Origin of the sequence: Chryseobacterium tongliaonense (genome assembly GCF_041224435.1) — a bacterium.
Taxonomy (GTDB): Bacteria; Bacteroidota; Bacteroidia; order Flavobacteriales; family Weeksellaceae; genus Chryseobacterium; species Chryseobacterium tongliaoense.
Genome location: NZ_JBGFFD010000001.1, coordinates 230685 through 288355 on the forward strand (window position 1 = coordinate 230685; position 57671 = coordinate 288355).

The window sequence follows — 57671 nt, forward strand, 5'->3', positions numbered from 1 at the left end:
CAGCCCCAAATAAGCCACAGAAACCACCCTGTTCCGGGGATCGCGACCTACATTCCCGAATGTATAGAGTTGTTCCAGAAAATCAGGTTTTATGCCTGCTTCTTCATACAATTCCCTTTTCACTGCATCATCAAGATTTTCATCATCTAAAACCAAACCTCCCGGTAAAGCCCAGCCGCCTTTAAAAGGGTCTATTTTTCTTTTGATTAAAAGAATCTGAAGATCTTTTTTATCAAAGTATCCGAAAATAACGGCATCTACCGCAACTTTTATATTCTGCATAATTAATTTGCGTTATGAATACACAAAATTACGATTTTGAATTAAAACGAAAGCAACTAAAAATATAATTTATTCCAAATTTAAAATTCATATCTTTATATAAACATTATAACCCACTTAAAATTAAAACATTATGAAAAATTTAATCATCACATTATGCATGGCTTTATTATGTATGGCCTGCGAGAAAGGAAAAACAGATCCCGGTAAAGACTCAGGCAAGGCTGGCTCTTCAGCAGCCGATTCCGCCTGGAAGCCTATAGATTCTGCTACCGCAACAAAAGCATGGATGGATTATGCCACACCAGGAGATATGCAGAAAATGCTGGCAAAATATGACGGAACCTGGACAGGGCAAACTTCAATGTGGATGGAGGAAGGTGGTAAACCGGTAGTAAGCCAATCTGAATGTACCAATAAAATGATTTTCGACGGCCGTTATCAGGTAAGCAATCATAAAGGAAATTTCATGGGGATGCCTTTTGAAGGAATGAATATATTAGGCTATGACAATGCCAAGAAAAAATTTGTAAGCACTTGGATTGATAATATGGGAACCGGAATCATGTATACGACAGGAGACTGGAATCCTTCGAAAAAGACAATAGAATTTAAAGGTAAAATGACCGATCCGAGCAGACCGGGTAAAGACTGTGACGTAAGAGAAGTTTATACGTTTATTGACGATAATAATCATACCCTGGAAATGTATGGTCCTGACTGGAAAACCGGAAAAGAAATGAAAACGATGGAAATAAAATTCGTCCGTAAGAAATAAAAAATGAAAGCCGCTTAAAGAGCGGTTTTTTTATGGTGAAATCACTATAGAAAAATGGTGTTTTTACTTACTGATAGTCTGAATATTAGCTTCAATTTTGGTATTGCAAGGATAAGCTGAAAACCTTAAAGAGTAGGCAAAACTAATTTTATACCATCATGAAAGCATTATTAAGAGCCATTATCGTTATCATCATTATTATTGGTGGGGTAATTATCATTATTGTAGGCAAAAAACCATTTCCGGAACCGGAATGTATTGTATGTGGATTTAACCTGATAAGAATACTGGGAATCGCTGAAGTTGTCCTGGGTCTGGGCGCTCTGGTCATTCAGGGGAATCTTATCGAGAAGCAAAGAAATCTCTGAAATAAAAAAGACCGGCAGAAAATTGATCTGCCGGTCTTTTTTATTTTTAATCGTTTAATTTTAAAACTGCCATGAATGCTGACTGCGGTACTTCTACCCTTCCAATCTGCTTCATTTTTTTCTTTCCTTCTTTCTGCTTTTCCAAAAGTTTTCTTTTTCTGGAAATATCTCCACCATAACATTTTGCAGTAACGTCTTTTCTTAATGCTTTGATCGTTTCTCTTGCAATAACTTTAGTACCCAATGCTGCCTGAACAGCAATATCAAACTGCTGTCTCGGGATCAGCTCACGGAGCTTTTCACACATTTTTTTACCAATGTGATACGCATTACTATCGTGAATTAATGATGAAAGAGCATCCACCATATCCCCGTTGATGAGAATATCCATTTTTACAAGCTTTGAAGCCCTGAATCCTGTCGGATGATAGTCAAATGAAGCATATCCTTTGGAAATGGATTTTAACCGGTCATAGAAATCAAAAACAACTTCTGCCAAAGGCATGTTAAAAACCAGTTCAACTCTTTCGGATGTTAAATAACTTTGATTTACAATTTCACCACGTTTTTCAATACACAGAGTCATTACAGCGCCCACGAAGTCGGACTTTGTAATGATGGAAGCTTTAATGAATGGTTCTTCCACTCTGTCCATTGTTGACGGATCCATCATTTCAGACGGGTTGTTGATCAAAATCGGAACTTCGGGTTCTTTTTTGGTATATCCGAAATAAGAAACGTTCGGTACCGTGGTGATCACGTTCATATTAAACTCCCTGTCAAGACGTTCCTGAACGATCTCCATATGAAGCATTCCCAGGAATCCGCATCGGAAACCGAAACCTAAAGCTGCCGAGCTTTCAGGTTCAAAAACCAGGGAAGCATCATTCAGCCTTAATTTCTCCAGAGAGAATCTTAATTCTTCAAAATCTTCAGAATCAATAGGATAAATACCCGCGAAAACCATTGGCTTTACTTCTTCAAATCCTTCAATCGGACCCGATGCCGGCTTCTCAAATGAGGTAATGGTATCTCCTACTTTTACTTCACGTGCATCTTTAATCCCGGAAACCAGATATCCTACATCTCCGCATTCAACGGTTTTCTTCGGAACCTGTTTCAGCTTTAAAGTACCTACTTCATCTGCTCCGTATTCTTTTCCTGTGGCGAAGAACTTAATCTTTTCATTTTTGGAAATACTTCCGTTCACCACTTTAAAATAAGCTTCAATTCCTCTGAAAGGATTATAAACCGAGTCAAAGATCAAAGCCTGGAGCGGTGCATTCGGATCTCCTACCGGTGCAGGAATTCTTTCAACAATCTGCTCTAATAAATGGTGAACACCCTCACCCGTTTTCCCGGAAACCCTTAATACATCTTCATATTCACAACCAATCAGATTCATGATCTCATCGGTTACTTCCTCAGGGTTTGCAGACGGCAGGTCTATTTTATTAAGAATCGGAATGATCGTTAAATCATTTTCCAATGCCAGATATAAATTACTAATAGTTTGTGCCTGAATACTTTGTGCAGCATCAACAATAAGAAGAGCTCCTTCACAGGCTGCGATTGACCTGGAAACCTCGTAAGAGAAATCTACGTGTCCCGGTGTATCAATCAGGTTTAAAATATATTTTTCCCCTTTGTATTCATAATCCATCTGGATCGCGTGAGACTTGATGGTAATCCCGCGTTCTTTTTCCAGATCCATATCATCCAGCGTCTGAGACTGAAGTTCTCTTTGGGTAACCGTATTGGTATACTCCAGGAGACGATCCGCCAAAGTACTTTTACCGTGGTCGATATGAGCGATTATGCAAAAATTTCGTATGTTTTTCATTTAAGAACCTTGTAATTTGCAAAGATAAAAAAAAGCAAGACAATTCCTCTCTCTTAATTTTATCCCTGTGAAATTAATTTTAATTCAGCCTTTTCAATACACTTTTAAAATTAAACGACTCTCACAAAAAAGATTTGTAAGAGTCGTCCAACATTAAAAAAATAAACTATTATGGGTTGTCTTTAGGCCTTGCCATCCCGTTTTTGTCATGAGGTTTTCTTTCACTCATTTTATCTCTCATCATTCCTTCTGACTGAAAAAGTTTTAAAACCTTCTGGCAAGGAATCACCTGCTGCATTTTATCAGCATATCTTTTTCTATTATCCAGTAATTTTTGTCCTACTTCAAAGCTTTGTTGAAGTTTTGCTTTTGCTTCATCATCCGATAATGTCTCAGGATTGAAGTTTGAATTAAACTGGCTCTTTATCTGCTTCTGGCTTTCAATATATTCATTGTAAAGAGCTGTAAATTCAGCTTTATCACCCGGATCAATATTCAGGTTATCCATTATCATATTATTCCTGAACTTTGTAAGAAGGGCTTTTCTTTCTTCCGGAGAAAGATTATTTATTACCTCTTTTCTTTGTTTAGGATCCATTTTTTTCCAATCATAGTCCGTTTTTTGAGCATTCAACCCAAAACCATAAATAATAAGAAGTGTAAATAATATCTTTTTCATCTTTCTTTTAATTATATAAATCCAAATAAACATCCTGAGTAGAATTGTTTGCTAATTCTGCAATTTCAGAATTAGAAAAAGAGTCAAGATATTCTGTCATTTGAGCCTCAGTTTGTTTTGAAACAGTTTTAGCTGTTTGCGGTGCTTTTATATCTTCTGTTTCGTTTTGTTTAACCGCTGTATTATCTTTCTGATTAACAACCATTTGATTATTATTTTCAACAGAAGTTAAATCAGATTTCAAAGTTTCATAAGCTTTCTCGCTTTCAGTTTTCGGAGCCGGGTTATTCTGGGTATAAGTTCCCGTCGTAACCGGATTGTTTGCTGAATCATCAGAATTCAGCACAAAAGTAATTCCAAAAATCAAAGCTAATGAAGCAGCAACAGCATAAGCCCAATTGAGTTTAAAGATAGGGGCTTTTTTGTTTACTTTTACTTCATTCATTACTTTTTCCTGAATATTTTCAAACAAATTATCAGGTACTTTGTAAATGTTTTTACGTTCTAGTTTTTCAATATCGAACTCTTTCATCTGTTGTTTTTCAAAATTATCTCTCGTAATTTTCTTTTATATATTCTTCTATTTTCTGTTTGGCATAATGATAATTTGTTTTCAGAGTCCCTACTGACATATTAACAATTTTTGATATTTCTTCATAGGGCAGATCATCATAATACCGCATCATAAAAACCAGCTTCTGCTTTTCAGGCAGGCTTTGTATTGCGTTTTGTAATAATAATTGTATTTCATCTGCATCACCTTCCACATTGTCTGCTACAAGATTCTGCATATAGTATTCCGGATCTTCATCAGTTTTCTGCATTTTTTTTAGTTTATTGATCTGCTGTAATGCTTCGTTGGTAGCAATCCTGTACAGCCATGTGTACAATTGGCTATCATTTTTGAACTGGTGAAAATTCTGATATGCTTTAATAAATGTCTCCTGCAACGTATCCTGAGCAAGATCTCCATCTACAATGATTCTTCTTATATGCCAATACAATCTACTTTGATAAGCATCCATCAACGCACGAACTCCCTTTTCCTGAGTTCGTGGGTTTTGCATCAACGCAATAATCTCCGCGTCCTTAATCTTCATAAGATGCTTTCATTGTTTTGGATTACAAAAATAGTTGAAAGTTAAATTACTTATTCAATTTTTAGTCCAAATATTAAAAAATAAAGTAACTATAGACTATTTTACATTTATCATTTTTTTATTAACGCAAAGCTTTAAAATCCAATTGCTCTATTTTAAGAAAGGCAAAGAAAAGCAGCAAAGCTCCTATAAAGCATTCTTTTTTAAATCTATAAAATAGATTTAAAAACTTTGCTCATCTTAGATTAGGTCCGACTCATAATTTTCTTTGCGATGTAAAACTGATTATTGAAAGAAACCAGAAATAATAAGACATAACTACAGTGTAGGCATTAAGAACAAACTTCCGCTTTCAGTTTCCGGCTTCATCGTAAAATCTTATCTTTGTTATATGCAAGTTGTAATAATCGGTTCCGGAAATGTTGCCTTTCATATGGCAAAAGCTTTTGTTCTGAACGGCATTCCTTTAGTCCAGATCTTTGGAAGAAATTCTGAAGAATTAAAGAAAATAGCTGAAGAGCTGAATGTTCCTTACTCAACGGAACATCTGGCAGAAGCAGATGTATATTTTATCTGTGTGAGTGACAATTCTGTAGAAGATGTTTCTAAAATCATCACAAAAAAAGACGGTCTGGTTGCTCATACTTCAGGCTCGCTTCCCAAAGAAATTCTGGCAGGGGAGTACAGAAAATCAAGCTTTTATCCTTTACAGACTTTTTCAAAATCAAAAGCTTTGGATTATAAAAAGATTCCTTTTTTCATCGAAACTGAAAATGAAACCGATAAGGAATTGCTTTTTGAGCTGGCTAACAAGATTTCGGAAAACGTAATGGAAAGCAGTTATGAAAAGAGAAAATACATTCATCTTACGGCCGTTTTTGCCTGTAATTTTGTAAATCATCTTTTTTCTAAGGCTAAAGAAATCTCAGACTCCCAGGAGATCCCATTCGATTATTTTTTGCCGTTAATTGATGAAACTGTTCAGAAAATCCATGAGATTGAACCCAAACTGGCACAAACCGGGCCTGCCGTGAGAAATGATGTCAGGGTTCTGCAGCTTCATGAGCAGTTATTAAAAGATGAAAGTCTTGAAATTTATAAAACAATGAATCATTCTATTAAAAAAATGTATGAGCTATAAAGAGAAATTAAAAGATATAAAAGCATTTGTATTTGATGTAGACGGGGTTTTCACTGATGGAAGCGTATATCTGATGCCCGGCGGAAATATGTCCCGGGTAATGAATGTTCTGGATGGATATGCTGTTGTTAAAGCTTTAAAAAGCAAATATTTAATCGGAGTGATTACCGGCGGAAATGATGAAATGGTAAAACACAGGATCAATTATCTGGGAATTCAGGATTATTATCCGAAATCCCACAATAAAATGGCAGATTATGAAGATTTTAAAAAGAAATATAATCTTAAAAACAATGAGATTTTAACGATGGGTGATGATCTTCCGGATTTACACATCATGGAAAACTCAGCCATTGCAACCTGTCCTGAAAATGCAGTTCCGGAAATAAAGGGAATTGCCGACTACATTTCTCCAAAGCAGGGTGGAAGCGGAGCAGTGCGTGATGTGATTGAGCAGGTGATGAAAGTTCAGGGAAACTGGTACGATGATAATACCCAATCTGTATAATTCATTCGTATGAAATTATTATTGGCATCACAATCTCCAAGAAGAAAAGAATTGCTTTCCGGTTTGAGATTCGATTTTGAAGTTGTAAAAACAGACTGTGAAGAAATCCTTCCTGAAGAGGTCAAAACAGAAGAGGCAGCAGCTTATTTGTCTAAATTAAAAGCAGATACATTCAGAAAACTTGTTGATGACGAAGTTTTACTGACCGCTGATACCGTTGTTGTATTTGATCATAAAATTCTTGGAAAACCGAAAGACGAAGCTGATGCAAAAAGTATGCTGCAGCTGTTGTCAGGAGGAACTCATCAGGTTTACACCGGAATTACTATAAAAACAACAGATAAAAGCTTTACGGAAACCGATGTTGCAGAGGTAGAGTTTGATGAACTCTCAGATGAAGAAATAGCTTATTATATTCAGAATTTTAAACCTTTCGATAAAGCCGGGAGCTATGGTATCCAGGAATGGATCGGGATGGCCAAAATCAGAAAAATGACGGGCAGCTTTTATACGATTATGGGACTTCCTACTCATTTGGTTTACAAAATTTTGAGCGAAATATAAATATTTTCAATATAAAATTTTATTATTTTTACAAAATCATCAAACTACTTGATAATAAAAAGTAGATTAGCGAGTTATATTGAATAATGAAAAAGAATATTTTTTTCCTTTTAGCAGCATGTTTTGTTGTTTCCTGTGCCACCAAGACCAAGAGGCCGGAGCAGCGATCAAAGTTTATGAAAGGATTTAACACCTATTATAATACCCTCTTTAATGCAAAAGACGCATTAAACAGTGAGTTTACGAGTAGGGATAAAGCCCATAAAGACAATTTTTATGCGCCTTATATTCCTATTCTTACGTATGAAGATCAGCCTTTGGGAAGCGATCTCGGACAATCTACCGCATTTGCAGAAAATTCTATGAAAATGGCAGATGTAGGCAGATCTTCATCTCCTCTTTCTGATAAAGCCAACGGAGGTAAACCGAATATGCCGCCCGGAATCCCTGGAAATCCCGGTAATTCTTTCGGTAAGGCTGCTGATGATCAGACACCCGAAACAAAAGGAGCTACCACACTGGAAATTGCTGAAGCCAAAGCTTTGAAAGCAATCAATAAATATTCTGTCATCAGAAACGGTGAAGAAAAGAATAAGCAAATCTTTGATGCCTATATGATTCTTGTACAGGCAAGAATTTACCAGAATAAATCTTTGGGTGCCCTTGATGCCTTAAATTATGTTTTCACCCACATGAAGGATGATAAAAGGATTCCTTTGGCAAGGATTTACCAGGCCGTAGCTTACAGTCAGCGTAAGGATTATCATAAAGCTCAGGAAGTTTTCAGTAAGCTTAAAGGGGAAAAGATGAATAAGGATTATGAAAAACTTTTAAGCATCTATAATTCCGAAACCCTTCTGGATGCCGGAAAAAAAGAGGAGTCTGTAAAAGAGCTTGACCGTGCATTTGAATTAAATGGTAACAGAAAGCTTAAAAGCAGAATCGCATTTTTAAGAGGTCAGATTTTAGAAGAATTAGGACAAAATGAAAAGGCAAGAGAAAGCTTTTTAGCAGCCTATAAATATGCAAATGATTTTGAATTTGAAGTTAAATCCCAGATAGAAATCGCCAAAACCTTCAACGGAAAAGGGGATTATAACGGGGCTAAGGATTATCTTGAAAAAATCAGTAATAAAGGGACTTATACTTCGAGAAAGAATGAATTTTACTATGCTTTAGGTTTAATGGCCAATAAAGCCGGTAAAAAAGATGAGGCCCAACAGTTTTTCAGAAAATCCCTGACAGAAAAGGTTTCCGATCCACAGGTTCGCGGCCTTGCTTTTTATGAAATAGGGAAGAGCTATCTGGATAAGAATGATTATATCGGTGCGGGAACCTATTATGATTCTGCTCTTGCCGTGATGACTTATGAACCTTCTAAAATTCTTTTACAGGATCAGTCTGCCAATATCAAGAAGATTTCAAAAAACTATTATTTAATCAAGAAAAATGACAGTATTCTTGCTTTGGCAAAAATGGATAATGCACAAAGAACCGATTATTTTGCCAAGCATATTGCGAAATTAAAAGCAAAAGAAGAGAAGGAAGAACTGGAAAGAAAACGCGAAGAGAGAAACAAAGGTTTTGATACCGGTGATTACAGCTCCACATCACTTTTTGCCAACAGCTCCAATTCTTTTGAAGATTTCGGAACTACACCGAAAGGCTTTTATTTCAGCAATACAGGAACAGTGAGCAAAGGAACTTCATCGTTTAAGCAGACCTGGGGTGAAAGGGCTTTAAGTGATAACTGGCGTTATTCAAAGAAAATGACTTCTATCGAAGACATGAAGAATGAAGCGTTGGGAGTAACTTCAGCACCTAATCCAAGACGTTTTGAGCCGGCTTATTATATTGAACAGATTCCGACGGACGCCGGTAAATTAGGCCAGCTGAAAAAAGACAGGGATACTGCTTCTCTCGGCTTAGGAATCATGTATCAGAATTATTTCACCAATACTCCGTTGGCTACAAAAACATTGTATGATCTTGTTGATGTAAAGCCTGAAGAGAAAGTAATGCTACAGGCACTGTATGAGATTTTTGCAATGAATTATGAGAAAAATCCACAGTCTGCAGACAGGGCAAAACAGATCTTACTGACAGATTATCCTTATACTTCTTATGCAGAATTTGCAAGAAACCCTAAGAACAATTCTTTTGTAAAATCTTCCGCAGATGTTGAAAACGATTATAAAACCGCTTATGCCTTATTTGAATCGGAGAAATTTGAAGAGAGTAAAGGCGTTATAGATCAGGCCATCCAGAAATATCCCAAAGATGCCCTTGTTCCTAAATTATATCTGCTTAATGCTTTTAATGCAGGAAAATCGAGTGGAAAAGAGGTTATGATCTTACAGCTGGAACAGATTGCTTTAAATTATTCCAAAACTCCGGAAGGTTTAAAGGCTAAAGAAATGCTGAATTATCTGAAAAGTGACCTGGCTTTCCAGGCAACGGATAATAAAGGAAATGTCGTTCCTCAAAATCCCGGGAAGCCTGTACAGACCGTACAACAAACGGCGCAGCAAAATAATACCATGCCTGCAAACCCGAATAATCCTGTTCCGAATCAAAACAACGGACAGCAGATGATGAATAATAAACAGAAAAAAACGGCACCGCCAAATCCTAATTCGGTTCCGGTAAAGCCTCAATAAAATAAAAGCGAAGATTAATCTTCGCTTTTATTTTTCTTTACTCCGTGGAAATCTTTCAGGTAAAAAGGTTCGAAATAAGCAATATCCTCAAACTCTTTATTTTCTATTTTCTCTATCGTTCTTTTGATTAAATATCGAGCAGAAGGGTAGATGTCTTCATTAAAGTCAGCATCTGGAAGCTGCAGGACCTCTTTTGCTTTTTTAGCTCCGTCACCTACAAAAATGATTTTTTTATCTCTAAACTCTTCAAAAGAATTTTCATCTAAACTCTTCGCTTCAGTCGCAGAGACTTCTTCCCCAGTTTCACCGTCATAAACGGCTATATAAACCTCCATTCTCCTTGCATCGACTAAAGGGATCACAAAATCATAATTCTGCTTTAAAAAAGGCTCTATCATCGTTTCCAGAGAATTTACCGAGATCAAAGGAATTTTCAATCCGTAACAGAAACCTTTTGCGGAAGCTGCGCCTATTCTTAATCCTGTATATGAACCCGGGCCTTTTCCCAGCGAAACCGCTTCAATATCTTTCATGGAAATTCCGGCTCCTTCCAAAGCCCATTCTACAAAAGTATGCAGGCTTTCAGACTGTTTATAGTTATCGGAAACCTCTTCACTGAGGCACAGAAGCTTTTCATTATCGGAAATAGCTACCGAACAGTTTTTGGAAGATGTTTCGAGGTATAAAATTTTCATTTTTTTATTTTAAACTAATTGGCAAAAATCGCATGAATATTTTGCAAATTTAATTCATTATTTCCAGACTACTTTCTGTAGATCGTTCTGGGCTCGCTCTGAGCACTTGGATAGATCGTCATATCTGAAACGGTAACATGTTTCGGAGCATTCACACAATAAGCGATCGCATCTGCAATATCTTCTGCCTTTAATGCCTCATAACCTGCATAAACCGTAGCTGCTCTTTCGTTATCTCCTTTGAATCTGACCAGTGAAAAGTCTGTTTCCACAGCTCCTGGCTGAATATTAGTCACTCTTACCCCAAATTCTGTCAGCTCAAGACGCATTCCCTCAGAAATAACATCTACTGCTTTTTTTGTGGCACAATACACAACCCCATTTATATAAGTTTGTCTTGCCGCTACAGAACTGATATTGATGATATGTCCGGAATTTCTCTCTTTCATTTCCGGAATAATCGTTTTAGACACATATAAAATCCCTTTTACATTCCCATCGATCATTGAGTCCCAGTCTTCTGTATTCCCGTCTGAAAGCGGTTCCAAACCATGTGCATTTCCGGCATTATTAATTAAAACATCGATATTTTTCCATTCATCAGGAAGAGAATAGATGGCGTTTTCAACCTCTCCGAGATTTCTTACATCAAATTTCAGGGTAAATATCTCTGCAAAGGCAGACCATTCTGTTTTTAATGATTCTAAAACTTCGGTTCTCCTTCCGCAGATAATGATTCTGTTTCCCTGTTTCGCAAGAAGTTCTGCAGTAGCTTTTCCTATTCCGGATGTAGCTCCGGTTACTAATATTGTTTTCATACGTAAATGTGAAATTTCAATCAATACAACAATGTCTGGTAAACTGGTACACTGCTATATTGTTACATTAAATTAATTAGCATCAAATGCTTCAAAAGCATCGATAATATGTTCAATCGTTAAATTTCCTTTCGGGTCGGGAAGTACTGAGATAATATCAAATCTCACTTCGCTGTTTTTATTAAATTCTTCCAGATAATGATTGGCAGCAGAAACAATCAGTTTTATTTTACTTTTTGTAACGGCTTCCTGGGGAAGAATAAAAGCATCTGTAGAACGTGCTTTGACTTCGGTAATGATAATCAAATTGTCTTTTTCGGCAATAATATCAATTTCAGCTTTTTGAAAACGGAAATTCCTGATTAAAATTTTGTAGCCGTTTTTCTGTAAATATTCAGCCGCTGCATCTTCAGCTTTTTTCCCGAAATCGTTGTGAGTTGCCATTTATCAATTTCTGTTAAAACTTAATTTCAACTTTTTCTTTGACGTTCATCTTTACATTTCCGCCAATGATTAATGGCCTGTTGTCTTTAATATGTCCGTTTGGAAAACCAAAAACTACAGGGAATTTATATTTGGAAATTCTTTCAGAAATCAGTTGGTAGGCAAATTCATCAAAGCTTTCTTCATATTGCTTATTGTCTTTTTCATCACCCATATTGGTCATTCCGCCGACAATCAAACCTTTTATCTTAGTGAAAACCCCGGCTAATTCCAGGCTCATAATCATCCGGTCCAAAGCATAAAAGTTTTCGCCGATATCTTCAATGAATAAAATTTTATCTTTAAAATCAAATGAATATTTCGTTCCCAGAAGGGCATAGATAAGAGCTAAATTTCCCCCTATCAATTCTCCTTCAATATTCCCTTTTTGGTTTAGCTGATGAGATTGCAGACTGTATTTCGAGCTTTTTCCTCTAAGGATGTCAAAAATAAGTTCATAGCTTTCTTCCGTCACTCCAAAACTTGAAGTTTTAATGGTCTGCCCATGAATGGAAACAAAGCCTTTTTTCAATAAATAGCTTTGAATAACGGTATTATCCGAATATCCGATATACCATTTCGGTTTTTGTATAAAGTTTTTAAGTTTCAGGTGCTGAACCAGATGCTGACATCCGTATCCGCCTCTGGAAGCCCAGACTGCAGAGATATCCGGATCATTCAAAGCCCAGTTGATATCCTTTATTCTTTGCTCTTCAGTTCCCGCATAATTATATCCGTTTGAAAATTTAGTATAAAGATGTTCTCCCAAAGCAGGTTCAAAACCTTTACTTTTAATCATCGCTATTCCTTTTTCAAGCTGTGATGTTTCTACAGCGCCTGCGGGTGAAATAACGGCAATTTTATCCCCTTTTTTAAGAGGTTGCGGAAATATATTTTTTTTCATTTGTTTTTTTGAAATTTTACTTCGGTCTTTTCGGCTTCTTCTAAACGCTTGTCAAACTGATTGAATTTTTTAAAGCTCTGTAAAAAGATAAAGAAGCTGAAAATGATAAGAATTCCACCAACGATCCTCCTGATCTTATTGGCTAATTTTTGTGTTAATTTATCGTGAAATTGTTTCGCCAGAAATATTTTTGCAAGATCAATGCACAGGTAAGTTCCGATCACCAGACCAATGTACAGTATGAAATTACCGGTATCCGGATATTGATTTCTCACTGAAATCACGGTAACCAGCCAGAAAAGAATAACTCCGACATTCAGAAGATTAAAGAAAAACCCGTTGATGAAAGTTTTGAAGTAATTTTGATTAATAATTCTTTCTTCACCCGGCATATGCATTTTGGTTTTTGTCACCATCATCACAATTCCGTATACAAAAATAAGAATGGAAGTGATCCTGTAAAATCCCGGATGCTTATCTATGAGATTAACTAAATCTGCACTGGCATAATACGCTGCGATAATGCATAACAAATCTGCTGTAATCACTCCTACATCTAAGGCCAGAGCATGTCTGGGACCTCTTGAAAAGCTGGTTTCTATTAACAGGAAAAATATCGGGCCGATAAAAACTAGACTCAACATGAATCCTAATATAACAGCAGAAAGTACAAGTTCAAACATTTAAAATTTGTTTCTCTTCCAAATTTAAAAATTATATTTCTATTAGCATATAAAATCCTTCTCTTTTAGACTTTAAACAGCAAATTTGAAAACGCTGTAAAAATAAAAAGACCGCAATAATTGCAGTCTTATAATTTAATTTCCTGTTCTTTATTCAACAATCTTGAAATCCAATTGTTTCTGGATTAAATTGGCTTTCACCACTTTTATTCTCACCTGATCTCCCAATTGATATCTTTTTCCTGTTCTTGAGCCGTACACTGCGTGAGTGGCTTTGTCATAAACATAAGAATCATCTACCAGGTCTCTTAACTTGATTAAGCCTTCTGCACCGTTCTCAGGAATTTCTACCCAGAAACCGAATTCTGCAACTCCGGAAATTACCCCGTTGAAAGATTCTCCAAGGTGTTTCTCCATGAATTTCACCTGCATAAATTTGATAGAATCCCTTTCTGCATCGGCAGCCAGCCTTTCCATGGAACTGCAGTGTTTTGCCTTTTCTTCAATTTCCTCTCTGTTCGGAGATTTTCCGCCATCAAGATAATGCTGTAATAAACGGTGTGCGATCAAATCCGGGTAACGGCGGATAGGAGAGGTGAAGTGAGAATAATATTCAAACCCCAATCCGTAATGCCCGATCGGATCTGTAGAATAAACCGCTTTGCTCATACTTCTCATCGCAAGCGTTTCAATCATATTTTCTTCGCCTTTTCCTTTTACATCGTGAAGCAAACGGTTTAAAGATTCCGCGACTTTTTTGGTATTGGCAAGATCCATTTTATATCCGAATGTAGAAACAAAATCTCTCAATGCTTCCAGTTTTGCCGGATCCGGATCATCGTGAACCCTGTAAATGAAAGTATTATTACTGATTTCTCCTCTTCTTGACAATGAAACAAATTCAGAAACTTTTCTGTTGGCTAAAAGCATAAATTCTTCGATCAAATGGTTGGAATCTTTGCTTATTTTAAAGTAAACACCAACCGGTTCATTGTTTTCATCCAGGTTAAACCTTACTTCACTTCTGTCAAAAGTGATTGCCCCTTTTCTGATACGTTCTGCACGCATGATCTTTGCCAATCTGTCGAGAACTAAAATCTCTTCTGCATAGTCACCTTCTTTCGTTTCGATTCTTTCCTGTGCTTCTTCATAGGTAAATCTCCTGTCTGAGTGGATTACCGTTCTTCCGAACCATTGTTTCTGAACTTCGGCGTTATCATTCAGTTCAAAAACTGCAGAGAAAGTATATTTATCTTCATTAGGGCGAAGGGAGCACACATCATTACTCAAAACTTCCGGTAACATCGGTACCACCCGGTCTACAAGGTATACGGAAGTAGCTCTGTCATAGGCTTCATCATCCAAAAGAGTTCCCGGAATTACATAATGGGAAACATCTGCAATATGAACACCGATTTCCCAATTACCGTTTTCCAGTTTTCTGATAGACAATGCATCATCAAAGTCTTTTGCATCTTTCGGGTCAATGGTGAAAGTCGTGATCTCACGCATATCCCAACGTTTTGCCACTTCTTCGTCTGTGATTCTTCTGTCAATTTTATCGGCATCTTTCTCAACTTCTTCCGGAAACTGATAAGGCAGGCCATATTCGGCAAGGATAGAGTGGATCTCGGTTTCATGCTCTCCCGGAGCTCCTAAAACCTTGATGATTTCACCTTCAGGATTTTTATCTCCTGGTTTCCATTCCGTCATTTTGACGATCACTTTATTTCCATCTTCAGCTCCGTTGAATTTCCCTCTCGGAATAAAGATATCCGTATTGATCGTTTTTTTATCGCAAACCACGAATCCGAAATCTTTGTGAGCCACTACCTGGAAGGTTCCTACAAATTCTGTTCTTCCTCTTTCTAAAACTTCAAGGACCGAGCCTTCCAGCTTCTTACCTTTATAATGATAAGTAATAATTAAAACTTTATCACCCTGTAAGGCATCTTTCACATTTTTGGAATGGATGAAAACATCATCTTCCAGTCCTTCAACATTCACGTATGCATTGCCCGACTGATTGAAATCGATAATCCCGGTTAAAGTTCCGGCAATCTTAAGGTTTACTATATATTTTCCTTTTTCTGTTTCTTTAATTTTTTCAGCAGCCTGAAGTTTATGTAAAGCCTGAATTACAAGCTCTCTCTGTCTTGGGTTTTTATAATCTATTCCGTCTGCGATCTGTTTATAATTATAGATCTTCGACGAATTTTCATTCATAAACCTCAGGATCAATCTTCCGATCTCCATGAGTCTATGGTCATTTTTCTGACTTATATATTTTCTTTTTTTCATTTTTTAAGTTATTGTTTAATGCAACTACATCAATTTTCCTTCCGAACTTTTAATAACGGTAGTTTTAGTTCTGTATAAATTTAATACAAATATGGAGAAGAGGGGAGAAAAACCTTTTATTAAATATGGTTTAATATTTTTTACAGGTTTAAATGGGAATAATAGACTGGTAAATTCTATTGACACTGCAAAGATACGAAATAAAAATAAATAAGGCTTGCAAATTGACTTGCAAGCCTTTATATTTTAGCAGAATGCGATTTTATCAACTCTGTTCTGATGTCTTCCGCCTTCAAAATCAGTTGAAAGAAATTTGTCAACGATTTCAAGAGCCAGCTCTTTTGAAATGAATCTTGCCGGCATCGAAATCATATTGGCATCATTATGTTGTCTTGCCAATGATGCGATCTCAGGCATCCAGCAAAGTGCACAACGAATTTTCTGATGTTTGTTGGCCGTGATCTGAACACCGTTACCACTTCCGCATATAAGAATTCCCAATTCGTTTTCTCCATTCTCTACAGAAGTTGCCGCAGGATGTACAAAGTCAGGATAATCCACACTGTCTGTGGAAAACGTTCCAAAATCCTGAACTTCAAATTGTTCCGAAAGATGTTTTTTAACAATCTCTTTATATTCGAAACCTGCATGGTCAGCTGCAAGAGCAATTTTTCTTTTCATAATTGTAGTATTAAACTTTTTAGATTTTATTTCACTACAAATTTAAGTATTAAAATATGAATTGTTAGTTTTTCACTGGTTAATTGTTAAAAGCATTGTGAATAACTGTGGAAAACTTTCGTAAACTCTGTGTTTTTTAATTCAAAATAAAATACTAATGAAAGTCATCACCAAAAATTTTTCACAAAACTTTCAAAATCTTTTTTGGGAGTAATCTCTGGTTTTTCCATAAAGACGAAATTAATAAAAGGGTTGTTTAAAAGTTATCAATATTTGTTAATAAGTACTCGAAAAATCAGATTCTCAAGAAATTATATTGTTAATTAATTATGAATTTAAAACAAATTTAATGTTATCAAGTTTTTTAGAGAAAGTTATCCCCTAAACTCACATCACTCAACAACAACTATCATTCTTTTTTTATAAAAGAGAAAAATATTGTTGATAGGTGGGTAAGGGGTTTGTGGGAATTTTTTTGAAAACTTTTGCGGTATTTGATCTTTTGCAAAAGTTTAAAATCTTACATTTGTGAAACGAAAATTCAAAGATATTTATGAAAACAATCAATGATTTCAATTTTAAAGATAAGAAGGCCCTGGTAAGAGTAGATTTTAATGTTCCGCAGGATGATCAGCTTAAAGTTACAGATAATACGAGAATTATGGCAGTAAAACCAACTGTTGATAAAATTCTTAAAGACGGAGGGTCTGTAATTTTAATGACTCACTTGGGAAGGCCAAAAGGAGAAGTAAAAGATGAGTTTTCTCTTAAGCATATTTTAAATGAAGTTTCTGATGTTCTTGGACAGGAAGTTAAATTTGTTGAAGAATCGGTCGGAGAGAAGGCTGTAAATGCTGCTTCAGAACTTAAGCCCGGCGAAATCTTATTATTGGAGAATCTACGTTTTCATAATGAAGAGGAAAAAGGAGATGAAGGATTTGCAAAACAGTTGTCTGAATTGGCTGATGCTTATGTAAATGATGCATTTGGAACAGCTCACCGAGCACATGCTTCTACGGCTGTCATTGCTCAATATTTTCCATCAACTAAATTTTTCGGTTTACTATTGGCTAAGGAGCTTCAGGCTATTGATAAAGTTTTGAAAAGCGGAGAAAAGCCTGTTACAGCGATACTTGGAGGGTCTAAAGTTTCAACTAAAATTACCATTATAGAAAATATCTTACCAGCTGTTGACAATTTAATTATTGGTGGCGGCATGGCTTTTACTTTTATTAAAGCTTTGGGAGGAAAGATTGGAAATTCATTGGTCGAAGAAGATAAGCTGCCTTTAGCTCTTGAGATTTTAGGAAAAGCGAAACAGCATAATGTAAAAGTATATCTTCCTTCAGATGTCATTATTGCTGAAGAGTTTAATAATGATGCAGACCGGAAGGAAGTAGATATTTATGCTATTCCTGAAGGATGGATGGGATTGGATGCAGGACAGAAATCAAGAGACCAGTTTAATGATGTTCTTTTAAATTCAAGAACTATTCTATGGAACGGGCCAATCGGAGTTTTTGAAATGTCAAACTTTGCTGCAGGTACTGTTGCGTTGGGAGATAGTATTTCAGAAGCTACAAGACTAGGCGCTTTCTCTTTAGTCGGCGGAGGTGACAGTGTTGCTTTTGTTAAGCAATTCGGTTACAGTGATAAAGTAAGCTATGTTTCTACTGGTGGTGGTGCGATGCTTGAAAGTCTGGAAGGCTTGGAACTTCCGGGAGTTGCTGCTATTAACAATTGATATATAATAATTAGATATAATAAAAAACCAGTTCAAACAGAACTGGTTTTTGTTTTATTTAATGATACTTATTGAACATAAGCTACATACGCTTCTTTAACTACACCTCCCAAGTATTGATTTTTTGCAAAGAGAGTATAATCTATCCAGAAATATCCGTTATCAGCCCATGAAGTACCCCAAGAATTTTGGATTTTGAAAGCTTGCTTTGCATCATCATATCCTACAACACATATAGCGTGCCCACCAAGAACTTTTCCTGAACGTTTTTTTAATATCCAGCCAGTATTTTTAAGATTTTTAAATTCCTCATCCACTGTAATACCAATAACTATTGGAAGATTGGCACTTAAAAGATTCTTTATATTTGTGATATTGGAGTTGCTTACCGTTGCCCAGCTTACTAGTTTATGAGTACTTGCTGCAGTCTTTTGTGAAGTAGTAGGCTGTGTACTACACTCGGTATCATTGTAAGGCATTTCCACCATGCTGCATACTCCCTGATTTTTAATTAAATTTAATCCATTTGAAGTATAAGAACCACCATCACATGACCCTAGTTTGATCTGGTTGTATACATATTCAGGGCTTCTGGCTTGTGTAACTCCTCTAAAATTTGCTTCGAGAATACTGGTTGCAGCATATGCTGTTGCCCATGCTACACAGGATCCCTCATTTCCCTGATCACCGATAGAAGGTTGTCCTGTTACAAAGAAGCTTGATGGCAATACCTTCGAGTTATTTCCCTTATACTTTGCTACTAAAGCGTCAACATCTGCTTCTTGAAATGACTTGTAAGTTGCTTCATCCACAAATTTTGCACCCATAGCGTGAATTTGCTGTTCTTGTGGTACAGAAGTTAGTTCTTCATCGGATTTATCACAAGATGTGATGGCTAAAAATGTTATAGAAGCCAAAATAATTTTTAAATTTTTCATAAATGTTTTTTTAATTAACATTGTTAAAAATATAAATTATTCATAAATATTTAATATTTATTTCATATAAAATATCATAATGGTAATTATTTAACATATTTTATTGATTTTGTTTATTTATTATTTAATTTTTAAGTATTTTTTTAATTATTATTTCTAATACGCAAAATTTTTTTTTTTGAAAACTTCATTATACTTTTTTTATTAAGATAAAATTGAATAATTAAAAAATCCAGAGAAACTTCTCTGGATTTTTATTTATTACTCAAAATAGCTGAAAATTGACCTTCAGAAATAGCTTAAAAATCGATTTTCTATTTTTTTTCGATAATGTATATCAAACTCGAAAATTCATTAGAAAAAAGGGCTTTTGCGTTAGAAATCGTTCCATGAAGGACTGCTTTTAGCCAAAAAAGAGGTGATTTTTTATATTTTTCGCTTAACATGGAGATATAATAGGAGTCGAGGACCAGAGGTTTTATTTTTCTCATTTTCCAGTTTGGCTTCTTTGAAATTAAATTTTCCATACCGTTTTTGGAAAAATGATAAATGTGTCTGGGTACATCGTAAGCTGCCCAATATTCTTTATAATGTTTTGCATCATATGAAGTAGGGTTGGGAACTGCGATAATCAGTAACCCTTTTTCTTTTAATTTATCATGAAATATATTGAGCATTTCATCCTGGTTTTCGATGTGTTCAAAAACATGCCATAAGGTAATTGTATCTAAGCTTTCATTTTCAATGTTGCTGAGGTTATCAATAATGCTTGCTTTTGAAATCTTAGTTTGGGCTACTTTTCTGGCATCAGAATCCGGTTCAAATCCAAAAGTTTCGAAATCATTCTCAATATATTTTACAAATTCTCCAGCACCACAGCCATAATCCAGCACTTTTGATCCTTTTTTTATTCTGTCGATAAGGATAGTTTTTTTATACTGAAGATTGAAAGATTGTAGAAATTTATAAAGCTTTTCTTTAATACTTCCTGAATCCTGATGATGTGAAATGTAATCTTCACTTTCATAATATTTAGAAATATTGGATGGAATAGGGGAGGTTTTAAAAACTCCTTTTATTTCTGTTTCCTTGATTTCAAATATTTCCTGAGATAGAAAATGATCTTTAATTTTCATTTAACAATTTCTTTTAAATTAAAAATTAAGATATTCAGAATTCTAAAAAGAGCTCATAAATACCTTAATTTTTGCTTTTATTTTATAGATGTTTCACGTGAAACATGTTTTAATTAACGTCCTAAATAGACCAGTAAAACATTTATATCGGCTGGTGAAACACCACTTATTCTGCCGGCCTGAGCAATTGTTTTTGGTTTTACATTAGTCATTTTTTGCTTGGCTTCAGCAGAAAGACTTGATAATTTTGTATAATCAAAGTCTTCAGGGATTTTAATGTTCTCCAAACGATTCAGCTTGGCTACATTTTCCTTTTCTTTTTCAATATAACCTTTATATTTGATGTTTACTTCAGCCTGCTCTCTTATTTCTTCATCATAAGTGGAAGTTACTTCTTTTATGGCTTCAATATGATCCAGTTTTTCTAATGTAATATTAGGCCTGGTGAGGAATTGGGCCGCTTTATAGGCCTGATCTACAGGGTTACTTTCAGCAGATTCAAGGATAGGATTAATGATACCAGGCTTTAAAGAAGTTTCTCGTAGGAAGGTTTCAAGTTCCTGACTTTTAGCTACTTTATCATTTACTCTTCTTAATCTGTCTTCTTTTGCAAGGCCAAGCTGATAAGCCTTTTCAGTTAATCTAATGTCAGCGTTATCCTGTCTTAAAAGCAATCTGTATTCAGCACGGGATGTAAACATTCTGTAAGGTTCTTCTGTTCCTTTTGTGATTAAATCATCAATTAGAACCCCGATATAAGCCTCATCTCTGTTAAGAATGAACTCTTCCTTATCATGAACCTTATTATGGGCATTTATGCCTGCTATTAAGCCCTGTCCTGCTGCTTCTTCATATCCTGTGGTACCGTTGATCTGACCTGCAAAATACAGGTTATCGATCAGTTTTGTTTCTAAGGTATGCTTTAATTGGGTAGGGGGGAAGTAATCATATTCAATAGCATAGCCTGGACGGAATACTTTTACATTCTCAAATCCTGGAATATGCTTCATCGCTTTGATCTGAACATCTTCGGGAAGTGAAGAACTGAAACCGTTTACGTAGATCTCTACAGTTTTCCAACCTTCAGGTTCTACAAATAACTGATGTCTCGTTCTTTCTGCAAAACGATTGATTTTATCTTCAATACTTGGGCAGTATCTTGGTCCTAAACTTTGAATTGTCCCATTAAACATAGGGCTTCTGTCAAAACCTTCACGTAAAATATCATGTACGGTTTCATTGGTGTACACAATATGGCAGCTTAGTTGTTTGGTTAATTTAGGAGTATCTAAATAGCTGAATTTTTGAGGTTTTTCATCACCTTTCTGTTCTTCCATTTTAGAATAATCCAGACTTCTTCCGTCTACTCTCGGTGGAGTACCAGTTTTCATTCTTCCTGCTTCAAAACCTAAAGAAACCAATTGCTCAGTGATTCCAAACGCTCTTGGTTCACCCATCCTTCCGCCGCCTAATTGTTTATCTCCTACGTGAATCAATCCGTTAAGAAATGTCCCGTTGGTAAGCACAACTGATTTTGCTTTTATCTGTATTCCTAATGAAGTTACAACGCCTGTTACTTTATTGTTTTCTACAATAAGCTGTTTTACCATATCCTGAAAAAAATCAAGATTCGGAGTGTTTTCCAATGCTAAACGCCATTCTTCAGCAAAAAGCATTCTATCGTTCTGTGTTCTGGGAGACCACATAGCAGGACCTTTTGAGAGGTTCAGCATTTTAAACTGAATAGCAGATTTATCTGCTACAATTCCTGAATAGCCTCCCATTGCATCGATCTCTCTTACGATCTGTCCTTTTGCAATGCCTCCCATTGCCGGGTTGCAGCTCATTTGTCCGATGGTCTGCATATTCATTGTAACGAGCAGGGTTTTTGAACCCAGATTGGCTGCTGCTGCTGCTGCTTCACAACCTGCGTGGCCGGCACCTACTACGATTACATCATATATTTCTGAAATCATTTTATATTGCTTGTTTTAAGCCTTAAATTTTAATCTTTGCTATTAATGTTTCACGTGAAACATTAATTTAAAATAGGGTTTAAAAGTGCCTATATAAGGCAATATTCAGCTTTTAATTATTGTATTTTGCTAAATAAAAATCTTCTTTTCCCCGCATTCCTTTTTCTTCTTCTTCAGTTTTATCTTTATATCCGCAAAGATGAAGGATTCCGTGAGCTAAAACTCTTCTCAGTTCTTCTTCATAGTTTTTGGATAGGGTAGAAGCGTTATCCGAAATGCGCTGCAAAGATACGAAAATCTCTCCGCTTATTGTTTTGCCTTTTACATAATCGAAAGTAATGATGTCTGTATAGTAATCATGCTGCAAATAATCCTGATTGATTTTTAAAAGGTATTCATCATCACAAAATATATAGCTGATTTCACCCAGTTTTTTTTCTTCTGAAAGAATGATGTCTTCCAGCCATTTTTGATAATCTGTATTTACCGATTCCGGTAAATTTTCGTAAAAGAATTGTATCATTGTTTTAAAACCAGTGTCCTAAAATAACACTGAATATGCCTTTTTGATTGTTTTTAAGTGAGTGGCTGAAATTAAATCTGATCTGTCCGAAGGGAGATTTATAACCAGCTGTGATTCCTAAGGAACTGTAATTTAGTTTTACTGCATCTTCAAAAGTTACATCATCCGAAAGATTTGCGAAGGAGAAATTTCCACTCACAAAATAATTTTTATTGAATTTGAACTGAAGGTCATTTGAAACTAATACTACATTATTGGTATTGAGCTGTGCAAAATAGAACCCTGCAAAGTTTTTGAAATTAACAATATTCTGTTCAAAGATTCCTCCCAATCTGTATTGATAAAACGGAGGAAGGTTTTCACCAATGGTAACTCCGCCATACAGATTAAGACGGTAAGAGAACTGTTTTGTAAGAGGAATATTAATTCTGATATCAGCTTTTATCTGTACCAGTCTTTTTTCAACCTCGGATTTTAATAAATCGATTACCTTCCCTTCCGCGGAAATATATATTCCTTTTGTAGGAAAATCCCGGTCATTCTGTGTATCGCTTTTAATAAAAATATAAGGATTCAAAAAGCGGTTGGATCTGTAGTTTGTATTATTGATTTCGGCTTGAAAATAATCGTAGCTTATACCACCGCCTACTGCAAACTTATCTTTCCATACAGATTGGATGTAAGCTTCGTTTCTAAACCACTCCCATTTATCGGTAATGTAATTATTAACGTCCTTCACATCAAAGCTCATTCCTGAAGAATAAATTCCAAAACCGGGAATGTACCCGTTATCTATAAAATAGTTTAAATAGTACCGCGGTTTGTCTCCTACAATTACATCCAGAGAAAGACTGGAATTTTTAAAGAGAAGACGTTTTGCAGAATAATTTAATAATAAACCTGTTTTAAAAATTTCATCATAATGTAACCCGAATTTTAAAAAATGTCGGGTATTATCTTCGGTAACATACAGCTTGAGATAATTGGCGTCATTCTCAGTTACGATATCATAATTGATGAATTTGTAATTATTGGTGGCAACAAGCTTATCAATTTTTTTATTAATACTGCCGTAGGTTTGCAAAGAGGGGAGACGTAACCCCATTTTTCCTAATACATAGTTTTTACCGTAAATTTTGCTTCCAACCAGTTCAATGCTGTCTATCTTATATACATTGGAATAAATAGGGTTTATCTGCTGCCTGAGGCGGTCAAATGGCCGTTTGGGAAGCTGATCTAAAACGGCTGTATACTTTAAGCCTTCAGCATAGCCGCTATCCAGTATTTTTTTCTTTTCATCATAGCTCGTGGCAGTCATACCTTTCAGATCGGGTTTGATATTAATGTCGGTATATTTGTACTGTCGTCTTGTATCTTTCTTGATACCGAAATCAATGACCTGATTTAAAATCGTTATAATGTTGTTTAAATCTTCTCTTTTTGAAAGATCCTGATTAAGGTCCACACCGATGACGATATCGATTCCTTTGTCTTTTAACGGCTTCGAGGGATAGTTTACCGACATTGCCCCGTCAATATAAATACTGTCACCTATTTTCACAGGATCCATTAATGAAGGAAAGGCAGAACTCGCCATAATAGACTGTACAAGGTCTCCTTTTTCAAAAATCTGCATATTCCCGCTTTCCAGGTTGGTTGCTACACACATAAACGGAATAGGGAGCTTTGAGAAGTCATTAATATTGGAAACGTTTTTAAATAGCTCTTTAAGCAGATACACGTTCTTCTGTCCTGTGCTGATAGATGAAGGAAGGGTAATTTTTCCGTTTTTTAAGGGAATGGATAATAAATATTTATCGACCGATTTATTGAAAAAAGTACTTTCCTGTCTGGATTTGGGATCCATAATTAAAGAATAGAAGTCTGTATCCATTACAATTTTTTCTATTTCCTTTCCGGAATATCCTGAGGCATAGAGACCACCTACAATGGCTCCCATGCTGGTTCCGGCAATATAATCCACTTTAATACCCAATGAATCCAGCACTTTAAGTACTCCGACGTGAGAAAAACCTTTAGCTCCTCCTCCGGCAAGCGAAAGTCCTATCTTAGGATTTTTAGGAATTACCAGATCCTTTTTTACCTGTGCATTGGCCAAAAGGAATTGAAATACAAATAAAAGAGCAAGGAGTTTTCTCATAGTTAATCTTTTACATAAATCCGTTTCACCCGTGGCGAAATGGAGGTTAACACTTCATAGGTTATCGTTTTGCAATAGCCTGCGAATTCTTTTAGACTTGGTTTTGCATTAAAAACAGTAACGGTATCACCTTCTTTTACGTTGGGGATATTGTCTATATTGATCATCATCATATCCATACAGATATTCCCTACAATCGGAGCAAGCATTTTGCTTACGCCTACATTCCCAACCTGATTCCCTATTAATCTTGGGATTCCATCTGCATAGCCGACAGGTATTGTTGCTATTTTTGTTAAATGATCTGCTTTATATTTCCTGCTATAACCTACAGATTCACCATTTTCTACGAATGAAATCTGGGAGATAACCGTTTTAAAGCTTACGGTAGACTGTAACTGTTTCTGTATTTCACTATCTGGTGACTCTCCTAGCATTCCTATCCCAATTCTCACCATATCATATTGAGAATCAGTATAACTTGTTATTCCTGAGGAATTTAATATATGTCGGATAGGCTGATAGCCAAGGTTTTCAATCAAATAGCCTGAGTTTTTATCAAAAATTTCCAGTTGATTTAAAGTAAATTCTTTCTCACCCGGTACATCTGAAGACGACAGATGGCTGAAAATACTTTGAACTTTTACATTTTTATTTTTTAAAGCTTCACTGAGCTGGTCCAATTCAAATCCTTTGAAACCAAGACGATGCATTCCGGTTTCCAGCTTGATATGAATTGGGTATTTTTTATCATATCCTGATTTCTGAACTGCTTCATAAAACAGGTCAAGCACTCTGAAACTGTAAATTTCCGGTTCCAGGTTGTACTGAATAATAGTGTCATAGCTATGCTGCTCAGGATTCATCACAACGATAGGAGTGGTGATTCCTTTTTTACGGAGCTCAACCCCTTCATCGGCAAAGGCAACCCCAAGATAATCAATGTGATGATGCTGTAAGAATTCTGAAATCTCATAACTTCCCAAACCATAAGCATTGGCCTTTACCATTGCCATCACTTTGGTTCCGGGTTTTAGTAAAGATTTATGGTAATTGATATTATGAAGAATAGCATTCAGATTAATTTCCAGAACGGTATCATGCTTTCTGAGCTCAAGAAGGTCTTTAAGCTTTTCAATCTCAAATTTTCTGGCTCCTTTCAGAAGGATGATCTGATTTTCAATATCGGTAAGATGCTTACTTTCAATAAGTTCATGAGTATCTATGAAAGTAAATGTTTTAGATTTGAAAAGATGGCTGAATCTGGTAATTTCATCACCTATCAGAAAAACGGAATCAAATTTCTGTTCATTTACAAGCTCGGAAACCTCTTCATACAATTCCTGAGAATTGGAATTTACCCCGACAATATCCGTTAAAACCAATGATTTTTCGGGTTTATTATATTCGTTTAAAAACTGTAAGGCAGTTTTCAGAGAATCGAGATCAAGATTAAAAGAATCATTGATGATGATATTGCCTTTAATTCCTTCAATCGCTTCAAGCCTCATTTCTATGGCTTTTAAAGAGTTGATTTTTTCGACGATCTTCTGATTTTCGATGTTCAGCTCTTTCAGAACGGTAAGAAGGGCTAAAGCGTTCGTTAAAGTGGCTTCATCCCTTTGATGAGCGGGAAAGCTGATTTCCTCATCAAAATATTCTACAATAATATCTTCTTCTTTGGAAATATTATTTTTGATGGAAACCTGATTGTGTTTTTTAAAGCCGTAAGAAATTAATTTTTTACTTGAATAAAGTTGTTTTATTTTATATTCAACCAACGGGTTATCGCCGTTGTAAATAATCACTTCAGAATCTTTGAAAAGTTTAATTTTTTCACTGATTAATTCTTCTTCGGAGGTAAAATTGGCAGCGTGCGCAGTTCCGATATGAGTTAATAAGCCAATCTGAGGATGAAAAATATTTTCCAGTTTCTGCATCTCATCAGGCTTGGAAATTCCGACTTCAAAAATTCCCAGCTGATGGGTATCATTAATTTGAAGCAGGGAAAGGGGAAGTCCGATCTGAGAATTGAAACTTTTCGGGCTTTTGATGGTAGGAAATTCATTCCATAGGCATTGGTACAGCCATTCTTTTAAAATGGTTTTCCCGTTACTTCCTGTAATCCCGATAGATTTCAGATGGGAATGCTCAAAATGATATTTGGCCAGTTTCTGAAGGAATTCCACAGAATTTTCAACCAATATCCATGTTATATTTTCAAACTGCGGATATTGATGTTCTGAAATAATAACGTTTATTCCTCTGTCAATCGCCGATTCTATAAATTTTTCTCCGGAATTTTTTTTAGTATTAATCGCAATAAATGCTGTATTTTTTGTTGAATAGATAATTCTGCTATCGAAAGCTATGTTTTTGATAACTAAATCTCTGTCTCCAATAATTTCGGCATTGGTGATTTCTGCAATTTGGTGTACTGTATAATTCATTAATATCCTTCTGCTTATTTTTAGGCGAAATTGCTTTAGCCTTTAAATTTTCATTAATCACAATGAAAGACTTCAACCATAAAGCTGATTAAATTCTTACATCTTAAAAGCACAAAATATTAAACAATTTGCGTTTTTATGATTAACTTAAGTATAAATTTAATTTTATTTTTTCTTTTTTGAAAGTACTTCATCAATAAAAACCCTTCGGCTTACTGCTTCATAGCTTTCGGTTTCGCCCAATTCCACGAGGTTATTTCCCTGTGTAATCCTCATAGAGTAATTAGCTAAATTACCTGTTCTCTTGCAAATAGCATGCACTTTTGTTACATATTCAGCGGTAGCCATAAGATTAGGCATCGGGCCGAAAGGACGTCCTAAAAAATCCATATCAAGACCGGCAACAACGACTCTTATTCCACTGTTGGCCAACTGATTGGCAATTTCTACAATGCTTTCATCAAAAAACTGGGCTTCATCAATCCCTACAACATCACAATTGGAAGCCAGCAAAAGAATTTCGTTGGGATTTTCCACTGCCGTGCTCCGAATTTTATTCTGATTGTGGGATACCACATCTTCATCGGAATATCTGGTATCCAATTTTGGTTTAAAAATTTCCACATTTTGCCCCGCCATTTCAGCTCTTCTCAGTCTTCGGATCAATTCTTCGGTTTTTCCGGAAAACATAGAGCCACAAATAACTTCCATCCAACCACTTTGTTTGGAATGATTAATTGTATTTTCTAAAAACATTTGTTAAATTAGCCGTAATATTTTAACATCAAAAGTAAGCAATTTTAACAAGAATCTTATATGCAGAATATCCAAGATTTAAAGGAAAAGATTTTTTTTGAATCCAAGAATATCATTGATATTCTGGAGAAAATAAATAATGTTGACGAATTACTTTCCAAGCAAGATCTTGTAGATGAACTTGCTAACAGGATTTCTTTTTTGAGGCTGCTGGAAAAAAATATTGAGTTTTTTGTAACAGATAACTCAACCCAAACAGTCGAAAACGGACAGAATATTTCTTTTATCAACTCTGAATTTGAAAGCAAGGAAACGAATAATGACGTTACCGAAGAGGAGGCGATCTTTAATAATGAATTCAATGAGATTGACGAAAATGAGAATTCAAACACGGCTTATGAAAAGAATTCTGAAAATAAAATTGCTGAAGAAGAAGCCATTTTCAATAATAAGTTGAACGAAATTGTTGAAAATGAGTACCACGAGAATATCATCAGTTTTGTTGAAGAAAACTCAGAAGAACAGAAGGAGGAGAATTTTGAAGACAGAAAATCTCAACCGGATGTTACAGAGGAAGAAGCTGTTTTTAATAATCAGCTAAATGAAATTGATGAAAATGAAACTTCGGATTATGAAGGAAGCATTCTCAGCTTTGTGGATGAAGAAAGAATACTTGCAGACTCAGAACCTGAAACCCATGAGGATATTGATGAGGAAATGTTTAGCCAGGAGACAACGGAAGAAGAGGTTATTTTTACCAACCAGCTGAATGAAATCGATGAGTTTGAAAATGAGCTTTCCGATGATGACAATAGTAATTCCGGATCTTTTGAAGAAGAAGAAAAAATTCAGTTTAGTTTTGAACCAGAAGCAGAAAAAGCGAATGAAACTCCGGAAGTAGTAGAAAGAATCCCGAGTATTTTCGATACTGAACTTTTGGATGAAGAGATTTTAATTGAAGAAAATGAAGAGCAGTTTATTGCTTCAAACATCAGCATTAGCCAGGGCGAAATGGTAAATGAAACATCTAATGTTGAAAATATTCTGAATGAAATAAAAAATGAGGCCCAAACAGAAGAAAAACATGAAGAAGCGGTAGCAGAAGAGGAGAATGAAAGGAGAAAAATTGTAGAGATCAACAAGCCTCATGCTGAAACAGAAAAAGAAAAACCTGCTTCAGACGAAAACTTTGAAAATTTAGAAGCCTATAACCAGGAGAAAAAAATTAAGCTGGCAAATATCAAAGGGTTAAAAGCGGTTCAGACCCTTTTTGACGATGACCCTCTGGAAAGAGAAGTTCCTCAGGAAAAGAAAGAACCCGTGATTAAAGAAGATACAGGAAGCATTCTGAAAACAAATATACCAACAGATTTTATGGAAGCTGAAAAGCGAAAGCCTGAATTTAAACTGGATTTAAATGACAGAATTGCTTTTTCAAAAACATTATTCGGAGGTAGCCAGTCTGAACTGAATGAGGTGATTACAGACCTCAATAGTTTCAGAACACTGGAAGAAGCAAAAGAATATCTGAGTGACCTTTATTATGCCAGAAACTGGAGTAAAGTAGATGAATATGCCCAGAGATTATGGGTATTGGTAGAAAATAAATTCTTATAATTTTGAGCGGTATTTTATATTTCGTTCCGACACCCGTCGGAAATTTAGAAGACATGACTTTCAGAGCCGTAAATGTACTGAAGGAAGTGGACTATATTTTGTGTGAAGACACAAGAACCTCAGGAATTCTTTTAAAGCATTTCGAGATTTCAAAACCTTTAAAATCTTATCATTTACATAATGAGCATCAGGCCACAGAAAAGGTAATTGCTGACCTTAAAAGCGGCCAGAATATCGCCCTGATTACTGATGCGGGAACTCCGGGAATTTCGGATCCCGGCTATTTACTCGGAAAAGCAGGTGCAAACCATGATATTGAAATGATCTGTCTTCCCGGTGCAACAGCTTTTGTTCCGGCTTTGGTCGTTTCAGGACTTCCGAATAATGAATTCCTGTTTGCAGGATTTCTTCCCCAGAAAAAAGGGAGGCAGACAAAACTGAAGCAACTTGCTGAAGAAAAGAAAACCATCGTTTTGTATGAAAGTCCGCATAAAATAAACACCACTCTTGAACAGATCAAAGAATTTTTCGGGGAAGAAACCAAAGTGAGCCTGAGCCGTGAGATTTCTAAAAAGTTTGAAGAGACCAAAAGAGGGACCATCAATGAGTTAATTGAATTCTCTAAAAGTAAAACCCTGAAAGGCGAGATTGTTCTCATCGTGAATAATTCTATTTAATTGAAAAAGCTAGTTTTTATATTATTTTCATCGGTCTGTATGGCACAGACTGATCAGTACACCCAGATTCTGTTATCAAAAAAAATAGGCAAAGAAGTTCATTTCTACACAAAAGGATATGGGATTATCAATGACTCCAAGACTGGAAGATCCGGGATTGTCGATTCTCTGGGCAATATTACTTTCAATGATTCTTTTAAAAGCGAAATTTCACGATTATCCTGGAATCGATTTATTTTAAAAGGGCAAGACGGGAGTTTTAAAGGGAAAACAGCTTTGATTGATGAAAAGGGGACTGAACTAATTCCGTTGGATAATTTCAAATACAGAACCTGGGAGAATAAAGACAGGTTGATCTATTCTAAGGCGGGGAATGAAAGCGTCTATGATTACAACGGAAAACAGGTGATTCCATCATCAGATAAAATAGAATTTGCCAGTGAAAACAGGATTTTTGTAAAGAAGGATGGGGCCTGGTTCATTTATAACTATGATGGTAAACAGGTTTCTGACAGGGCATTTGATGAAGATCTTCGTTTTTACAAAGGCAGGGTATTTATTACAGACGGAGCAGGGAAAGGAGAAATTATTGACAGTGACGGAAAAACTTTAAGCCGGATTTCAAATCATAATATTGAAGACATCAATGGTTTTCCTTTCCTCGTAACAAAAGATATCACCAAAAATAAATATGGGATCGTAGATGAAAATGAGGCTGTGATGGCTGATGAAATTTATGAACAGGCTTTCGTAGGAAGAAAATACATCTATCTGATTAAAGATAATAAAGTAAACATTTTTTCTAAAGCTGAAAAAAAGGTTTATCCTACTGATTTCCATTATGTAAACCACTTATTTGACGGCTTGTTTAAAAGCCTGAAGGATGATAAGAATCCAAAAATTGCCGTGCTTAAAACCAATGGCGAAGTAGTATTTCCCAAAGAATTTGATGTGGTGGAAGCTTTCAAAATTGATGGCGAAGACTATCTGTATGTGAGTAAAGAGAATGAAGAACAGCTTTTAGACAAAGACTTAAAAAATATTCTGGAGGAAGGTTATCAGATAGAAAAAGTATTTTTTGATAATTTAATTGTAAAAAAGGATGATATTTTCTATAAGTTTTCGCCCAAAAGCAAATCTTATACAGAGCTTAAAAATATTGCTTCCATAAAACCGTTTCAGTTTTATCCGGCAATTATCTGCAAGAACAGGGAAAATCTTTATGGAATGCTTGATGAAGACGGAAATGAGGTTATCCCATTCATGTATGATGATATTGTTACTTTTCTGGGTGAAAATGAAATTGTTGTACAGAAAGGAAATAAATTCGGGTTGACAAACCATAAGGGAGAGCCTTTAAAAGAGGTGATCTACGATAAATATTCTACAGACAGGAAAGGAATAAAACTGACTAAAATGAAAGATTCCGAATATCTGTATTTCACTCCGCAGAAAGGAAAAATATTCTTCGAGTAATCTTTATACAAAGCAAAAACAGTCATAATTTTTTACTAAAATAATGATTTAAAATGCTTTGAATAACATTTTATAATATCTTTGCGCACGTTTAATTTTGGTAAAATTAAATAATAGTAAATTAGCCAATCTACACTTGACTAATGAATTAAAAGAAAAATAATTGTCATAAATATGAAACTATTAGAAGGAAAAGTAGCACTAATTACCGGAGCTACAAGAGGAATCGGAAGAGGAATTGCTGAAATTTTTGCTCAACAGGGAGCTAAAGTAGCATTTACATACGCCGGATCTGTAGACAAAGCTAAAGAATTAGAAGCGACTTTAAGTTCTGTAACTCAAATCAAAGGTTACCAATCTGATGCATCAGATTATGATGCAGCTCAAAAATTAGTAGATGAAGTAATGGCTGAGTTTGGGAAAATAGATATTCTGATCAACAATGCAGGAATTACAAGAGATAATTTATTGCTGAGAATGTCAAAAGACGATTGGGATATGATTATCAAAGTAAATTTAGATTCGGTATTCAACCTTACAAAAGCGGTTATCAAGCCAATGATGAAGGCAAAATCGGGGTCTATCATCAATATGACATCGGTAGTAGGAGTGAAAGGAAATGCGGGCCAGGCCAATTATGCAGCTTCCAAGGCCGGAGTTATCGGGTTTACAAAATCTGTTGCCCTGGAATTAGGATCAAGAAATATCCGTTGTAATGCTATTGCGCCCGGATTTATTGAAACTGAAATGACAGCTGCTTTAGATGAGAAAACAGTTCAGGGCTGGAGAGAAGGAATTCCATTGAAAAGAGGCGGACAGCCTGAAGATATTGCAAATGCATGTGTATTCCTGGGAAGCGAGATGTCAGCTTATATTACAGGACAAACATTAAACGTTGATGGCGGGATGTTAACATAACCGACTGTCTCTGCATAAAATAAAAAATCCGTCACATAAATGGCGGATTTTTTTATTATTCATTAATGGCTTTATTGTACATGTTTTTCACCTGAAAATCACCATAACCGTATATTCCGAACTTCTGCTGAAACTCTTTAAAGACGATATTAAAATCCCTGATCCCACTTTCTGCTAAATTTTTTACGAAAACTTCAGGATTGGTCAATGATGTATTTTCAGGAAAAGTGTTACAATAAGCATCAGTTACTTCTTTTAGATATCTGAAACCAACAGGTTGATTTTCCGATAATTGGTGCAATTGACTCTTATCCTGATTTTTATAGGCATCCCAAAGATGTGCTCCTAACCGGATATCTTCTTCCCCGAATTCTGTTTTTAACCGATAAGATTCTTCTAATGCATGGCTGTCGGATAAAGAAAATCCTTTCCAGTGATCTTCACCATCAGGAATCTGGGGAAAAACTCTGAAAACCCGGATATTTTTCTTTTCAGAAAGTAGAGAAAGACAAAACCACAGATTGGTCTGGCAAAACAGATCATCTTCAAACCAGAGATTCACGTCTGCGTTTTCAGGAATATCCAGTATTCTTTGAAATTCCGGAACAACTTTTTTATAATAGCTTTGCTGTCCGGCTTCATATTCTTCCGAAACAAATTCAGATCTTATTTCCCAGAAATGATCAATAGAATCCGATTGTAAAGGTCCTGAAATTAATGCTTCGCGACAAACAATAATCTCGCCGGCGATCGAAGTTTTCTTCAGATCTTCAGCAAGATAATCGCCATTTGTTATGTGAAATGTTTTTTTCAATGTTAATCTTTAAAAATCTGGTTTTCCTGCTCCTGAACCCTTATAAAAGTGGTTCGTTTTGATAATTCCTTGAGTTTTGAAGCCCCCACATAAGTACATGTAGAACGTACGCCGCCTAAAATATCTTTCACTGTTTCTGAAACGGGACCTTTGTAAGCTACTTTTACGGTTTTCCCTTCAGAAGCCCTGTATTCTGCAACACCTCCTGAATGTTTATCCATAGCGGTTTTTGAGCTCATCCCATAAAACAAACGGTATTTTTTACCATTTTCCTCGATCATTTCACCACCACTTTCATCGTGCCCGGCAAACATTCCGCCCAACATGACAAAATCTGCACCGCCGCCAAAAGCTTTCGCAACATCTCCGGGAACTTTACAGCCACCGTCTGCAATGATATGCCCGCCAAGGCCATGAGCTGCATCAGAACATTCGATAATTGCTGACAATTGCGGATATCCGACTCCCGTTTTTACCCGGGTGGTACAAACAGAACCAGGTCCTATCCCTACTTTTATAATGTCTGCACCTACCAGAAGAAGCTCTTCTACCATTTCTCCGGTAACCACATTCCCTGCGATAATAATTTTATCCGGGAAATTGGCCCTTGCGCGCTTCACAAAATCAACGAAATGCTCAGAATAACCATTGGCTACATCAATACAAAGAAATTCGATTTTTGGATGGTTTTCAAGAATCTGTCTGATTTTTTCTTCGTCAGATTTCCCGGTTCCGGTACTTAAAGCGATATATTGGTAAATGCTTTCCGGCTGATTTTGTAAAAATGTGCTCCATTCTTCCACGGAATAATGCTTGTGAATGGCAGTAATGATTTTATCTTTAGCAAGTTCAACAGCCATTTCGAAAGTCCCTACCGTATCCATATTAGCAGCAATAACAGGAGTTCCTTTCCATTTCTTTTTCGTATGTCTGAAAGTAAATTCTCTTTCTAAATCAACTTCTGAACGGGATTTTAATGTAGAACGCTTAGGGCGGAACATTACATCCTTAAATCCCAGTTTTATATCATATTCTATTCGCATTTTGTGTAAATGATTTATTTGTTTACCAAATAAAATTAGCAAATTATCTGAAATATCTTACTTTTGAATTAATGGATTTTCCTGTTACTTTTCAGATTTTCGGCAAAACGGTTCTGGCACACCCTGTTTTTGAAACATTGGGAATATTTATCGGAATGCGTTATTATTTCTATCTCAAAAGAAAATCTTCGGAGAAACTTTCGTTCAATATCTCCGCGGCAATTCTTATCGGTGCTACAGCCGGAGCCTTATTCGGATCGAAACTGATCGGAAACCTGGAAAATCCTTATGCTTTGTTTGAAAAGTTTTCACTAAAGGAAATCTGGTCTAATAATACAATTGTCGGCGGGCTTGCTTTTGGACTGATCGGTGTAGAGCTGGCGAAAAAAATAGTCAGGCATAAAGGAAGTACAGGAGATTTAATTGTATTTCCTCTGATGCTTGCCATTATTATAGGAAGAATAGGCTGCTTTTTAACCGGAATTCATGAAGAAACATATGGTGTTCCCACCAATTTCATTTTCGGAATGCATCTCGGAGATCAGTATCTGAGGCATCCTGTTGCGCTGTATGAAATTGTATTTTTAATTCTTCTCTGGGCTTATTTAAAAAGAATGGTAAAAAACAGTAAATACCCGTCCGGGTTTATATTTCAGCTGTTTATGCTTAGCTATTTTACATTCAGATTTCTTTTGGATTTTATCAAACCAAGGGTGGAAATTATCGGAAATCTGGGAACGATTCAAATTGTGTGTATTGGTGTAATTATTTATTACATTTATAAAATAAAAAATACCGGAGATTTAATGTATAACCAAAAAACAATTGAAATATGAAAGCCTTAACATTATTGGAAGGGGGTAATCTGGGTGGAGTGGTAGTGATGATTGTTGGGATCATTATTATTGGTGCACTCTTTATTTCATTGATCGTTGCTCTTTTTGTAAAATTGATTTACGAATCGAAAGACGGAAGAAAATTTTCAAAAAAACAATTTATACAAACAATGGTTATTTGCTTGTTGGTCTGTGGATTAATAAGCGGCTATATCTGCGGTGGCGGACTTTAAAAAATTAAAACTATGCCGGTAAGAAATTATACATATTACGATTATACCATCAGCCTCTGCCCGGAATGCCTGAAAAGGGTAGGTGCAAAAATCATTATAGAGGACGAAGCGGTTTTTATGACCAAAAGATGTCCCGATCATGGTTTTTTCAAAACAAAGATAGCGTCAGATGTCCATTATTATAAAAACATCAGAAATTATAATAAAGCTTCGGAAATGCCACTTCATTTCGGGACTGATGTGGAATACGGATGCCCTTATGACTGTGGGCTTTGTGTAGATCATGAGCAGCATAGTTGTCTTTCCATTGTTGAAGTAACGGACCGTTGTAATCTGACCTGTCCTACCTGCTATGCCATGTCTTCACCGCATTACGGAAGTCATAGAAGCTTGGAGGAAATAGAAGCGATGTTGGATGTCATTGTAAAAAATGAAGGCGAACCGGATGTTGTGCAGATCAGTGGCGGAGAACCTACCATTCATCCTGAGTTCTTCAAAATCATGGATATCGCCAAGTCAAAACCGATCAAGCATCTGATGCTGAATACCAATGGAATAAGAATTGCCAATGATCCGGGATTTGCTGAAAAACTGGCGACCTATGCTCCGGAATTTGAAGTGTATCTTCAGTTTGACTCCTTTAAACCTGAAGTTCTTCAGGATTTCAGAGGAAAAGACCTTACCGATGTACGGATGAAAGCTTTAGAGAAATTGAATGAACTTAATCTTTCCACTACTTTGGTTATTGTACTTCAGAAAGGAAAAAATATCGATGAAATAGGAAAGATCATTGAATTTGCCCTGAAACAGAAATGTGTAAGGGGAATTACTTTCCAGCCGGTGGAAATTGCGGGAAGAAACAGGGAAGACTCTGCCCATGAGAAAATTACTTTAACAGAAGTACGACAGGAAATTATTGATCAGTTTCCGCTTTTAAATTCTGATGATATTATTCCGGTTCCATGCAATCCTGATGCATTGGCGATGGGATATATATTAAAGCTTGAAGGTGAAACGATTCCTTTAACACGATATATCAACCCTGCTGATCTGCTGAATAATGAATCGCGAAATACGATTGTTTATGAACAGGATAAAGGTCTTCACATGCAGCTCCTGAATATTTTCAGTACCGGAATTTCCGTAGATAAAGTAAAGCCTAAAGTAAATCAGTTACTTTGCTGTCTCCCTGAAGTTTCAGCTCCCGATCTGGATTATGATAATCTTTTCAGAATCATTATTATGAATTTTATGGATGCCCATGATTTTGATGTGAGGGCGGTGAAGAAATCCTGTGTCCACATTGTAAATAAAGATTTAAAATTAATTCCTTTTGAAACGATGAACCTTTTTTACAGAGATGACAAAATCAAATACCTGGAAGAATTAAGAAAAGAAGATAAAATTTTATTTTAAATTGTATTAACTACTGATTTCACAAATCCGCAAGTCGATATTGTAAGACATTTTAAAACAAGACTTTCCACAATGCTATCCGGAAATCAAAAGTTAAAATAGTTCATTAAACCTGCATTATCTGCAAAATCAGCGAGAGAAATTATTCAAAAAGGCGTTAAAATCATCTTTTAACACCCCATAAGTTTATTTTCCCACGATGCTTAAATCCCAGTTTTTCGTAAAGCTTCTTAGCCCCGGAATTCGTTTCGGCAACATGAAGAAAAGGAGTTTTGTTGTCTTCAAATATCTTTCCTGAAACAAATGCCACAAGCTGTTTTGCATATCCTTTTCCTAAGTAATCCGTATCGGTGATTACGGCGCTTATTTCGGTCATATCATTCATCTGCATTCTTTCACCCGTTACGGCCACAAGTTTATCATCTTTAAAAATTCCAAAATAACGTCCTAATTCGGGGGTTCTGTTTTTGAAATAATGCGGATAAAACCTTTTAACAAAACCGAGCAGCTCATCGTGATGTTCTTCCTTCAAAAGGATAAAATCTTCAGTAAAATCCAGTTCAATTCTGTTTTCCAGAACATATTGGTCACAGACCAGCGTGGATAATTCCGTTTTGAAATTTCCCGTATCAGGTTTCGCCCCGAAAATAAGAAAATCATCACAGAGCTTTGAGTATTCCGTGATGTCTTTTTCTTTCGCAAAATCTGTTGAGCCTCCGAAAGCCGCTACTTCTGGATTGTAAAACTTAGAATCTCCGAAGTTTAAGCAGAACTTTTCATGAGTTTCATTAAGTGAATGATAGACAGGATTATCTAATTTACCGTACATTAATCAAAATTCATTACCTCTTCCAGGGTTTTCATGTATTCATACGCTGTCAGATCAAACTTTACAGGAACAATCGAGATATATCCGTTTGCCAGAGCTGTTTCGTCAGCATCTTCAGAATCATCCATATTGTTGAAATATCCTGTCAGCCAGTAATATTTTTTTCCATGAGGATTTACCCTTTCATCAAAACTTTCTTCCCATTTTGCCTTAGCCTGCTTGCAGACTTTGATGCCTTTTATTTCCTCCTTTAAAAGCTTGGGGATATTTACGTTTAGCACAACACCTTTAGGCATTGGGTTTTCTAAAGTTCTTCTGACAATATTTTGAATATGCTCTTTTGCCTGGGTAAAGTCTGCTTCCCAGCTGAAATCCAGCAATGAAAAACCGATTGCAGGAAGATTTTCTACACCGGCTTCTACCGCTGCAGACATAGTCCCGGAATAGATCACATTAATAGAAGAATTGGCACCGTGATTAATTCCTGAAACAACGATGTCCGGTCTTCTCGGTAAAATTTTATCAAGAGCCATTTTTACACAGTCAACAGGAGTTCCGCTGCAAGAAAAATCGATTTGCGGGCCATCAAGCTGTACTTCTTCGTAACTTAAGGTAGAATTAATGGTAATGGCGTGGCCTTTACCGCTTTGTGGAGAGTTGGGTGCTACAACTACTACTTCTCCGATTTCGTTCATAAAACTTACAAGATTTCTGATACCAGGTGCTGTAATTCCGTCATCATTAGTAACCAGAATAAGTGGTCTTTCCATAAAATATTTTAATTTTAACAAAAATACTCAAAACTATCTGATATTTGTAAATAAGGTATTAAATTTGATAGTTTGTAACAGTAATTTAAATATTACTACTAATTGAGATACTTTTAAAAAATTAATAAAATACATTACAGATTTATGTGGAAAAATTTTAAGCTAAATAAATTTTTACTCCTAATTCCATTGACAAGTCTAATGTTTTGTTTCAACTCGCCTAAAAATGATGATGAAAAGATGCAGACGATAATGGTGAGTGTAAAGAATACCCTTTCTTATTTACATTACAGCCCGAAACCCATCAATGATGCTTACTCAAAAGATGTTTACAAGCATTATTTCGAACTGGTAGACCCGGCAAAAAGATATTTCCTTCAATCGGATATGGATGAGTTCAGTAAGCACGAATTGAAGCTGGATGATTATCTGAATCTCGGAGATTTAACTTTCTATAAACTTACCATCGACAGGCTATACCAAAGGGTAGATGAAATTGACCAGATTACCCAGGATATTTTCAGTAAGCCGATCAATCTGGAAGAAGATGAAAACCTGACTTTGGAACCCAAACTTAAAAAAGTACCTGCCAATAAGCAGGAACAATATAATGAGTGGAAAAAATTCATCAAATACAATATCCTTCAGGAAATTGAGTCGATGAACAGCAAAGAAGAAGCGCAGAAAGAAAAGAAAGATTCCGTACAGAAATATAATCTGAAAGACACGATTAAGCTTAAAATCCTTACTCCTGAACAGAAGAGAGTAAAAGCTACGGATGAAGTAAAAGACCTGGTAAAAGAAACCTTTACAAGATTCAAGAAAAGAAAAAAAATGGATTGGTTTACGGTGTATATGAATGCTTATACTGAGGTTTTCGACCCGCATACCAACTATTATTCTCCAAAAGATAAAGAAGACTTTGATACCCAGTTTGCAGGAAAAGTTATCGGGATCGGTGCTATTATCCAGGAGAAAAAAGGAAATCTTTATCTGGGTGCTTTAACGATCGGAGCTCCGGCCTGGAAATCAAAACAGCTTTCCGAAGGCGATAAAATCTTAAAAGTAAAATCCAAACCGAAAGAAGATGCCGTAAATGTGGTAGGAATGCTTTCAGATGAAGCAGTAAGATTGATCAGAGGGGAAAAGGGAACTCCGGTAACTTTAACGGTTCAGAAAAAAGACGGGACGATTAAAGATGTAACGATGATTCGTGAGGAAGTGGCTATTGAAGATACTTTCGCAAGAAGTATTGTTGTAAATTCTCCGAATGGTAAAAAATACGGGTTTATCAACCTGCCTAGCTTTAATGCCGACTTCGAGGATGCAAAAGGAAGAAACGCTTCCGATGATATTAAAAATGAGATCATTAAGTTGAAATCCCAGAATATTGAAGGAATTGTTTTGGATTTAAGAAATAATGGCGGTGGATCTTTAACGGAAGTTGGAGATATTATGGGGCTTTTCATGAATGCAGGACCTTATGTTCAGGTGAAAGACGGAAACGGAAAAATCCAGACTTTAAAAAATAAAAACGAAACTCCGATCTGGACAGGTCCGCTAGTCATCATGCAGAATGAGCTGTCAGCTTCAGCTTCAGAAATTTTAGCAGGAGTAATGCAGGATTATGGAAGAGCAATGATCATCGGTTCTCCACAATCATTTGGAAAAGGTACGGTACAGACTTTTGTAGACTTAAACAGGTTCTTAAATACCGAAGATGACTTTGGATCTTTAAAACTGACGATTCAGAAGTTTTACAGAATTACGGGAGAATCTACCCAGAGAAAAGGAATTGTTTCGGATATTCAGATGAAAGACTTCTTTACCTATGCAGAAGTAGGGGAAAGATATGATGATTATGCTTTAGCTTGGGATAAAATTCCGGGAACAAGCTTCCAGAAGCTAAACTATTTCGATATCAACGCACTGGAAAAAGCAAGTGAGAGCAGAATGGCTAAAAACAGCAATTATCAGCTGTTACTGGAGTCAGCACAATGGAGAGAGAAGCTGGATAAAGAAGAAACAATTACCCTTAACATCAATAAATTCAATGAATTGATGAAGCAGAGAAAAGCTCAGATCGAGAAGTTCAAAGCATTGAGCAAATTTGAAAATGGCCTTCAGTTTATGATGTATCCGGGAGAAATCGAAAGAGAGAAAAAAGACGAAGCATTCAGGAAGAAATCTGAAATGTGGATCAAAAATCTTAAGAAAGATCCTTACCTTCAGGAAGCAATGAACATCGTTGCAGACATGAGCGTAAAATCATAAAATAAAGCAAACATAAAAAAGCCACTAATTCTCATCAGTGGCTTTTTTATTAAGATTGAAAGATTGATTATTTAATCTCTACACATCCCACTCTTCCGCCTGCATTCCCTGTAGGCTGAGTATGGAAATCATCTGCTGCTGCATGTACAATAAGACCTTTTCCGATGATGTTTTTAGATTCGTCAGTACATCCCAGACACCATTTGTCCGTTTTGAAGGTCAACATTGCATTTCCGCTCTGGTCTGCCACTAAATTCCCGATATCTCCCATATGGAAATGTTCGGCACCCCATTTACCATGATCATCTTTTGCCGGATTCCAGTGTCCTCCTGTAGAAGTTCCGTCTGCTGCAGAGCAATCTCCTTTTTCATGGATGTGCACAGCATGGATTCCCGGAGTAAGGTTGGTAACGTCAAGTTTCATTACCACCTCATTTCCACTCTGGGTAAACTTTGCAGTTCCTCCCGTTTGTGTTCCGCTCTTAGCGTTTACCGTGTACGTTTTTGTTGTTCCGCAAGAAACAGCAAACAGCGCACATCCTGCTAATAATGCTAATTTTTGTAGATTCATTTTTAAATGATTTAAAGTGATTTATTTAATAATCTTATAAAATTAAAAATATTTTTTTAAAACACTTTATGATTCAAGTCTGTTTTCGGGAATTACGCAATAAAATACAACAGAGCTTTCACTAATCTTTATATTTTTACGGATAAAAAAACGTTGGAAGAATATAAAAAGAGAATCGTAAAAACAATCCAATATATCGATAACCATCTTGATGCTCGGCTGAATCTGGAAAAAATTGCGGGAGTAGGAGCCTATTCACCATTCCATTTTCACAGGATTTTTAAAATGATCACCGGAGAAACACTTCAAAATTATATCATCCGGAAGAAAATTGAGAAAAGTGCATTCTATCTGGCGGTAAAGAAAACCATTGGAATTAAAGAAATATATCTGGAACTTGGGTTTTCAGACCATTCGGTGTTCAATAAAACCTTTAAAAAATATTATGGGGTATCTCCTTCAGAATTCCGCCGTTCCGCCCCTGAAAGCTTTCACAAGATCTTAACAACAGAAAGCAAGAACGGACAAGTTGATACGGTTTTCGACCAATACATTTGCAATGTCGAAAACTTATTAAACTGGACGAAAATGAATTTAAAAATTAAAGTGACAGATCTGCAGGAAATGAATCTTGCTTCTGTAATGAGTCTTGGTATTGCAAATGTAGAGCCTTCTTATGGGGTTTTAATTGAATGGGCAAAAAAGAAACATTTATTTCCCAATGACCATGTTAAAATGATTTCCGTATACCACGACAGTTTTAAGGTAACACCACCTGAAAAAGTGAGAATTCATGCCTGCATGCTGTTGGAGGAAAAACTGAAAGAGCAGGAAGGAGAAATTTTTCCCGAAGTCATTGATGCCGGAAAGTTTATCGTAGGAAACGGAGAAGTCACCCTGAACAATTTTGAAGAATGTTGGGTTTCTTTGTTTCTGTGGATGAATGAAAACGGCCATACAATGAGAAAAGCCTTCCCTTTTGAAATCTATCATTCCAACTTTAAAGAACATCCCGAAGGTAAAATGTGGGTAGATTTTTGTATTCCCATCCACTAATTTGCGATTCAGACCCTAAAGTATACCTTTCGGTAAGAAAATTTTTACCGGAAGGTTTTTCAATAGTATTTTTGATCCGAAAATTAACACCATGAAAACTGTGAAACAGAAATTATTATTTTTTATTGCTTTTTTATCCTTTATTATCAGTTACTCTCAGGTGAAGATCACAGGAAAAGTAACTTTCAGGAATAAAGGAGTGGGAGAGGTAAATGTCACCTTGAAAAACACGTATGATGGTGCCACTACAGATTCAAACGGAAATTTTTCCTTTGAAACCACTGAAAAGGGAAATCATATATTGACTTTTACCCATCCCAAATACATCGATGTTGAAAAACCTGTTGTCATTGAAAATCAGGAAATTTCTGTCAACGCTGAGCTGAAAGAACAGATCAACGAAATCGATGCCGTGGTTGTTTCAGCAGGATCCATAGAAGCAAGTGATAAAAAAAGAGCGACGGCTTTGCTGTCACCCATTGATATTTATACAACGGCAGGGGCAGACGGACAAATTTCATCGGCGCTGAATTATCTTCCCGGAGTTCAGAAAGTAGGGGAAACAGAAGGCTTATTTATCCGTGGCGGTACAGGAACAGAAGCTAAGATTTTTATGGATGGAAGCCTTATCAATAATTATTTCTCAAATTCAGTTCCGGGAATTGCAGGAAGAGACAGGTTTAATACCTCTCTTTTTAAAGGAAATATATTTTCAAGCGGCGGTTATTCGGCTTTATACGGACAGGCGCTTTCCGGGGCACTGATGCTAGAAAGTGTGGATCTGCCGGATCAGAGTTCCTATGATTTTGGAATTTCACCGATCTTTTTAAGTGCAGGGTTTCAGAAACTGAGCGAAGATAAAAACCATTCTTACGGAGCTACTTTAGGATATTCCCTCCTGAGCCTGATGCAGAATGTATTTAATTTCAATACCGATTTTATTGATGCACCTCAAGGATTAAACGGGGATTTCAATTTCAGGATTAAAACAAAATCCGGCGGCTTTTTCAAATATTACGGGATGTATGACTCCAATAAAATGGGGGTAAGATCAGAAAGCCTTGAACCCGGATATGATTTTACTCTGGTAAGATTAAAAGGGAAAAACACCTATCATAATTTATCTTTTAAGCAGAAATTCGGAAAATACCTTTTGAATGCAGGCACTTCCTATTCGTATAACAGGTCAGACCTTAATTTCTCAACGGAAACCGACGAAGTGGAATCCTCGAAGACCCAATTATTAACAGACGGAAATTATATCAATTTTAAAGCGGTTTTAGAAAGAAAAATCAATAAAATCAGTGCGTTAAGAGGTGGTTTTGAATTCAATAACACTGATGAAAAGCTGAATTTTGAAACCGTTAATAAACATTATAAAGATCTGATTTCTTCCGTATTTGTTGAAACAGATTTAGGATTCAGCAATCAGTTGTCCGCAAAAATAGGATTGAGGGCAGAAAACTCATCTTTCCTGAACAAAAGCAATATTGCCCCCCGTTTTGCATTAGCTTATCGATTGGCTAAAGACTGGACGACTTCCATTGCTTATGGCCTTTTCTATCAGAACCCTGAAAGCAAGTATATCAATGCTCCGGCTGATTTAGACTTTCAGAAATCCCAGCATTATATCTTCCAGCTTCAAAGATCATCAGAAGGCAGAAGCTTAAGATTTGAAGCATTTTATAAGCAATATGATCAGCTGACAAAAGTAATGAATATTGCCAATATCAATAATCAGAATCAGCCCGTTCAGTCAGCTGTTAATAATGATGGTTACGGCTATGCAAAAGGATTGGAGGTTTTCTGGAGAGATAAGAAAACTTTTGAAAACATAGATTACTGGATCAGCTATTCATTTTTAGATTCAAAAAGAGATTTTATGAATTATCCGATGAGCTTAAAACCGAACTTTGCCTCCGAACATACTCTTTCTGTGGTTGCTAAAAGATTCATTCCCGAGTGGAAAACCGGAGTAAATTTATCTTACACCTATGCAAAAGGCCGCCCTTATTATGATATCATAACAGAAAATGAGGTGAATGTTATCCGCCACGAAGGAAGGTTAAAAGATTACAACGCATTGAATCTGAGCTTCAACTATCTTCCGAATCTTGGGAAGAAAGATGCCAAAGCTTTTACCGTTTTTGTATTGAGTATTTCAAACGTTCTGGGAACCAAAAATGTGTACGGATATAATTTTTCAATATCGGATAACCCGGCAAGAAGCTCTGCAGTAGTTCCGCCCGTCAATACCTTTGTTTTCATAGGCGCTTTTATCAGTTTTGGTGTTGATAAAACACAGGATGCAATCAATAATAATTTATAAAAATGACAATAAACACCCGATTTTAAGATTTAATTATAGAGATTAAATACATATCTTTGAATACTATATAAACTAACTTTTAAAAAATTAGAAATAATGAAGAAATATCTATTAAGTTTTGCTTTAGCTTTCATGAGCATATCCGCTTTTGCTCAGGCTGATTATGAAAAAATAATGACCGAAAAAATCGCTAAGCTTGAAACATGCAAATCAGCTGAAGATTTCCAGGTATTGGTGAATGATTTCCACAGAATAGCAGGAAAAGAAGAATCAAAATGGCAGCCTTACTATTACACGGCTTTCTCATTTATTCAGAAAGGAAGAGTACTGATGAGAGACGGTAAGATGGATGAGCTTGATAATATTGCAGGGCAGGCACAGAAGTATCTTGATGCCGCTCAGAGTGTTGATCCTAAAGATAATGCCGAGATTCATCTGTTGAAAAAAATGTCATATTCTTTAAGAATGATGGTCAATCCTCAGCAAAGATATATGACAGACGGCGCAAAAGCGGCAGAAGAGCTTAAAATTGCTGAAAAATTAGACCCGGAAAATCCGAGAATTGCTCTGATTAAGGCTGAAGATACTTATTTTACACCTGAACAATACGGCGGAAGTAAAACTAAAGGAATTGAAATGTTTAAACAGGCCCTGGCAAAATTTAATACATACACTCCTAAAACTTCATTAGACCCAAACTGGGGTAAATCAGAAGCTGAATATTTCATTAATCAGCCGGCTAAATAACGCTGAATTAAAAATACTGAAAGTCTTCCGGAAACGGGAGGCTTTTATTTTTGCCATTCGGTTGCTAAAATCAACGGTTCGGTAAAAAATAATTTTCGGGACACTTAATATCAACTAATTTTGAATTAAGAAATTTAGTAATGAAACGCAAAAACCTTATCGTACTGCTTTGGGTATCCATAGGAACCGCATTGTTTTTCTTTTTCTTTTTTACAGAAGAGAAAACCATTGAAAACTTTGTGCTTTCCTTCCTCATCTCTACACTGTACACCTTTTTCCTGGGCGTAGGAAACGGAGTGATTAACGACTTTCTGAATAAAAAGTTTCCCTGGTCTGAAGCAACGACAAAAAGAGCTTTTATAAGCGTTATTTCCATTCTTATAGCCAATTTTGTTTTAGTGTATTTCTGTAACTATGTCAATTTTGTGATTTTTCAGAAAGATGCGACTACGGAAGAATTTTTCTCCGGAAAATATAATTTCATCAATTGGTTTATGGTGAATATTGCCCTGCTGATCTCTGCTTTTCTTCATGCCAGAAGCTTTATGGAAGAGCTTAAGAAAACATCCAAAAAAGAAGTCGTAGAACAGAAGCTGATCGCAAAATCGGCCAATGCACAGTTCGAAAGCCTGAAAAACCAGTTGGACCCGCATTTCCTTTTTAATTCATTAAACGTTTTAAGCTCGCTAATTGATGAAAACCCGAAACAGGCTCAGAAGTTTACGGCTTCAATGTCAAAGATTTACCGTTACGTTTTAGAACAGAAAGACAAAGAGCTCGTTACCGTTGAAGATGAAATAGAATTTGCGAAAACCTATTGTGAATTGTTGAAAACCAGATTTGAAGACAGCGTAGACTTTATTTTTGATGTCAGAAAAGAAGATTACAGAAGATACGTTGTTCCACTTTCTTTGCAGTTGTTGCTGGAAAACTGTATCAAACACAATTTTGCGACTTCCTCAAAACCTTTGATCATTAAAATATTTTCTGAAAACGATACCCTCTGTATTGAAAATAACCTTCAGGTAAGAGAGCAGATGAAAGAAAGTGCAGGAATAGGACTGGCGAATATTGTCCAGCGTTATTCACTGCTTACCAAAAGAAATGTTTTTATTGAAAAATCAGAAGATTATTTTAAAGTAAAGCTTCCGGTTTTATCAGATAAACCCAACACAGTCAGTATTAAAACTGAAGATAAGGATAAAGCCTACGAAAGAGCCCAGAAAAGAGTAAAAGAGATCAAAGGATTTTACGGAAACCTTATTTCTTATTGCATCGTCATTCCGTTTCTGATTATTATAAACCTGATCACCTCTCCAAAACACATATGGTTTTACTTCCCAATGTTGGGGTGGGGAATTGGCCTTGCAGCACACGGAATGAGTGTTTTTGCCATCGGGAAAAACTGGGAAGACCGGAAGATCCGGGAAATTTTAGAAAAAGAAAACAAACGTTAAATACCAATAATCATGGAACATATTGACGAAAACGATATCCGCTATAAAGAAGCGCGACGAAAAGTAAAAAGGATTAAAAATTTTTATTTTTTTACATTCATCTATTTTGCGGTAAACCTGTTTATTCTCTTTATCAATTACAAGGAATTAAAGCCGGGAGAAAGCATCTGGAGCTTTAAGTATTTTGCCCTTCCTTTTTTCTGGGGAATTGGTGTGATCGGTTATGGAATGAGCGTATTTTTACCGGGATTTGTTTTTGGAAACAAATGGGAAGAAAAAAAGATCAAAGAACTGATGGATAAGGAGAATCGTAAAACCGCAGATTCGCAAAATCGCTGAATATCAAACTGATAAAACAGTATAAGAACAATTTAAAATTTTCTGTACAAGTAAAGCCTTTTTGCTTTTCAGCTTTTGCAATTTTACGAATCTACGGTTTAACAAAATACAGCCTCACAATGACTCTACACTACATTTTCTACATTTCCATGGCACTTTGGTTTGTGAGTGAGATAATCTACAAACAAAAGCTGAAATCAGGAGCGAAAGATCTGAAAAAAGATCATTTTACCCTCAATATTTTATGGATGGTTATCATAGCATCAATTGCAGGTGCAGTAACAGCTTCCTACGTCATTAAACTTCCGATTACATCTTCTAATCTGATCCTCTACCTGGGAGAATTCTTTATCCTTGCAGGAATCATTTTCAGGCTGATTATCATCAGGTCTTTAGGAAAATATTTTACGGTAGATGTGACCATAAAAGAAGATCATAAAATTAAAAAAGAAGGCTTTTACCGGTACCTGAGGCATCCGTCTTATGCTTTTTCTCTACTCACTTTTCTTGGACTCGGATTGTTCCTGAATAACTGGCTTTCGCTTATTCTTGCATTTGTTCCTCCATTTCTGACATTCAGTTACCGAATTAAGATTGAAGAACAGGCTCTTGTGGAGCAGTTCGGAGAAGAATATATCCAGTACAGAAAAATGACGAAGAAACTGGTTCCGTTTATTTACTGAAGAAGTAAAGCTGTAGATGTGTAAAATCGCAGAATCGTAGATTCGCAAAATGGCAAAAAGGCAAAATTGCGGATGTGAAAAGGCGAAAGAGTAAAATGGCAAAATCGAGAAATAAGAAAACTGAAAAAACTGGCTGAAATAGGGCGTTAACCTATTTCAGCCAGTTTTTTTGTTTTTACAGCAGACAATACAATTTTGCCATTTTACGAATTTACTATTCCATAATTTCACACATCTGCCTTTTTGCCATTTGCTCTTTCGCCCTTTTACTCCATTTCACCCTTCAGTCTCCCTTTTCTACGGTTCGGTAAGATAAAATTGATCTGAGACTGGTTTCCGTCATACATTTGATTCAACAAAATAAACAAATACAACTTTAAAACATAGAAATTATGGAAACTACATTCAACAAAGAGGCCTTAGCTTACGAAAAAGCAGCAAGAAGAGTAAAAGAATTAAAAGGCTTCTACGGAAATCTTACTTCTTACTGTCTGGTAATTCCTTTTTTAACGGTATTGAACCTTTTGACCGCTCCGGATCATTTATGGTTTTTCTGGCCAATGTTAGGATGGGGAATGGGGCTTGCTGCACACGGAATCAATGTATTTGGGATCGGCAAAAACTGGGAAGAAAAAAAAATCAAAGAATTGATGGATAAGGAGAAATTGTAAAACCACTGATCTGTAAAATTGTGGAATCGCAAAAAAGCTGAAAGGCTAAAAAGCTTTATCTGTACCGGAAATTCAGTTTTATTATTCCTGAGATTATCAGTTTGATATTCAACGGTTTTACAATTCAGCCTTATAAAAAACAATCATCATACAACCTAAATAACAATACAATGGACTACAAACAAGCTTATGAGCGTGTTGCTCAATTAAAAAAATTCTATAAAAACCTCGCATGGTTTGCAATAATAGCAGGAATACTATTCTTCAATGATTATTTTGAACATGGGAAAATTGACTTTTCAATCTTCAATGGCTCAATCATATTGATCATCTGGGGAATCATTCTGACCGTAAAAGCTGTCAAACTTTTTATTTTTGATGGTGACTGGGAAAGGAAAATACTACAGAAAGAACTTAAAAAAACGAAAGAACCTATTAATTTTTAAAAGCTGCCAACTTTTATCTATTTTTAAATTTTAAAACTAAAACCGTAATTCAATGATCAAAACTATCATTATCGAGGATGAAAAACCCGCTTCAAGAAAACTGGAAAGAATGCTAAGTGTTTTCCCCGAAATACAGCTGGTTGCGAAAATAGAATCGGTGGAAGAAGGGGTGGAATGGTTTTCTGAAAATGAGCACCCACAGCTTATTTTTTCAGATATCGTTCTGGGTGACGGGTTGTCATTTGATATCTTTGAAAAAGTCCCGACAAGAGGTTTCATCATTTATACGACGGCTTTCGATCAGTATACCCTGAAAGCTTTTAAACTGAACAGTATCGACTATCTTTTAAAACCTATTTTAGAAGAAGATCTTGCGGGAGCTATAGAAAAATTCAAGTCATTTATTCCCTCAGATAACTCTTCCGGTTCACAGGAAATTAAGCAGTTGATCAAAAAAGAAAAGACCACCCTTTCCAGAGTTCTGGTGAAGATAGGATACAACTTAAAGATTGTTCAGACGGATGAGATCAGTTGTTTTTTCAGCGAAAATAAAATAGTTTATCTGCAAACCTCGGAACGGAATTATCCGTCAGATTTTACCTTAGATGAGCTCGAAGATATTCTTGATGAAAAAAAATTCTTCCGTGTCAACAGGCAGTTTATTATTAACTCGGATTATATTAAAAACATCCATACTTCTCCTTACTATAAAGTAGACCTGGAATTTCAGCCGCAGGAAGAAATTACGGTAAGCCGTGACCGGGTGAAAGATTTCAAAGACTGGTTGGTAAGCTGATTTCCGTCAACCATAAACTATCGACTCCCAATTATTTGTAATCAATTCTGTTAGCCTCGGTATCTTCAAGTTGCTTTACAATTGAATCCGGGATCTCGTCACTGTCAATAGGAAAGCTGATAGAATCCGGAACAAAGTTTTTCCGGTCTGCCTTCCGGAAAATCTCGAAAAGGGCAATAGGCTCTTGATTAAAACTAATACATGTACTTATAAAATGCAATTCATGGAGCTTATATTCTGGATTCTTAAGTTTTTCATGGATATCTTTTATCCTTGAAATAAAATGCCTTTGCCGGATGAAAGTATTGCTGTTCATAATGATAAAAACATAATCTGAATAAGCGGTAACCTTTCCGAAATACTTATGATGGTCACCACCACTTCTTTCGATAAAATATTCTCCCGAAGTTTCAGACTTGTAGATTTCCATGGCAGATCGCCAGATACGGTCTTCCGTGGCCTGTAAAGGGTTGTCCGGCAAGTTTCTGTTGTACGAATACCAACAGCCTACCAAACGGTCTAAAAGGACAATATTTTGCTTTGCATTGTTCATATCGATCCTCAGGTCATTAAAATTAAAGGTTTCCGTATTGGAACTGATAAAATCGATGTAATTGGAATAGCCTAAAACCCTGACAATAAGACTTAATTTCGCAAGATTGGGTTTGCTTAATACTGCATTTTCATTCTGCTGGTATTTCTTTAATTTATTGATGATCAGATGTTCATAAAGATAATTTGATCCCAGGGTATCAGCTTCTTTTTTGATGTTCTTTTCATCCTGATCACTGATGATGAGGTCATTAAGTTCAGCGACGATATATGACCATTCCGTTTTTGTAACATCTTCCCAATGGTTTTTCTTCAGGAAATACAGGCTTAAGAAATTCATTAGTTTCTCGAGGTGAAGAATATCTTCTTTTTTCATCGGTTCATTTTGATTTACAAGACTAATTTAAGATTTTTTTAAATCCAAAAAAGATTATTGTAAGACTTTTATATTTTAAAATCAAATGATATTTGAGTAGAAAAATAAAAGTTAACACAATGGGAACTAAAATCTTATTAAAAGATGAATCTCTTTGGAAACGAATTCAAAGCTTTTCATTAGATGCTTCAGATGCTGATTTTCCTTTTTCAAAAAAACTGGCTAAAGAAGAAAGCTGGACTTTAGATTTTGCTCAAAAAGCGATCCGGGAGTATAAAAAGTTTGTGTATCTCTGCTGTATCCTTCCCAATGGCGCTTCTCCGAGCGAAACGGTAGACAAAGTATGGCATATGCACCTTATTTATACCCAAAATTACTGGGAAGAATTCTGCCCGAACATCCTGAAAAGAAAACTGCACCATCATCCGTCTAAAGGAGGAAGGTCTGAAAAAAAGAAACATCAGGACTGGCATACCGATACCTTACATCATTACAAAGAAATTTTTCAGCAGGATGCCCCAAAAGATATCTGGACAGATCAGATCATTAAAAAAGATAAGCTGGCATTCTGGACAAAATCATTCAAACTTCTTACGCTGATCAGCCTTTTGTTTCTGGTATATTCCTGCTCCGGAAGTTTTTTCGGTGGTGTGATGCTTACGATTCTATCTGTAATCGGCTTTTTCATCTTCATGAGTTTTTTATCATGGATTTTTGAAGGGAATACTCATAAAGAACAGGATAAAAATATCAGCAGTAACAATTCTGATGGAGGGTCAAGCTGCAGTGGCGGTTCCAGTTGTGGCGGCGGAGGTGGCTGTGGTGGAGGTTGCGGAGGCTGCGGCGGTTAAAAAATAATGGCTATGAAAAAAATACTATGCTACTCAGTTCCGGTAATGGTAAGCATGATCTGGCTTATTTTTACGCAGCAGACTTATAATCCAATTTCGGTAAAAGGTCCGGAATTCTTAAAGTTTTATTTAATTCTTCTGTTAGGTTTTTATTCTTCAGTGATGATCCTGAAATCTCTTAAAAAAAGTACTTCAAAGACATCGTTTTACTTTATGTTTTTTATTTTGATGCTGGGAATAGTAAAACTGATAAAAGGATTAATGATAGGAAAGCCGGTTGGATGTCTTGTTTTGATATTGATGATAGAAAGTTTTATAATCCTTTGTCAGTTGGATTTAAAATCAAAAATTAAGCATAAAGAGATTTAACCGTGAAAAAAAATATAATGAGCAGAAAATTCACAGAAATAGAAAAAAATATTTTATACAAAAATATTCCTTTACACAAACAAGGTTATGGAGCAGGTTGGGAAGCCGTTCTGTTTATTATCCTGACCATACTTCTTTTTGGATTCGGTATTAAAATCTTCTTGTTTGATTATAATTCCTTTTTTTATGATAAAAAAGAGAGTGTGGGATCTTTTCTTTATTTTATGGTCATTCTTATTCCTGTCGGGATACTCTCTTTTGTATTGGTTGTGATCTTATTTAATTTCATAAAAAATTTAATTGTGTACTCACGGTATGGAAAATATGCCATGGAAAAATCATCTGATGTGGCAGAAATTAAAATTGTTCAGGGCTAGGATTCCGAAGACTTTATCTTCCGGATTTTCAATCATAAAGGTGAAAAAACAGAAATAAAAATCTATCTGAAAATAGTTGTGGAACAATCGTTAAAAGATGCTTTTCTGAAAGAAATTGAAAAATACGGAATTAAAGATGCTGAAAAAACCCATATTCCGTTCCCGAAAATCCTGCATATCCTGGAAATGAAAACCTTTTCAGGGATAATCTATTTAAGATTAAGCGACTATTCTACCGAGATGAAACTGGATTCGGGACAAGAGATGTATTCCTACAATGGTTTTTTCAAAACAAAATATAATGTGATTGGCAGCTTAAAAACAAGAGAGGATCTTTTTATTAATTTCTATGGAGATGATATAGAAAAAGAGATCAATATTGTAATGAAAGATGTGGAAAGTAAGATCATTTATTTTTTTGCTGAAGACGAACTGTTGTAACCGGTTACATCAGTATAAATAAAAAAGGGCTTGAAATATTCAACCCCTTTTTTTATTATGATAGGTCTTTTTTGGTCTTGTAACCATATTCCCGGCACATAAAACAGGTAATGACCAAAAGTATGATACTCAATACAAGATCTGATTTTTCAGGATGTACAATGGCCAGATAAAGATTATATCCGAAAACAACTGACACCAAAAAGATTAGAACCTGATTGGTTTGGGCATGCTGATTTTTTAAAGTAGTTTTCATAATATATTTTTTTATTGTTATTGATGAGTAAGTATAACAACTTAAAATATGTTACAAAATATCCCTGACTAAGAAATCACGCCGCTTCCGATAAGCTCTTCACCCATATACCATGATGCAAATTGTCCTTCGGCAATGGCAGACTGTTCTTCTTCAAATTCTATATAAAAAGCATTTTCAAACTGATAAAGAATGGCTTTCTGTAATGGTTGTCTGTATCTGAATCTTGCCATTACTTCCATAGATTCACCATTGTTGAGTTTCATGTCTTCACGGACCCAATGAAGCTCGGAATTATCTATTTTCAGGGCTTTTTTTAGAAGTCCCGGAAACTGATGGCCTTCTCCAACGAAAAGAATATTGTTTCCCATGTCTCTGGATACAATAAAACAGCTTTCTTTATGTCCGCCTATTCCTAGACCTTTGCTTTGTCCGATTGTGAAAAACTGGGCACCCTGATGTTTTCCGATCACTTTTCCGTCGGATTTTTTATAATCGATTTTTTGAGATAGGAATTCTAATTCTTCTTCTTTTGAAGAAAATTCAGGTTTTTCCTGTGAAAATAAGGATGAATCTTTGAAAATTTCGACAATTTCTCCTTCCTTAGGAACCAATTGTTGCTGTAAAAACTGTGGCAGGCTTACCTTCCCGATAAAACATAATCCCTGGGAATCTTTTTTATCAGCGGTTACCAAGCCGATTTCCTTGGCAATTTCTCTCACCTGAGGTTTTGTAAGTTCTCCGATCGGAAATAAAGCTTTTGATAACTGGTCCTGGCTCAGCTGGCATAAGAAATAAGACTGGTCTTTATTATTATCCTGTCCTGCTAAAAGATGAAAGATCTCCTTTCCATTTTCGTCGAAAGTAGAATTTACCCTTGCATAATGTCCTGTAGCTACCTTATCAGCTCCCAAAGACATTGCTGTTTTCATAAATACATCGAATTTTACTTCTCTGTTACATAAAACGTCAGGATTAGGGGTTCTTCCTTTTTCGTACTCAGCAAACATATAATCTACGATGCGTTCCTTATAAAGGTCGCTCATATCGATAACCTGAAAAGGAATTCCCAGTTTCTGGGCTACCATTAATGCATCGTTACTGTCCTCAATCCAGGGACATTCATCTTCCAGCGTTACGGAAGCATCATTCCAGTTTCTCATAAACAAAGCCACTACTTCATGACCTTGCTGTTGCAACAGATATGCTGCAACGCTAGAATCTACACCTCCGGAGAGGCCTACTACTATTTTCATTGTATTTCAATTTTACGAAACTCTTAACGGGAGTTCTTAGTTTGATGCGGCAAAAATACAACTAAAAAGATTCGTAAAAAAACCATAATTTTAAACATTGATAAAAACGATATTAATATGAAAAAATTTATTATTCCCTTAATGTTAATGCTTTCAGGCTCACTGTTTTCCCAGGTTTCGGTGGGTACGAATTCACAGGATAACAACAGATGGACTTTCGGAGGCGGAATCGGCGTGGGTTTTGGGAGTCAGAGCACTTTTTATTTACAGGCTTCTCCAAGAGTAGGTTACAGGCTTACTGATAACCTTGAAGGCGGGATAATAGGAAGCGTTTCGTGGCAGTCTTCAGATATTTATAAATCTACCATGTTCGGAGTGGGCCCTTTCGTTAATTATTATTTTGCAAGATCTTTCTATGCGGGAGCCAATCTTCAGCATTATTTTATCAATTACAGTGAAAAGCATTATGACTACTCGGTAAGTAAGGAAGAAACAGCGTTATATCTTGGCGGAGGTTACATGCAGAGAATCGGGACTCATTCTTTTATGCAGATCGGGCTGATGTATAATGTGCTCTGGAAAGAAGATACCAGTGTGTTTTCAAGCGGTCTGATCCCGAATATAGGTTTTGTAGTTGGGCTTTAAATGAATTAATAGATACGATTAAGAATCAGTTGTATTCATTTATTAAATTCTAACCTTAAGACCAATAAAAAAGCATCGGAAAATTCCCGATGCTTTTTTTATATTAAATTATTTATTTATGATTGCGAAGACTTTTCTGTCTTTTTCGGTTTCTGGGCTTTTCCGCCTAAACCGTCTTTGGCTTCGTTCACATCCAGAGTAATGGTTTCTCCTTCATTTAATTGTTTGTTTACCAGCATTTCAGCTAATAAATCTTCAATGTATTTCTGGATAGCCCTTTTCAATGGCCTTGCTCCGAAGTCTTTATCCCAACCTTTTTCAGAAATAAAGTCTTTAGCTTCTTCAGTTAATTCCACTTTATATCCTAATTTTTCCAATCTGGTGTAAAGCTTGTTCAGTTCAAGATCAATGATTTTCTTGATGTCTTCTTTCTCAAGAGAGTTGAAGATCACAATATCATCAATTCTGTTTAGGAACTCAGGAGCAAATGCTTTTTTAAGGGCATTTTCAATAGTGCTTCTCGCTCTTGTGTCTGAAGTTGATTTCTTAGCTGAAGTCCCGAATCCTACACCGTCTCCGAAATCTTTAAGATCTCTGGTACCGATGTTTGAAGTAAGGATAATGATGGTATTTCTAAAATCAATTTTTCTTCCTAAACTGTCTGTAACGTGGCCTTCATCTAAAATCTGTAGCAAAATATTGAATACATCAGGGTGAGCTTTTTCAATCTCATCCAAGAGAACCACAGCATAAGGTTTTCTTCTTACTGCTTCAGTCAACTGACCACCTTCTTCGTATCCAACGTATCCCGGAGGCGCACCAACCAATCTTGAAACCGCAAATTTTTCCATGTATTCACTCATATCAATTCTGATCAGTGCTTCGTCAGAATCAAAAAGCTCTCTTGCCATTACTTTAGCCAGCTCGGTTTTACCTACACCGGTTGTACCAAGGAAGATAAAGGTTCCGATAGGACGGTTCGGGTCTTTAAGGCCGGCTCTGTTTCTTTGAATCGCTTTAACGACTTTTTTCACAGCGTCTTCCTGACCGATTACTTTTCCGTTCAGCTTATCATCCATCTGAGCCAGTTTATCAAGCTCATTTTTACCTACTTTCGTTACAGGAACTCCGCTCATCATAGAAACCACTTCTGCTACATTTTCCTCTGTTACGGTTTCTTTTTTCTCTTTTACATCTTTGTCCCATTTATCCTGAGCAGCATTCAGTTCCATCTGAAGACGTTCTTCTTCGTCCTTAAGCTTTCTGGCTTCAAGATAATCCTGAGCTTTTACTGCTTTTTGTTTAAGTTCTTTAATGTCTTCAATTTTCTGTTCGAAATCGATGATTTCAGTAGGAACTTTCATGTTTTTAATGTAAACACGGGATCCTGCCTCATCCATCGCATCGATTGCTTTATCCGGTAAGAAACGGTCTGTAATGTATCTTGATGTCAGGTTAACACAAGCCAGAATTGCTTCCGGAGTATAAATTACATTATGGTGTTCCTCGTATTTATCTTTAATCTGATTCAGGATCTGAATGGTTTCATCTATTGAAGTAGGCTCTACCATTACTTTTTGGAATCTTCTTTCTAAAGCTCCGTCTTTTTCAATGTACTGACGGTACTCATCCAGAGTGGTAGCCCCGATGCATTGAATCTCACCTCTCGCCAAAGCAGGCTTAAACATATTGGAGGCATCCAGGCTTCCTGTAGAACTTCCTGCACCAACAATCGTGTGAAGCTCATCAATAAATAGAATGACATCGCGGTTTTTCTCCAGCTCAGTCATTATGGCCTTCATTCTTTCTTCAAACTGTCCACGATATTTGGTTCCCGCAACTAAACTTGCAAGATCCAGAGTAATTACACGCTTACCGTAAAGTACTCTTGAAACCTTTTTCTGCTGAATTCTTAAAGCTAATCCTTCAGCAATGGCAGATTTACCAACACCCGGCTCACCGATAAGCAACGGATTGTTTTTCTTTCTTCTCGATAAGATCTGGGAAACCCTTTCGATTTCTTTCTCACGGCCGATTACCGGATCAAGTTTACCGTCTCTCGCCAAAGAGGTAAGGTCTCTACCAAAGTTGTCCAATGTAGGCGTTTTACTTTTTGCAGACCCTAAATTTCCTTGTGGCTTTCTCATCTGCTCAAAATCCTCTCTTTCATCATCATCGTCATAAGCACTCATTTGTGGTGACTGCCCGGAATTTTTAAGCATTGTCTGATATTCTCTTGAAACACCTTCATAATCGATGTCGTAAGCGCCTAATATGCTTGAAGTGGGGTCTTCATATTTATAAAGAATGCCCAGAAGCAAATGAACGGTATTAATCTCATTGCTTTTGTATTGTCTGCATTCCAGCTCCGCACGTTT

At 36.0% G+C, this 57671-nt stretch carries 57 protein-coding genes (2 of these 57 cut by a window edge); 29 read left to right on the forward strand and 28 right to left on the reverse strand.

Translation table 11 applies throughout. The features are described 5' to 3' along the window. On the reverse strand, nucleotides 1-282 hold the beginning of the coding sequence (locus AB8P06_RS01105) for an NUDIX hydrolase (RefSeq protein WP_369836723.1). The gene continues 396 nt to the left of window position 1, outside the view; only the first 282 of its 678 coding nucleotides appear in the window; it begins with the start codon at nucleotides 280-282; the stop codon falls past the left edge of the window. Nucleotides 283-415: 133 nt separating this feature from the next. Here AB8P06_RS01105 and AB8P06_RS01110 point away from each other — a divergent pair, with 133 nt between their 5' ends. Together AB8P06_RS01110 and AB8P06_RS01115 are read left to right on the forward strand one after the other, a co-directional pair. Next, complete coding sequence (locus tag AB8P06_RS01110; protein WP_369836725.1) at nucleotides 416-1060, forward strand: DUF1579 domain-containing protein; 645 nt, start codon at nucleotides 416-418, stop codon at nucleotides 1058-1060. Nucleotides 1061-1218: 158 nt separating this feature from the next. Beyond that, nucleotides 1219-1428 carry a hypothetical protein gene (locus AB8P06_RS01115; RefSeq protein ID WP_369836727.1) on the forward strand — a complete coding sequence of 70 codons (210 nt, stop codon included), beginning with the start codon at nucleotides 1219-1221 and terminating at the stop codon, nucleotides 1426-1428. A gap of 46 nt (nucleotides 1429-1474) precedes the next feature. On the opposite strand, the gene lepA is transcribed toward AB8P06_RS01115, so the two are convergent. The 4 genes from lepA to AB8P06_RS01135 form a co-directional block, all read right to left on the reverse strand. Next, nucleotides 1475-3271 (reverse strand): translation elongation factor 4, encoded by a 1797-nt coding sequence (gene lepA, locus AB8P06_RS01120; protein ID WP_369836729.1) that lies wholly within the window; start codon nucleotides 3269-3271, stop codon nucleotides 1475-1477. A 169-nt stretch (nucleotides 3272-3440) separates the two neighbouring features. Continuing rightward, on the reverse strand, nucleotides 3441-3950 hold the full coding sequence (locus AB8P06_RS01125) for a hypothetical protein (protein ID WP_369836732.1): 510 nt from the start codon (nucleotides 3948-3950) through the stop codon (nucleotides 3441-3443). Nucleotides 3951-3957: 7 nt separating this feature from the next. Further along, nucleotides 3958-4482, reverse strand: coding sequence for a hypothetical protein (locus AB8P06_RS01130; RefSeq protein ID WP_369836734.1), 525 nt, complete (start codon nucleotides 4480-4482; stop codon nucleotides 3958-3960). Nucleotides 4483-4498: 16 nt separating this feature from the next. Further along, on the reverse strand, nucleotides 4499-5050 hold the full coding sequence (locus AB8P06_RS01135) for an RNA polymerase sigma factor (protein ID WP_369836737.1): 552 nt from the start codon (nucleotides 5048-5050) through the stop codon (nucleotides 4499-4501). 391 nt (nucleotides 5051-5441) lie between these two features. On the opposite strand from AB8P06_RS01135, the gene AB8P06_RS01140 reads away from it, so the two are divergent. From AB8P06_RS01140 to porW, 4 genes are all read left to right on the forward strand, one after another. Continuing rightward, nucleotides 5442-6191: a Rossmann-like and DUF2520 domain-containing protein gene (locus tag AB8P06_RS01140; RefSeq protein WP_369836739.1), complete on the forward strand. Its 750-nt coding sequence runs from the start codon at nucleotides 5442-5444 to the stop codon at nucleotides 6189-6191. Continuing rightward, a complete protein-coding gene (locus tag AB8P06_RS01145) occupies nucleotides 6181-6699 on the forward strand; it encodes a KdsC family phosphatase (protein WP_369836742.1) in 519 nt (172 codons plus the stop codon). The genes AB8P06_RS01140 and AB8P06_RS01145 overlap by 11 nt, the downstream gene beginning before the upstream one ends. A 9-nt stretch (nucleotides 6700-6708) precedes the next feature. After that, nucleotides 6709-7263, forward strand: a complete 555-nt coding sequence (locus tag AB8P06_RS01150; RefSeq protein WP_369836744.1) for a Maf family nucleotide pyrophosphatase — start codon at nucleotides 6709-6711, stop codon at nucleotides 7261-7263. Between the two features lie 86 nt (nucleotides 7264-7349). Beyond that, a complete protein-coding gene (gene porW, locus AB8P06_RS01155; RefSeq protein ID WP_369836747.1) occupies nucleotides 7350-9923 on the forward strand; it encodes a type IX secretion system periplasmic lipoprotein PorW/SprE in 2574 nt (857 codons plus the stop codon). A gap of 14 nt (nucleotides 9924-9937) precedes the next feature. Here porW and tsaB read toward each other — a convergent pair whose 3' ends face one another. The 7 genes from tsaB to rpiB all read right to left on the reverse strand — a co-directional run bounded on the left by tsaB (nucleotide 9938) and on the right by rpiB (nucleotide 16488). Further along, nucleotides 9938-10618, reverse strand: a complete 681-nt coding sequence (gene tsaB / locus AB8P06_RS01160; protein WP_369836750.1) for a tRNA (adenosine(37)-N6)-threonylcarbamoyltransferase complex dimerization subunit type 1 TsaB — start codon at nucleotides 10616-10618, stop codon at nucleotides 9938-9940. 68 nt (nucleotides 10619-10686) lie between these two features. Beyond that, nucleotides 10687-11436, reverse strand: coding sequence for an SDR family NAD(P)-dependent oxidoreductase (locus AB8P06_RS01165; RefSeq protein ID WP_369836753.1), 750 nt, complete (start codon nucleotides 11434-11436; stop codon nucleotides 10687-10689). Nucleotides 11437-11508: 72 nt separating this feature from the next. Then, a complete protein-coding gene (locus AB8P06_RS01170) occupies nucleotides 11509-11880 on the reverse strand; it encodes a YraN family protein (protein WP_369836756.1) in 372 nt (123 codons plus the stop codon). Between the two features lie 13 nt (nucleotides 11881-11893). Then, on the reverse strand, nucleotides 11894-12823 hold the full coding sequence (locus AB8P06_RS01175; RefSeq protein ID WP_369836759.1) for a S66 peptidase family protein: 930 nt from the start codon (nucleotides 12821-12823) through the stop codon (nucleotides 11894-11896). Next, on the reverse strand, nucleotides 12820-13506 hold the full coding sequence (locus AB8P06_RS01180; protein ID WP_369836762.1) for a LysE family translocator: 687 nt from the start codon (nucleotides 13504-13506) through the stop codon (nucleotides 12820-12822). Before AB8P06_RS01180 ends, AB8P06_RS01175 begins: the two co-directional genes overlap by 4 nt. A 150-nt stretch (nucleotides 13507-13656) precedes the next feature. After that, nucleotides 13657-15807: a ribonuclease R gene (gene rnr / locus AB8P06_RS01185; protein ID WP_369836765.1), complete on the reverse strand. Its 2151-nt coding sequence runs from the start codon at nucleotides 15805-15807 to the stop codon at nucleotides 13657-13659. A 246-nt stretch (nucleotides 15808-16053) separates the two neighbouring features. Then, nucleotides 16054-16488 (reverse strand): ribose 5-phosphate isomerase B, encoded by a 435-nt coding sequence (rpiB, locus tag AB8P06_RS01190; protein ID WP_369836768.1) that lies wholly within the window; start codon nucleotides 16486-16488, stop codon nucleotides 16054-16056. 553 nt (nucleotides 16489-17041) lie between these two features. On the opposite strand from rpiB, the gene AB8P06_RS01195 reads away from it, so the two are divergent. Next, complete coding sequence (locus AB8P06_RS01195) at nucleotides 17042-18232, forward strand: phosphoglycerate kinase (protein WP_369836771.1); 1191 nt, start codon at nucleotides 17042-17044, stop codon at nucleotides 18230-18232. Nucleotides 18233-18300: 68 nt separating this feature from the next. Here the strand turns inward: AB8P06_RS01195 and AB8P06_RS01200 are convergent, their stop codons facing one another. From AB8P06_RS01200 to AB8P06_RS01230, 7 genes are all read right to left on the reverse strand, one after another. After that, entirely contained in the window at nucleotides 18301-19170 is an 870-nt protein-coding gene (locus AB8P06_RS01200; RefSeq protein ID WP_369836774.1) for a C1 family peptidase, read from the reverse strand. 314 nt (nucleotides 19171-19484) lie between these two features. Continuing rightward, nucleotides 19485-20306, reverse strand: coding sequence for a class I SAM-dependent methyltransferase (locus AB8P06_RS01205; RefSeq protein WP_369836777.1), 822 nt, complete (start codon nucleotides 20304-20306; stop codon nucleotides 19485-19487). Between the two features lie 113 nt (nucleotides 20307-20419). Next, complete coding sequence (mnmG, locus tag AB8P06_RS01210) at nucleotides 20420-22282, reverse strand: tRNA uridine-5-carboxymethylaminomethyl(34) synthesis enzyme MnmG (RefSeq protein ID WP_369836779.1); 1863 nt, start codon at nucleotides 22280-22282, stop codon at nucleotides 20420-20422. A 112-nt stretch (nucleotides 22283-22394) separates the two neighbouring features. Further along, nucleotides 22395-22805, reverse strand: a complete 411-nt coding sequence (gene ybeY / locus AB8P06_RS01215) for an rRNA maturation RNase YbeY (protein ID WP_369836782.1) — start codon at nucleotides 22803-22805, stop codon at nucleotides 22395-22397. Between the two features lie 4 nt (nucleotides 22806-22809). Next, nucleotides 22810-24966, reverse strand: coding sequence for a patatin-like phospholipase family protein (locus tag AB8P06_RS01220; RefSeq protein WP_369836785.1), 2157 nt, complete (start codon nucleotides 24964-24966; stop codon nucleotides 22810-22812). A gap of 2 nt (nucleotides 24967-24968) precedes the next feature. Continuing rightward, nucleotides 24969-27416 (reverse strand): bifunctional UDP-N-acetylmuramoyl-tripeptide:D-alanyl-D-alanine ligase/alanine racemase, encoded by a 2448-nt coding sequence (locus AB8P06_RS01225; protein WP_369836788.1) that lies wholly within the window; start codon nucleotides 27414-27416, stop codon nucleotides 24969-24971. 165 nt (nucleotides 27417-27581) lie between these two features. Beyond that, nucleotides 27582-28172: a thymidine kinase gene (locus tag AB8P06_RS01230; protein WP_007840560.1), complete on the reverse strand. Its 591-nt coding sequence runs from the start codon at nucleotides 28170-28172 to the stop codon at nucleotides 27582-27584. Between the two features lie 60 nt (nucleotides 28173-28232). Between AB8P06_RS01230 and AB8P06_RS01235 the strand changes: the two genes are divergently transcribed. The 4 genes from AB8P06_RS01235 (at nucleotide 28233) to fabG (ending at nucleotide 32860) form a co-directional block, all read left to right on the forward strand. Next, the gene (locus AB8P06_RS01235; protein WP_369836791.1) at nucleotides 28233-29789 is read left to right on the forward strand and encodes a DUF8457 domain-containing protein; all 1557 of its coding nucleotides are present in this window, start codon (nucleotides 28233-28235) and stop codon (nucleotides 29787-29789) included. Nucleotides 29790-29791: 2 nt separating this feature from the next. Further along, entirely contained in the window at nucleotides 29792-30466 is a 675-nt protein-coding gene (gene rsmI / locus AB8P06_RS01240; RefSeq protein WP_369836794.1) for a 16S rRNA (cytidine(1402)-2'-O)-methyltransferase, read from the forward strand. Nucleotides 30467-30505: 39 nt separating this feature from the next. Beyond that, nucleotides 30506-31942, forward strand: coding sequence for a WG repeat-containing protein (locus AB8P06_RS01245; RefSeq protein ID WP_369836797.1), 1437 nt, complete (start codon nucleotides 30506-30508; stop codon nucleotides 31940-31942). Between the two features lie 174 nt (nucleotides 31943-32116). Beyond that, complete coding sequence (gene fabG / locus AB8P06_RS01250) at nucleotides 32117-32860, forward strand: 3-oxoacyl-[acyl-carrier-protein] reductase (RefSeq protein WP_369836800.1); 744 nt, start codon at nucleotides 32117-32119, stop codon at nucleotides 32858-32860. A gap of 55 nt (nucleotides 32861-32915) precedes the next feature. Here the strand turns inward: fabG and AB8P06_RS01255 are convergent, their stop codons facing one another. Both AB8P06_RS01255 and AB8P06_RS01260 read right to left on the reverse strand, forming a co-directional pair. Further along, complete coding sequence (locus tag AB8P06_RS01255) at nucleotides 32916-33674, reverse strand: DUF1835 domain-containing protein (protein WP_369836803.1); 759 nt, start codon at nucleotides 33672-33674, stop codon at nucleotides 32916-32918. Between the two features lie 2 nt (nucleotides 33675-33676). Next, nucleotides 33677-34717: a GMP reductase gene (locus AB8P06_RS01260; protein WP_369836805.1), complete on the reverse strand. Its 1041-nt coding sequence runs from the start codon at nucleotides 34715-34717 to the stop codon at nucleotides 33677-33679. A gap of 71 nt (nucleotides 34718-34788) precedes the next feature. Here AB8P06_RS01260 and AB8P06_RS01265 point away from each other — a divergent pair, with 71 nt between their 5' ends. Genes AB8P06_RS01265 through AB8P06_RS01275 form a run of 3 tightly spaced genes read left to right on the forward strand, consistent with a single transcriptional unit; the run spans nucleotide 34789 to nucleotide 37202 of the window. Beyond that, on the forward strand, nucleotides 34789-35553 hold the full coding sequence (locus AB8P06_RS01265) for a prolipoprotein diacylglyceryl transferase (protein ID WP_369836807.1): 765 nt from the start codon (nucleotides 34789-34791) through the stop codon (nucleotides 35551-35553). Continuing rightward, on the forward strand, nucleotides 35550-35786 hold the full coding sequence (locus AB8P06_RS01270) for a hypothetical protein (RefSeq protein ID WP_369836810.1): 237 nt from the start codon (nucleotides 35550-35552) through the stop codon (nucleotides 35784-35786). Before AB8P06_RS01265 ends, AB8P06_RS01270 begins: the two co-directional genes overlap by 4 nt. 12 nt (nucleotides 35787-35798) lie before the next feature. Beyond that, entirely contained in the window at nucleotides 35799-37202 is a 1404-nt protein-coding gene (locus AB8P06_RS01275; RefSeq protein ID WP_369836812.1) for a radical SAM protein, read from the forward strand. Nucleotides 37203-37365: 163 nt separating this feature from the next. Here the strand turns inward: AB8P06_RS01275 and AB8P06_RS01280 are convergent, their stop codons facing one another. Beyond that, nucleotides 37366-38031 (reverse strand): GNAT family N-acetyltransferase, encoded by a 666-nt coding sequence (locus AB8P06_RS01280; RefSeq protein WP_369836815.1) that lies wholly within the window; start codon nucleotides 38029-38031, stop codon nucleotides 37366-37368. Further along, nucleotides 38031-38801 carry a 5'/3'-nucleotidase SurE gene (surE, locus tag AB8P06_RS01285; protein ID WP_369836818.1) on the reverse strand — a complete coding sequence of 257 codons (771 nt, stop codon included), beginning with the start codon at nucleotides 38799-38801 and terminating at the stop codon, nucleotides 38031-38033. Before surE ends, AB8P06_RS01280 begins: the two co-directional genes overlap by 1 nt. Before the next feature lie 144 nt (nucleotides 38802-38945). Here surE and AB8P06_RS01290 point away from each other — a divergent pair, with 144 nt between their 5' ends. Further along, a complete protein-coding gene (locus AB8P06_RS01290; RefSeq protein WP_369836820.1) occupies nucleotides 38946-41075 on the forward strand; it encodes a carboxy terminal-processing peptidase in 2130 nt (709 codons plus the stop codon). Between the two features lie 67 nt (nucleotides 41076-41142). Here AB8P06_RS01290 and AB8P06_RS01295 read toward each other — a convergent pair whose 3' ends face one another. Further along, the gene (locus AB8P06_RS01295; protein ID WP_369836823.1) at nucleotides 41143-41646 is read right to left on the reverse strand and encodes a superoxide dismutase family protein; all 504 of its coding nucleotides are present in this window, start codon (nucleotides 41644-41646) and stop codon (nucleotides 41143-41145) included. 153 nt (nucleotides 41647-41799) lie between these two features. Here AB8P06_RS01295 and AB8P06_RS01300 point away from each other — a divergent pair, with 153 nt between their 5' ends. The 9 genes from AB8P06_RS01300 to AB8P06_RS01340 all read left to right on the forward strand — a co-directional run bounded on the left by AB8P06_RS01300 (nucleotide 41800) and on the right by AB8P06_RS01340 (nucleotide 50170). After that, nucleotides 41800-42702, forward strand: coding sequence for an AraC family transcriptional regulator (locus AB8P06_RS01300; protein ID WP_369836826.1), 903 nt, complete (start codon nucleotides 41800-41802; stop codon nucleotides 42700-42702). Between the two features lie 91 nt (nucleotides 42703-42793). After that, nucleotides 42794-45031, forward strand: coding sequence for a TonB-dependent receptor (locus AB8P06_RS01305; protein ID WP_369836829.1), 2238 nt, complete (start codon nucleotides 42794-42796; stop codon nucleotides 45029-45031). A 96-nt stretch (nucleotides 45032-45127) separates the two neighbouring features. Continuing rightward, nucleotides 45128-45778 (forward strand): hypothetical protein, encoded by a 651-nt coding sequence (locus AB8P06_RS01310; protein WP_369836832.1) that lies wholly within the window; start codon nucleotides 45128-45130, stop codon nucleotides 45776-45778. A 140-nt stretch (nucleotides 45779-45918) separates the two neighbouring features. Beyond that, a complete protein-coding gene (locus tag AB8P06_RS01315; protein ID WP_369836835.1) occupies nucleotides 45919-47235 on the forward strand; it encodes a 2TM domain-containing protein in 1317 nt (438 codons plus the stop codon). Nucleotides 47236-47247: 12 nt separating this feature from the next. Then, the gene (locus AB8P06_RS01320; RefSeq protein WP_369836837.1) at nucleotides 47248-47574 is read left to right on the forward strand and encodes a 2TM domain-containing protein; all 327 of its coding nucleotides are present in this window, start codon (nucleotides 47248-47250) and stop codon (nucleotides 47572-47574) included. A 119-nt stretch (nucleotides 47575-47693) separates the two neighbouring features. Next, nucleotides 47694-48257 (forward strand): methyltransferase family protein, encoded by a 564-nt coding sequence (locus AB8P06_RS01325; RefSeq protein WP_369836839.1) that lies wholly within the window; start codon nucleotides 47694-47696, stop codon nucleotides 48255-48257. A 392-nt stretch (nucleotides 48258-48649) separates the two neighbouring features. Then, nucleotides 48650-48928 (forward strand): 2TM domain-containing protein, encoded by a 279-nt coding sequence (locus AB8P06_RS01330; RefSeq protein ID WP_369836841.1) that lies wholly within the window; start codon nucleotides 48650-48652, stop codon nucleotides 48926-48928. A 170-nt stretch (nucleotides 48929-49098) separates the two neighbouring features. Further along, a complete protein-coding gene (locus tag AB8P06_RS01335; protein WP_369836844.1) occupies nucleotides 49099-49374 on the forward strand; it encodes a 2TM domain-containing protein in 276 nt (91 codons plus the stop codon). A gap of 52 nt (nucleotides 49375-49426) precedes the next feature. After that, nucleotides 49427-50170 (forward strand): LytR/AlgR family response regulator transcription factor, encoded by a 744-nt coding sequence (locus AB8P06_RS01340; RefSeq protein WP_369836847.1) that lies wholly within the window; start codon nucleotides 49427-49429, stop codon nucleotides 50168-50170. A 31-nt stretch (nucleotides 50171-50201) separates the two neighbouring features. Here the strand turns inward: AB8P06_RS01340 and AB8P06_RS01345 are convergent, their stop codons facing one another. After that, nucleotides 50202-51098: a hypothetical protein gene (locus AB8P06_RS01345; RefSeq protein WP_369836850.1), complete on the reverse strand. Its 897-nt coding sequence runs from the start codon at nucleotides 51096-51098 to the stop codon at nucleotides 50202-50204. A gap of 119 nt (nucleotides 51099-51217) precedes the next feature. Here AB8P06_RS01345 and AB8P06_RS01350 point away from each other — a divergent pair, with 119 nt between their 5' ends. The 4 genes from AB8P06_RS01350 to AB8P06_RS01365 all read left to right on the forward strand — a co-directional run bounded on the left by AB8P06_RS01350 (nucleotide 51218) and on the right by AB8P06_RS01365 (nucleotide 53136). Further along, nucleotides 51218-51949, forward strand: a complete 732-nt coding sequence (locus AB8P06_RS01350) for a glycine-rich domain-containing protein (RefSeq protein ID WP_369836852.1) — start codon at nucleotides 51218-51220, stop codon at nucleotides 51947-51949. A gap of 12 nt (nucleotides 51950-51961) precedes the next feature. Further along, entirely contained in the window at nucleotides 51962-52318 is a 357-nt protein-coding gene (locus AB8P06_RS01355; protein ID WP_369836854.1) for a hypothetical protein, read from the forward strand. 17 nt (nucleotides 52319-52335) lie between these two features. Further along, nucleotides 52336-52695, forward strand: a complete 360-nt coding sequence (locus AB8P06_RS01360) for a hypothetical protein (protein WP_369836856.1) — start codon at nucleotides 52336-52338, stop codon at nucleotides 52693-52695. A 78-nt stretch (nucleotides 52696-52773) separates the two neighbouring features. Beyond that, entirely contained in the window at nucleotides 52774-53136 is a 363-nt protein-coding gene (locus tag AB8P06_RS01365) for a hypothetical protein (protein ID WP_369836858.1), read from the forward strand. A 55-nt stretch (nucleotides 53137-53191) separates the two neighbouring features. Here the strand turns inward: AB8P06_RS01365 and AB8P06_RS01370 are convergent, their stop codons facing one another. Further along, nucleotides 53192-53392, reverse strand: coding sequence for a hypothetical protein (locus tag AB8P06_RS01370; protein ID WP_369836861.1), 201 nt, complete (start codon nucleotides 53390-53392; stop codon nucleotides 53192-53194). A gap of 68 nt (nucleotides 53393-53460) precedes the next feature. Then, nucleotides 53461-54648: a tRNA 2-thiouridine(34) synthase MnmA gene (mnmA, locus tag AB8P06_RS01375; protein WP_369836864.1), complete on the reverse strand. Its 1188-nt coding sequence runs from the start codon at nucleotides 54646-54648 to the stop codon at nucleotides 53461-53463. A 117-nt stretch (nucleotides 54649-54765) separates the two neighbouring features. On the opposite strand from mnmA, the gene AB8P06_RS01380 reads away from it, so the two are divergent. Next, nucleotides 54766-55293, forward strand: a complete 528-nt coding sequence (locus AB8P06_RS01380; protein ID WP_369836867.1) for a hypothetical protein — start codon at nucleotides 54766-54768, stop codon at nucleotides 55291-55293. 116 nt (nucleotides 55294-55409) lie between these two features. Here the strand turns inward: AB8P06_RS01380 and AB8P06_RS01385 are convergent, their stop codons facing one another. Then, nucleotides 55410-57671, reverse strand: the 3' portion of a protein-coding gene (locus AB8P06_RS01385; RefSeq protein ID WP_369836869.1) for an ATP-dependent Clp protease ATP-binding subunit. It continues 270 nt past the right edge of the window; only the last 2262 of its 2532 coding nucleotides appear in the window; its start codon lies off the right edge, out of view — the gene reads right to left on this strand; it ends in the stop codon at nucleotides 55410-55412.

Coding starts and splice junctions, on each gene's coding strand:
- AB8P06_RS01380 (WP_369836867.1), top strand. CDS start 54,766: ATGAAAAAATTTATTATTCCCTTAATGTTAATGCTTTCAGGCTCACTG.
- lepA (WP_369836729.1), bottom strand. CDS start 3,271: ATGAAAAACATACGAAATTTTTGCATAATCGCTCATATCGACCACGGT.
- AB8P06_RS01170 (WP_369836756.1), bottom strand. CDS start 11,880: ATGGCAACTCACAACGATTTCGGGAAAAAAGCTGAAGATGCAGCGGCT.
- AB8P06_RS01345 (WP_369836850.1), bottom strand. CDS start 51,098: ATGAAAAAAGAAGATATTCTTCACCTCGAGAAACTAATGAATTTCTTA.
- ybeY (WP_369836782.1), bottom strand. CDS start 22,805: ATGATACAATTCTTTTACGAAAATTTACCGGAATCGGTAAATACAGAT.
- AB8P06_RS01330 (WP_369836841.1), top strand. CDS start 48,650: ATGGAAACTACATTCAACAAAGAGGCCTTAGCTTACGAAAAAGCAGCA.
- AB8P06_RS01130 (WP_369836734.1), bottom strand. CDS start 4,482: ATGAAAGAGTTCGATATTGAAAAACTAGAACGTAAAAACATTTACAAA.
- surE (WP_369836818.1), bottom strand. CDS start 38,801: ATGGAAAGACCACTTATTCTGGTTACTAATGATGACGGAATTACAGCA.
- porW (WP_369836747.1), top strand. CDS start 7,350: ATGAAAAAGAATATTTTTTTCCTTTTAGCAGCATGTTTTGTTGTTTCC.
- mnmG (WP_369836779.1), bottom strand. CDS start 22,282: ATGATTTCAGAAATATATGATGTAATCGTAGTAGGTGCCGGCCACGCA.
- AB8P06_RS01275 (WP_369836812.1), top strand. CDS start 35,799: ATGCCGGTAAGAAATTATACATATTACGATTATACCATCAGCCTCTGC.
- AB8P06_RS01315 (WP_369836835.1), top strand. CDS start 45,919: ATGAAACGCAAAAACCTTATCGTACTGCTTTGGGTATCCATAGGAACC.
- AB8P06_RS01195 (WP_369836771.1), top strand. CDS start 17,042: ATGAAAACAATCAATGATTTCAATTTTAAAGATAAGAAGGCCCTGGTA.
- AB8P06_RS01220 (WP_369836785.1), bottom strand. CDS start 24,966: ATGAGAAAACTCCTTGCTCTTTTATTTGTATTTCAATTCCTTTTGGCC.
- rnr (WP_369836765.1), bottom strand. CDS start 15,807: ATGAAAAAAAGAAAATATATAAGTCAGAAAAATGACCATAGACTCATG.
- AB8P06_RS01340 (WP_369836847.1), top strand. CDS start 49,427: ATGATCAAAACTATCATTATCGAGGATGAAAAACCCGCTTCAAGAAAA.
- AB8P06_RS01235 (WP_369836791.1), top strand. CDS start 28,233: ATGCAGAATATCCAAGATTTAAAGGAAAAGATTTTTTTTGAATCCAAG.
- AB8P06_RS01115 (WP_369836727.1), top strand. CDS start 1,219: ATGAAAGCATTATTAAGAGCCATTATCGTTATCATCATTATTATTGGT.
- AB8P06_RS01325 (WP_369836839.1), top strand. CDS start 47,694: ATGACTCTACACTACATTTTCTACATTTCCATGGCACTTTGGTTTGTG.
- AB8P06_RS01305 (WP_369836829.1), top strand. CDS start 42,794: ATGAAAACTGTGAAACAGAAATTATTATTTTTTATTGCTTTTTTATCC.
- rpiB (WP_369836768.1), bottom strand. CDS start 16,488: ATGAAAAGAAAAATTGCTCTTGCAGCTGACCATGCAGGTTTCGAATAT.
- tsaB (WP_369836750.1), bottom strand. CDS start 10,618: ATGAAAATTTTATACCTCGAAACATCTTCCAAAAACTGTTCGGTAGCT.
- AB8P06_RS01280 (WP_369836815.1), bottom strand. CDS start 38,031: ATGTACGGTAAATTAGATAATCCTGTCTATCATTCACTTAATGAAACT.
- AB8P06_RS01110 (WP_369836725.1), top strand. CDS start 416: ATGAAAAATTTAATCATCACATTATGCATGGCTTTATTATGTATGGCC.
- AB8P06_RS01295 (WP_369836823.1), bottom strand. CDS start 41,646: ATGAATCTACAAAAATTAGCATTATTAGCAGGATGTGCGCTGTTTGCT.
- AB8P06_RS01180 (WP_369836762.1), bottom strand. CDS start 13,506: ATGTTTGAACTTGTACTTTCTGCTGTTATATTAGGATTCATGTTGAGT.
- AB8P06_RS01260 (WP_369836805.1), bottom strand. CDS start 34,717: ATGCGAATAGAATATGATATAAAACTGGGATTTAAGGATGTAATGTTC.
- AB8P06_RS01360 (WP_369836856.1), top strand. CDS start 52,336: ATGAGCAGAAAATTCACAGAAATAGAAAAAAATATTTTATACAAAAAT.
- AB8P06_RS01145 (WP_369836742.1), top strand. CDS start 6,181: ATGAGCTATAAAGAGAAATTAAAAGATATAAAAGCATTTGTATTTGAT.
- AB8P06_RS01290 (WP_369836820.1), top strand. CDS start 38,946: ATGTGGAAAAATTTTAAGCTAAATAAATTTTTACTCCTAATTCCATTG.
- AB8P06_RS01230 (WP_007840560.1), bottom strand. CDS start 28,172: ATGTTTTTAGAAAATACAATTAATCATTCCAAACAAAGTGGTTGGATG.
- AB8P06_RS01205 (WP_369836777.1), bottom strand. CDS start 20,306: ATGAAAATTAAAGATCATTTTCTATCTCAGGAAATATTTGAAATCAAG.
- AB8P06_RS01135 (WP_369836737.1), bottom strand. CDS start 5,050: ATGAAGATTAAGGACGCGGAGATTATTGCGTTGATGCAAAACCCACGA.
- AB8P06_RS01200 (WP_369836774.1), bottom strand. CDS start 19,170: ATGAAAAATTTAAAAATTATTTTGGCTTCTATAACATTTTTAGCCATC.
- AB8P06_RS01265 (WP_369836807.1), top strand. CDS start 34,789: ATGGATTTTCCTGTTACTTTTCAGATTTTCGGCAAAACGGTTCTGGCA.
- AB8P06_RS01320 (WP_369836837.1), top strand. CDS start 47,248: ATGGAACATATTGACGAAAACGATATCCGCTATAAAGAAGCGCGACGA.
- AB8P06_RS01150 (WP_369836744.1), top strand. CDS start 6,709: ATGAAATTATTATTGGCATCACAATCTCCAAGAAGAAAAGAATTGCTT.
- AB8P06_RS01370 (WP_369836861.1), bottom strand. CDS start 53,392: ATGAAAACTACTTTAAAAAATCAGCATGCCCAAACCAATCAGGTTCTA.
- AB8P06_RS01175 (WP_369836759.1), bottom strand. CDS start 12,823: ATGAAAAAAAATATATTTCCGCAACCTCTTAAAAAAGGGGATAAAATT.
- AB8P06_RS01355 (WP_369836854.1), top strand. CDS start 51,962: ATGAAAAAAATACTATGCTACTCAGTTCCGGTAATGGTAAGCATGATC.
- fabG (WP_369836800.1), top strand. CDS start 32,117: ATGAAACTATTAGAAGGAAAAGTAGCACTAATTACCGGAGCTACAAGA.
- AB8P06_RS01350 (WP_369836852.1), top strand. CDS start 51,218: ATGGGAACTAAAATCTTATTAAAAGATGAATCTCTTTGGAAACGAATT.
- mnmA (WP_369836864.1), bottom strand. CDS start 54,648: ATGAAAATAGTAGTAGGCCTCTCCGGAGGTGTAGATTCTAGCGTTGCA.
- AB8P06_RS01125 (WP_369836732.1), bottom strand. CDS start 3,950: ATGAAAAAGATATTATTTACACTTCTTATTATTTATGGTTTTGGGTTG.
- AB8P06_RS01245 (WP_369836797.1), top strand. CDS start 30,506: ATGGCACAGACTGATCAGTACACCCAGATTCTGTTATCAAAAAAAATA.
- AB8P06_RS01225 (WP_369836788.1), bottom strand. CDS start 27,416: ATGAATTATACAGTACACCAAATTGCAGAAATCACCAATGCCGAAATT.
- AB8P06_RS01140 (WP_369836739.1), top strand. CDS start 5,442: ATGCAAGTTGTAATAATCGGTTCCGGAAATGTTGCCTTTCATATGGCA.
- AB8P06_RS01165 (WP_369836753.1), bottom strand. CDS start 11,436: ATGAAAACAATATTAGTAACCGGAGCTACATCCGGAATAGGAAAAGCT.
- AB8P06_RS01335 (WP_369836844.1), top strand. CDS start 49,099: ATGGACTACAAACAAGCTTATGAGCGTGTTGCTCAATTAAAAAAATTC.
- AB8P06_RS01310 (WP_369836832.1), top strand. CDS start 45,128: ATGAAGAAATATCTATTAAGTTTTGCTTTAGCTTTCATGAGCATATCC.
- AB8P06_RS01270 (WP_369836810.1), top strand. CDS start 35,550: ATGAAAGCCTTAACATTATTGGAAGGGGGTAATCTGGGTGGAGTGGTA.